Below are 57671 nucleotides of genomic sequence, written 5' to 3'. Positions count from 1 at the left end.
CAGGCCAAGAAGGAGGCCCTCGAGGCCGCGGGCGTCAAGGTCGGCAAGACGCCGACCGAGACCGCCCGCCTGCTGCGCGAGGTCGTCGCGGGCTGACCCGACCCGCCGCACGCCCCCGTCACCTCCCCGGTGGCGGGGGCGTCGTCGTGCCGGGGCCGGCCCGCCCGCCGGGGAGGGCCGTCGGCCCGGCGTGGCGGTGGCCGACCGGCGGCCGGGGCGGCACGACGATGGGTGGCGATGACGCCGCCGCCCGACGCCCCCGACAGCCCCGACGCCCCCGACCCCGCGGACGACCGCGACGGCCCGGGGCGCCCCGGTCGACCCCGGGGGCACGACGCCGGCGCCACGCCGCCCCCCGCCGTCGGGCCGACGACGGACGACGGCGAGGACGACTCGGTCGTCGTCGTCACGCACGACGACGCCCCGGACGACGACCCGGACGACGCCGACGGCGACGACACGGACGACACGGCCGGCGACGACGCCGTCGAGGCGGACGACGGCGCGACGACGAGCACGGCCGACGACGCCCCCGCCGGCGCGGCCCTCGCCCGGTCGTCCGACCGCCCGGCGTCGACGACGGGGAGCACGCCGGCGTCCCGGCGCGCGGCGGCCGCCGCGGCCGAGCGGGCGCCGGCGGTGCCCGTCGTCACCGACGACCGCGGCCGGACCCTGCTCACCTCGCCCGTCCTCATCGGCCTGCTGGCCGGGGCGCAGGCCGTCCTCGGCTCCCTGCTCTGCGTCGTCGCCCCCGTCGTCGCGACGTGGCTCGTGGCCGCGCAGACGGGCGCCACGTGGGACGACGCCGTGCGGGTGGCCGCCGACGGCTGGCTGCTGGCCCACGGCACGGGCCTGGCCGTCGAGGGCGGGCGCCTCGGCCTGTGGCCGCTCGGCCTCGCCCTCGTCCCGCTGGCCTGGTACGTCTCCGCGGGCCGCCGGACGGCCGTCGCCCTCGAGGCCACGCACCCCGCGGCGGACGCCCGCCGGGACGGCCTGGACGGGGCGCTGCTCGCCGCGGTCGCGGGCGTCGTCGTGGCCGCCGCCGCGCTGGCCGCCGCGGTCGCCCTCGTCGCCGGGACGCCGGCCGTGCGCCCCGGCCTCGCGTCCGCGCTGGGCGGGGCCGCGCTGCTGTCGGGGCTCGGCGCGGGGCTCGCCATGGCCGCCGCCCGGCTCCGGCTCGCGGGCGAGGGCCGCTCGCGCGGGCGGGGCCGCACCAGGGCGGCCGGGACCGCCCCGCGGAGCCTGCGCGGGGCGCTCGCGGACCTCGTCCGCCTCCCGCGTCCCGCCCGTCCGGCCGTCGGCGCGGGGGCACGGGCCCTGCTGTGGTCGCTCGTCGGTGCCGCCGCGGTGCTCGTCGTCTCGCTCGGGGTGGGGGCCGGTGCCGTCGCCGACCTGCACCGGGCCCTCGACGCCGGCGTCGTCGGCGGGGCGGTGCTCCTCGCCGGTCAGCTGCTCCTGCTGCCCACCGCGCTCGTGTGGGCGCTGTCGTGGGTGGCCGGGCCCGGCTTCGCCGTCGGCGCCGGCACGTCGGTCGGCCCCGGTGGCACCGAGCTGGGCGTCCTGCCCGCCCTGCCCCTGCTCGGCGGCCTGCCGCAGCAGGGCACCGGCGGCGGGTGGCTCTGGGTGGTGCTCGTGCTGCCGGTCGCGGCGGGCGCCGTCGCGTCGCTGCGGATGCGGCGCGCGTGCGTGGCCGGCGTGCCCGAGGCCGCGGCCACGACCGCCGACGGCGCGCCCGTGCCCCTGTGGCGCCGCGTCGGGCTCGACGTCGCCCGCCGGGCCCGGGGGGCCGCCCTGCGCGCGCCCGTGGTGGGACTCGTCGCCGGCGGTGGTGCCGGCGCGCTCGCCGCGGCCTCGTCCGGCCCCGTGGGGCCGGGGGCGCTCGCGGTCGTCGGCCCCGTGTGGTGGCAGGTGGCCCTGTCGCTCGGCGGCCTCGTGACGCTGGGCGCGCTGCTGACGCTGCTCGCCCCGGCGCCCCGCCGCGGCACGGCCGAGGCCGCCGCGCCGCGCGACGACGTCGACGGCGCCGGCGCGGCGCCCGCCGCGGCCCCTGTCGTGCCGACCGGCCGGCCCGGCGCGCGGCCCGCGGCGGTGCGCGCCCCGCGCCCGGGGGCCCCGCGACCGGACGCGCGCCGACGGCGTCGTCGTCCCCCGGCCGGGCGTCCCGCGGTGGGACCCGGTGCCGGCGCGGGCGAGCCCCGCGGCTAGGAGCCGGCGGCCCCGCCGCCGAGGCCGCCGAGGGACTCGGTCCACCGCTGCAGCTCGTCCTCGAAGTCCCGGTCGCACGCCGCCCGGGCCGACTGGGTCGCCGCGGCCGCCCGGCAGTCCCGCAGGTCGGCCTGCCAGGGCCACAGCGCGACGGAGGCGACCTGCGTGAGCAGCAGGAACAGCCCGAGGGCGATGCCGCCGCCCATGACGGCGACCGTGAGGCGGCGGCGGGCGGACCAGGCGGCCGCCACGGCGAGGCCGCCGGCCACGAGGGCCGCCGCCGTGAACAGCAGGCCCACGGCCGACCACGGGAACGGCAGCCGCGCCGCCACGAGGGAGCAGAGCAGCAGCAGCGAGAACAGCAGCGACCGGCGGCCGGCCTCGCGGACCTGCTCCAGCTCGCGCACCGGGTCCCGCCGGGGGTCCTCCCCGGCGGGCCGCCCCCCTCGCGGCGGTGCCGGTGGGTCGCCCCCGCCGCTCGGTCGCTCCGGGACTGCCACGGCGTCCTCCACGGCTCGTGCGGCGCCCAGGGGTCCCGGGGCGTGCCGCTATGGTCTCGGACCGTGGCAGCAGGCGGGACGGCGACCCCCGACGGCGCCGGTCCCGGCCCTCGCGACCCCCGCGACGGCGCCGGCCGCGCTCGCGTCGTCGTCCTCGTCTCGGGCGGCGGCACCAACCTCGCCGCGCTGCTGCGGGCCGCGCAGGACCCCGCCTGGGGCGCCGACGTCGTCGCCGTCGTGTCCGACCGCGCCGACGCGGGCGGCCTCCGGCACGCCGGGGCGGCCGGGGTGCCCACGACGGTCGTGGCGCTCGCCGACCACCCCGACCGCGCCGCGTGGGACGTCGCCCTGACGGACGCCGTCACGGCGGCCGCGCCGGACCTCGTCGTCCTCGCGGGCTTCATGCGCCTCGTCGGCCCCGCGTTCCTCGCCCGCCTCGGCGGCCGCGTCGTCAACACCCACCCCGCGCTGTCGCCGTCCTTCCCGGGCGTGCGGGCGCCCGCCGACGCCCTCGCCTACGGCGTGAAGATCACCGGGGCCACCGTCCTGCTCGTCGACGAGGGCGTCGACACCGGCGCCGTCGTCGCGCAGGTGGCCGTCCCCGTCCTCGACGACGACGACGTCGAGTCCCTCCACGAGCGGATCAAGGCGGCCGAGCGGCCGCTGCTCGTCGACGTGGTGGGCCGCATGGCCCGCCACGGCTGGTCCGTCCACCCCGACGCCCCCCGGAAGGTGCTGCTCCCGTGACGTCCTCCCCGCCCCCCGTCCCGCCGGCCGACGGCGGGGTGCGCCCGCTGCGGCGCGCCCTCGTGTCCGTCTGGGACAAGACGGGGCTCGAGGAGCTGGCGCAGGGCCTGGCCGCCGCGGGCGTCGAGATCGTCTCGACGGGCTCGACCGCCGGGCGCATCGCCGCCGCCGGCGTCGCCGTGACGAGGGTCGAGGACCTCACCGGCTTCCCCGAGTGCCTCGACGGGCGCGTCAAGACGCTGCACCCGCGGGTCCACGCGGGCGTCCTCGCCGACCGCCGCCGCCCCGAGCACGTGGCGCAGCTGGCCGACCTCGGCGTCGATCCCTTCGACCTCGTCGTCGTCAACCTCTACCCCTTCGAGCAGACCGTGGCGAGCGGCGCGGGCGTCGAGGAGTGCGTCGAGCAGGTCGACGTCGGCGGGCCGACGATGGTCCGCGCCGCCGCGAAGAACCACGCGAGCGTCGCCGTCGTCACCTCGCCGGCCGCGTACGCCGACGTCCTCGCCGCGGCGGCGGGGGAGGGCTTCGACCTGGCCGCCCGCGCCCGCATGGCCGCCGACGCCTTCGCCGTCACCGCCGCCTACGACGCCGCCGTCGCCGCCTGGACCCGCGACGTCCTCGTGCCCGCGGCGGCCGGGACGCCCGCCGCCCCGGCGTCGCCGTCGGCGGCGGAGCCGGACGACGCCCCGCCCGCCACCCTCGAGCTCTCCTTCGAGCGCGCCGCGACGCTGCGCTACGGCGAGAACCCGCACCAGGCGGCCGCGCTCTACCGGCCCGTCGGCGCGGCCGCCCGGGGCCTCGCCTCCGCCGAGCAGCTGCACGGCAAGGAGATGAGCTACAACAACTGGACGGACGCCGACGCCGCGTGGCGGGCGGCGCACGACCACGACCGCCCCTGCGTCGCGATCATCAAGCACGCCAACCCGTGCGGCATCGCCGTCGCGGACGACGTCGCCGCGGCCCACCGCGCCGCGCACGCGTGCGACCCCGTCTCCGCCTTCGGCGGTGTCGTGGCCGTCAACCGGCCCGTCACGGCGGCGATGGCGGAGCAGGTCGCGGAGATCTTCACCGAGGTCGTCGTGGCGCCGGCCTTCGAGGACGCCGCCCTCGAGGTCCTCACCCGCAAGAAGAACGTCCGTCTCCTGCGCGCGCCCGCCCCCGCGGGCGGCACGGCGCTCGAGACGAGGCCTCTCGACGGCGGGCTGCTCGTCCAGACGGCCGACCGGCTGCAGGCGCCCGGGGACGACCCGTCGGGGTGGACGCTCGCGACCGGCACCCCGGTGGACGACGAGGTCCTCGCCGACCTCGCCTTCGCCTGGCGCGCCGTGCGCGCCGTCCGCTCCAACGCGATCCTCCTCGCCCGCGGCGGCGCCACGACCGGCGTCGGCATGGGTCAGGTGAACCGGGTCGACTCCGCACGGCTCGCCGTCGCGCGGGCGGGCGACCGCGCCGCGGGCTCCGTCGCCGCGTCCGACGCCTTCTTCCCCTTCGCCGACGGCCTCCAGGTGCTGCTCGACGCCGGCGTCCGCGCCGTCGTCCAGCCCGGCGGCTCGGTGCGCGACGAGGAGGTCGTCGCCGCCGCCCAGGCCGCGGGCGCGGCGATGTACCTCACGGGCGCACGCCACTTCACCCACTGAGGCCGGCGGTGGCGGAGCGGGGGTCGTCGGGCGGCGTCGGGCGGGCGCCCGACGCCGGCGTGGCGACGGGCCGCCGGGGGACCGTCGTCCTCGCCGTCGTCGGGCTGCTCGTCCCCGTGGCGGTGGGGCTGGGCCTCGTCGTGGGTCCGCGGACGCCCGGCGTGGTGCTCGGCGTCGGTCTGCTCGTCCTCGCGCTCGTGCGGCTCGTCGCGCCGGCGTCCGTGGCCGGGCCCCTCGCGGTCCGCTCGGGACCCGTCGACGCCGTCGTGGCGGGCACCCTCGGCACGGTGCTGCTCGTCCTGTCGCTGACGACGCCGACCGCCTGACCCGCTGCGGCGCACCGCCGCCCACGACGCACGACGGCGCCGCCCCCCGCGCGGGGGACGGCGCCGTCGTGCGTCGGCGGCCGGACGTCAGCCGAGCAGGCCCATGCCCTGCACCGCGTCGCGCTCGTCGGCCAGCTCGGCCACCGTCGCGTCGATGCGGGCGCGGGAGAACTCGTCGACGTCGAGGCCCTGGACGATCTCCCACTCCCCGTCGCGGGTCGTCACGGGGAAGCTCGAGACGAGGCCCTCGGGGACGCCGTAGGAGCCGTCGGAGACGACGGCCATCGACGTCCACGAGTCCTGCGGCGTGCCGGTCAGCCACGTGCGGACGTGGTCGATGGCGGCGTTGGCCGCCGACGCCGCGGAGGAGGAGCCGCGCGCCTCGATGATCGCCGCGCCGCGCTTCTGCACGGTCGGGATGAAGTCGGACTCGACCCAGGGGCGGTCGACGACGTCGACCGCCGGGCGGCCGTCGACGACGGCGTGCGAGATGTCGGGGTACTGGGTCGCGGAGTGGTTGCCCCAGATCGTCAGCCGGGAGACGTCGGAGACCTGCGCCCCGGCCTTCTGCGCGAGCTGGGCGACGGCCCGGTTGTGGTCGAGGCGCGTCATCGCGGAGAAGCGCTCGGCGGGGACGCCCGCCGCGTTGTTCATGGCGATGAGGCAGTTGGTGTTGGCCGGGTTGCCGACGACGAGGACGCGCAGGTCGTCCGCCGCCGCCTCGGCGAGGGCGCGGCCCTGCCCGGTGAAGATGGCGCCGTTGGCGGAGAGCAGGTCGCCGCGCTCCATGCCCTTGGTGCGGGGGCGCGAGCCGACGAGGAGGGCGACGTTCGCGCCGTCGAAGGCGGTGGCGGCGTCGTCGGAGATGTCGATGCCGCGCAGCAGCGGGAACGCGCAGTCGTCGAGCTCCATCGCGACGCCCTGGGCGGCGCCGAGCGCCGGCGTGATCTCGAGGATCCGCAGCCGCACCGGGGTGTCCGGGCCGAGCAGCGCGCCGCTCGCGATGCGGAACAGCAGGCTGTAGCAGATCTGGCCCGCGCCGCCGGTGACGGCGACGGTGACGGGGGCCTTCTCGGTGGTGGTCACGCTGCTCTCCTTCGGGTCCGGCGGTCCGGGCCGTGGTGGGTCGGGGGTCGGTCGGTGACGGCCCCCGGCTCCGGGCGGCGGGGCCGCTCCGCCCGGGGTCAGGCGCGACCGTATCGCCGCGCGCGGGCCGCCCGCCCGGCACCGGTGCGGCGCGGGGGGCCGTGGGGTCGGTAGTTTGACGTCGAGACACCTGGCGCCGGCCGGCACCGCGGCGCCACCCACCGCTCGCGACGAGGAGAGCCACCGCATGGCGAAGATCAAGGTCGAGGGGACCGTCGTCGAGCTCGACGGCGACGAGATGACCCGGATCATCTGGCAGTTCATCAAGGACCGCCTGGTCCACCCGTACCTCGACGTCGACCTCGAGTACTACGACCTCGGCATCGAGCACCGCGACGCGACCGACGACCAGGTCACGGTCGACGCGGCGCACGCGATCCAGAAGCACGGCGTCGGTGTGAAGTGCGCCACCATCACGCCGGACGAGCAGCGGGTCGAGGAGTTCGGCCTCAAGAAGATGTGGCGCTCGCCCAACGGGACGATCCGCAACATCCTCGGCGGCGTCATCTTCCGCGAGCCGATCGTCATCTCGAACATCCCGCGCCTGGTGCCGGGCTGGACGAAGCCGATCATCGTCGGCCGCCACGCCTTCGGCGACCAGTACCGCGCCACCGACTTCCGCTTCCCGGGCGCCGGCACGCTGACCGTCTCGTTCCAGCCGTCCGACGGCTCGGAGCCCATCGAGCACGAGGTCTTCCAGTCGCCGGGCGCCGGCGTCGCGGTGGCGATGTACAACCTCGACGAGTCGATCCGCGACTTCGCGCGCAGCTCGCTCAACTACGGGCTGGCGCGGAACTACCCGGTGTACCTGTCGACGAAGAACACGATCATGAAGGCCTACGACGGGCGCTTCAAGGACATCTTCGCCGAGGTCTTCGAGGCCGAGTTCAAGGAGAAGTTCGCGGCCGCGGGCATCACCTACGAGCACCGCCTCATCGACGACATGGTCGCCGCGTCCCTCAAGTGGGAGGGCGGCTACGTCTGGGCCTGCAAGAACTACGACGGCGACGTCCAGTCCGACACCGTCGCGCAGGGCTTCGGCTCGCTCGGCCTCATGACGTCGGTCCTCACCTCGCCCGACGGCCGCACGGTCGAGGCCGAGGCGGCCCACGGCACGGTGACGCGGCACTACCGCCAGCACCAGCAGGGCAAGCCGACGTCGACCAACCCCATCGCGTCGATCTACGCGTGGACGCGCGGGCTCGCCCACCGCGGCAAGCTCGACGGCACGCCCGAGGTCACCGGCTTCGCCGAGACGCTCGAGGACGTCGTCATCAAGACCGTCGAGGGCGGCCAGATGACGAAGGACCTCGCGCTGCTCGTCGGCAAGGACCAGGGCTTCCTCACGACCGAGGACTTCCTCGGCGCGCTCGACGAGAACCTCGCCGCGCGCCTGCGCTGAGCCGTCCGCCCCTCCGCGGGGCGCCCGCAGGGCCCGTCGTCACCGAGGTGGCGGCGGGCCCCTCGTGCGTCGGGGCCCGGGTGTCGGGGCTTGCGCGTCAGGGCTGCTCGGGGCGGAAGACCTCGTCCTCGACGCGGGGGTCGAGCGCGGCGACGTCGACGCGCCAGACCACCGTGCCGTCGTCGGCCGCGGCGACGAGCGGCAGCCCGCTGTCCCGGTCGAGGACGAGGGAGCGGACGCCCGAGGGCGCCCCGGCGACGGCGCAGCGGAGCGCCGCCCGCCCGGCCTCGTCGACCGCGACGGCGTCGGTGACCTCGAGAGCGGCTGCGGCGCGGCGTCGGTCGGCGCAGGGCAGGGTCCCGGCCGCCCACGGCAGGCCGGTGACGAGGGCCAGCGGGTCGAGGAGTGCGTGCAGCGCGGGCGGCAGGTCGTCGCCCAACCCGGCGGCGAGGAGAGCCCCGTCGGCGGTCTCGGCGCGCACGCCCGCGGGGACGGCCATGAGGGGCCGGCGCAGCAGCAGCCGGCGCGTGCCCGCGGGGACGGCGTCGGGCGCCGCGACGACGTCCAGGAGCACGGACGCCCACCACCCGCCCGTCCCGCCGAGCAGCGCCCGGGCCTCGGCGACGAGGTCGTCGGGACGGCCGGCGGCGGGGGAGGGCGTCACGCGGCGAGGCTACGGCTCAGCGGAAGACGACCGTCCGGTGACCGTCGAGCAGCACCCGGTGCTCGGCGTGCCAGCGGACGGCGCGCGCGAGCACCTGCGCCTCGACGTCCTGGCCGATGCCGACCATGTCGCGCTCGGTCGAGGAGTGGTCCACGCGGTGGACGTCCTGCTCGATGATCGGGCCCTCGTCGAGGTCGGCGGTGACGTAGTGGGCCGTCGCGCCGATGAGCTTCACCCCGCGGGCCTGCGCCTGGGCGTAGGGGCGGGCGCCCTTGAAGCTCGGCAGGAACGAGTGGTGGATGTTGATGGCGCGCCCGCGCAGCGCCCGGCAGAGGTCGTCGCTGAGCACCTGCATGTAGCGGGCGAGGACGACCAGCTCGACGTCCAGCTCGCGCACCACCTCGAGGAGCCGCGCCTCGGCCTCGGGCTTGCGCCCCGGCTCGACGGGCACGTGGGTGAAGGGGACGTCGTAGGAGCGCGCCATGGGCTCGAGGTCGCGGTGGTTGCCGACGACGCCGACGACGTCCACGGGCAGCCGGCCCGAGCGCTGGCGGAAGAGGAGGTCGTTGAGGCAGTGCGCGGCCCGCGAGACGAGGACGAGGGTGCGCACGGGGCGCCCGACGACGTCGAGCTCCCAGTCCATGCCGAACCGCCGCGCCACCGGCTCGAGGCGCGCCGCGAGCTCCTCGCGCCCCAGCGGCACCTCGACCTGCACCCGGAGGTGGAAGCGGCCGGTCCCCGGGTCGCCGTACTGCTGGCTCTCGGTGATGTTGCCGCCCGCCTCGGCGAGCACCCCGCTGACGGCGTGGACGATGCCCGGGCCGTCGGGGCAGGTCAGCACGAGGACGTAGGCGGGCGCGCCGTCGGCCGCAGGGGTGGTCACGGGCGGGCAGGCTAGCCGCCGTCCGCCGGTACCCTGGGCGCGCCGCGACTGGCGAGGGTGGTCACCACCGGGGAGCGGCGCCGGGGCAGGGCTCTCGAGCCCGCCGCGCCCCGTGCAGCGCGCGGTCGTCCGCCTGGGCCGCGCCTGAGCACCGCGCACCGCCCAGCGCCACCCCCGCCGTGCCCGCCAGCCACGAGGAGACGTGATGACCACGGTCGAGCCCGTCCAGCCCCAGAGCCCCGCCGACGTCCACGAGCCCGCCCCGGGCACCGAGGCCCCCCTGGCCCCGGCGCCGACGGGGGGCCGCAGCGTCACCGACGTCCCCCTCGCCGAGCTCGACCCCGAGATCGCCGAGGTCCTCGAGCGCGAGCTGGGCCGCCAGCGCGGCACCCTCGAGATGATCGCCAGCGAGAACTTCGCGCCGCGCGCCGTCCTCGAGGCGCAGGGCTCGGTCCTCACCAACAAGTACGCCGAGGGCTACCCGGGCCGCCGGTACTACGGCGGCTGCGAGTTCGTCGACGTCGCCGAGGAGCTCGCCCGCGAGCGCGCCAAGGCGCTCTTCGGCGCGGAGCACGTCAACGTGCAGCCGCACGCCGGCGCGCAGGCCAACGCCGCCGTCATGCACGCGCTCATCCGCCCCGGCGACACGATCATGGGCCTCGAGCTGGCCCACGGTGGCCACCTCACGCACGGCATGAAGATCAACTTCTCCGGGCGCCTCTTCGACGTCGCCACGTACGGCGTCGACGCCGAGACACACCTCGTCGACATGGACAAGGTCCGGGCGACGGCGCTCGAGCGGAGGCCGAAGCTCATCATCGCCGGCTGGTCCGCCTACGCCCGCCACCTCGACTTCGCCGCGTTCCGCGCGATCGCCGACGAGGTCGGCGCGCTGCTCATGGTCGACATGGCGCACTTCGCGGGCCTCGTGGCCGCGGGCCTGCACCCCTCGCCGGTGCCCTACGCCGACGTCGTCACCTCGACGGTGCACAAGACGCTGTCCGGCCCGCGCAGCGGCGTCATCCTCTGCAAGGCGGAGCACGCCAAGAAGATCGACTCCGCGGTCTTCCCGGGCCAGCAGGGCGGCCCGCTCATGCACGTCGTCGCCGCGAAGGCCGTGGCCTTCAAGATCGCCGCGACGGCGGAGTTCCGCGAGCGCCAGGAGCGCACGCTGCGCGGTGCGAAGGCTGTGGCCTCCGCGCTGACGACGGACGCCGCCCGCGCGGCCGGCGTCGACGTCCTCACCGGCGGCACCGACGTCCACCTCGTCCTCGCCGACCTGCGGGGCAGCGCGCTCGACGGCCAGCAGGCCGAGGACCGGCTCCACGAGGTCGGCATCACGGTGAACCGCAACGCGGTGCCCTTCGACCCGCGCCCGCCGATGGTCACGTCCGGCCTCCGCATCGGGACGCCGGCGCTCGCCACCCGCGGGTTCGGCGACGCCGAGTTCGCCGAGGTCGGCGAGGTCATCGCCGCGGCGCTGCAGCCCGAGGTCGACACCGCCGCGCTGCGCGGCCGCGTGGCCGACCTCGCCGAGCGCTTCCCGCTCTACCCGGGCTTCGAGGAGTGGTGACCGCCGCCGGCGGGCGGGCGGTCGTCCTCGACGGGAAGGCCGCCGCCGCAGCGGTGAAGGCCGACCTCGCCGTCCGGGTCGCGGCGCTGCGCGAGCGCGGCGTCGTCCCGGGACTGGGGACGGTCCTCGTCGGCGACGACCCGGGCAGCGCCGCGTACGTGCGCGGCAAGCACCGCGACTGCGCCGAGGTGGGCATCGCCTCGATCCGGGTCGAGCTCCCCGCGGACGCGACGCAGGCGCAGGTCGAGGAGAAGGTCGCCGAGCTCAACGCCGACCCGGCGTGCACGGGCTTCATCGTCCAGCTGCCCCTGCCGGCCGGCACGGACACCAACCGGGTGCTCGAGCTGGTCGACCCGGACAAGGACGCCGACGGGCTCCACCCGACCAACCTCGGGCGGCTCGTGCTCCGGGTCCGCGAGGAGGTCACCTCCCCGCTGCCCTGCACGCCGCGCGGCGTCATCGACCTGCTGCAGCGGTACGAGGTGCCGCTGGACGGCGCCGAGGTCGTCGTCGTCGGCCGCGGCACGACGGTGGGCCGCAGCATCGGCCTGCTCCTCACCCGGCGGGACGTCAACGCGACGGTGACGCTGTGCCACACCGGCACCCGTGACCTCGCGGCGCACCTGCGCCGGGCGGACGTCGTCGTGGCCGCCGCGGGCGTGCCCGGGATCGTCCGGGCGGAGGACGTCAGGCCCGGCGCCGCGGTGCTCGACGTCGGCGTGAGCCGCGTCGTCGGCGCCGACGGCAAGGCCGTCCTCACGGGCGACGTCGCCCCAGGCGTCGAGGACGTCGCGGGCTGGCTCTCGCCCAACCCCGGCGGCGTCGGCCCCATGACCCGGGCGCTCCTGCTCGCCAACGTCGTCGAGGCCGCGGAGCGCGCGGCCGGCTGACGGCGACGGCCGAGTGCCGCGACGTGCACGTCGAGTGCCGCGAAGTGGTGGTCCGACCTCGTTCCTGACCACCGCTTCGCGGCACTCGTCGTCCGTCCACAGGGCCTCAGCAGGGCGGGCCCCTCCGGACCGAGACTGCCGCGCGTGGCGGACGACGAGGCGGGGCGCTTCCGGCCCTTCGCGGGGCCCGACCCGCAGGCCGGGCTGACCCGTGGGCAGCTGCGGGCGAGCGGCTACGAGCACCTCGCCCGGGGCGTCTACCGGGCTGCGGGCGGCCCGGCACTGACGCACGGGGACCGCATCGCCGTCGTCCGGGCCGCGCTGGTGCGTCCCGTCGTCCTCGGCGGGCTGTCCGCGGCGTGGGCCCTCGGCGCCGAGCTGGCCACGGCCGACGACCCGGTCGTCGTGGTGGCGGTCCCGCCGACGCCGGACCCACGACCCCGCGAGGGCCTCGTCGTCCGACGCTGCGCGCTGCGCCGCGAGGAGGTCGTGCGCACGGCGCTCGGGTGGGCGACGACGCCCGTCCGCACGGCCGCCGACCTGCTGCTCCTCGAGCCCCGCGTGCGCGCCGTCGCGACGGCCGACGCCGTCCTGCGTGCCGGCGGCCTCCCGCCGTCCGCGGTGGCGGCGGCGCTCGCGGGGCGGCGCGGTGCCCGCGGCGTCGCGGGGGCGCGAGGGCTGGCGCCCCTGCTCGACCCGCGGGCGGAGTCGCCGCGGGAGAGCGAGCTGCGGCTGCTCCTGCACGACGCCGGCCTGCCGGCGCCGGAGGTCCAGCTCGAGGTCCGCGACGGGGACGGCGACTTCGTCGCCCGCCTCGACCTCGGGTGGACGGCCCCCCGCGTCGGCCTCGAGTACGACGGCGCCACGCACCGCGAGCGTGCCCGCCACAGCCGGGACCTGGCGCGCCACAACCGGCTCCGGGCGCTCGGCTGGGTGGTCCTCCAGGTCGACGCGGCGGCCCTCGCCCGTCCTGCCGCGCTGCTCGCCCAGCTCCGCGGGCTCCTCGCCTGACGAGTGCCGCGACGTGGTCGCCCGACGACTCGCCGGACCACCACGTCGCGGCACTCGGCGTGCGCTTCGCGGCACTCGGTCGGGGTCAGCGCTCCCGGTGGACCCGGTGCTGGGCGGCCTGGGCGAGGGGGCGGACGACGAGGAGGTCGACGTCGACGTGGGGCGGGCGGGTGACGACCCACGCGACGCAGTCGGCGACGTCGTCGGCGACGAGGGGCTCGGCGACGCCCTCGTAGACGGCGGCGGCGGCCTCGGCGTCGCCGCGGTAGCGGTTCGTCGAGAACTCCTCCGTGGCCACCATGCCGGGGGAGATCTCCGACACGCGGACCGGGCGGCCCAGCAGCTCCAGGCGCAGGGTGCGGACGAGGGCGCCCGCGGCGTGCTTGGCGGCCGCGTACCCGCCTCCACCCTCGTAGACGACGTGCGCGGCGGTCGACGTCATGACGACGACGTGGCCCGCCCCGGACGCCTCGAGCGCCGGCGCGAGCGCCTGGACGACGCGGAGGGTGCCGAGGACGTTGACCTCGTACATCCACCGCCACTCCTCGACGTCGCCGTCGACGACCGAGTCGGTGCCGAGCGCCCCGCCGGCGTTGGCGACGAGGACGGCGCACTCGCCGCCGACGGCCTCGGCCAGCGCGGCGACGGAGGCGGCGTCGGTGACGTCGCAGACGACGGCGCGGCCGCCGACCTCGTCCGCGAGGGCGCGCAGGCGGTCCTCGCGGCGGGCGGCGAGGACGACGTCGTAGCCCTCGGCGGCGAGGCGGCGGGCCGTCGCGGCGCCGATGCCGCTGCTGGCGCCGGTGACGACGGCGGTGCCGCGCGAGCGGGCGGGGGACGGTGCGGGGGAGGTCATGACGGGTGCCTAGCATCCCCCGGTGCCCGACGACACCGCCGCCCCGCTCCCCACGCCGACGCTCACGCTCGCCACCGCCAACGTCAACGGCATCCGGGCGGCCGCTCGCCGCGGGATGGGCGACTGGCTCTCCGGCCGCGGCGTCGACGTCCTCTGCCTGCAGGAGGTGCGCGCGGACGACCGGACGCTGCGGGCCACGCTCGCCGAGATGGCCGGCGAGGCCGCGCCCGACGAGGCGGCCGCCGACCAGGGCGCCCCCGTCGCCGGCTGGCACCTCGCCCACGTCGAGCCGACCGAGGACGGCACGAAGGGACGCGCCGGCGTCGCGGTGGCCAGCCGCCTGCCCGTGACGGCCGTCCGCACCGATCTCGGCGACGCCGACGAGGACGGCCGCTTCGCCCGCGCCGGCCGCTGGGTCGAGGCCGACCTCACGCTGCCCGACGGCCGCACGCTCACGGCGGTGAGCGCCTACGTCCACTCCGGCGAGGCGGGCACGCCCAAGCAGGACGACAAGATGGCGTTCCTCGCCGCGGCCACCCGCCGGATGGCCGCCCTCGGCGCCGCGGAGGGCGCGCTCGCCGTCGTCACGGGCGACCTCAACGTGGGCCACCGCGAGCTCGACATCAAGAACTGGAAGGGCAACCAGAAGAAGGCCGGCTTCCTCCCCGAGGAGCGCGCCGCCCTCGACACGTGGCTGCGCGCGCCCGACGACGACGGCGGGCTGGGCTGGGTCGACGTGGCCCGCCGCCTCGCGGGCGAGGTCGACGGGCCGTACTCGTGGTGGTCCTGGCGCGGCCAGGCCTTCGACCGGGACACGGGCTGGCGCATCGACTACCAGCTCGCCACGCCGGCCCTCGGCGCGGCCGCGACCACGTGCGTCGTCGACCGTGCGCCCACCTACGACGCGCGGTGGAGCGACCACGCACCCGTGGTCGCCACGTACGCGGTCTGACCCCTCGACCCGCCGTCAGGCGGTGTGCGCCGGCGCCGCCGCGCCCTGCGTCGGCCGCGGGCCCTCGCCCCGGCGCGCGCGGACCTGGTCGCGCGCGTCCTCGACGGCCGGCAGCAGCAGCTCGCCCCACGCCGGGAAGGGGTGCACGACCTCGGCGAGGAGCTCGACGTCGAGGCGGCCGCGCACGGCGAGGACCAGCTCGCCGCCCCAGCTGTCCGCCTCGGGCCCCACCGCGGAGGCGCCCAGGAGCACGCCCGTGCGGGCGTCGACGACGAGCTCGACCGTCCCCGGCCCGTCGTAGCGCTCGACGTGGGCGCGGCCGGTGTCGTGGCTGGCCTGCGACGCCGTGACGACGTCGTGCCCGGCCTCGCGGGCCGCCTCGGCGGACATCCCCGTCGCGAGGACGGGCGGCTCGACGTAGACCGCGCGGGGCATGCCCGTCTCGTCGCCGTCGCGCGGGCTGCCGAGCAGCGCGTCGGCCACGACGCGGGCCTGGTAGTTGGCGCCGTGGGTGTAGGGCGCGCGGCCGTTGACGTCGCCGACGGCGAAGACGTCGTCGAGCGGCGTCCCGCCCGCCAGCGCCCGGTAGCGGACGTCGGTCGCCAGCGCGCCGGCGTCGGTGACGTCGAGGCCCAGCCCGTCCACGCACTGCAGCCGGGGCTTCCGGCCGCTGGCCACGAGCAGGCGCTCGCCCTCCACCCGGGCGCCGTCGTCGAGGTCGAGCACGACGCCGTCGCCGCCCGACGACGCCCGCCGCGCCGTCACGCCCGTGCGGACGTCGACGCCGGCGGCCCGCAGCGACGCCTCCACGGCCTCGCCGACGGAGGGGTTCTCGGCCGCGAGCAGCCGCGGCGCCGTCTCGACGAGCGTCGTCCGGACGCCGAAGGACGCGTACACCTGCGCCAGCTCGCACCCGACCGCGCCGCCGCCGAGGACGAGGAGGCTCGTGGGCAGGTGGTCGCTCGACAGGGCCTCGTCGCTCGTCCACGTGCCCTCGACGGCGTCGAGGCCGTCCACCGGCGGGACCGCGGGCTCGCTGCCGGTGGCGACGACGAGCGTGCGCCAGCGCAGGGTCTCGACGAGCTCGCCCGGCTCCTCGGGCGACGGCCCGCCGCGGCGCACGTGCGCGAGGCCCCCGCCGCCGGGGGAGCGCTCGAGCGAGGCCCAGCCGCGCAGGAGCTCGACCCCCGCCTCGGCGAGCCCCTCCGCCTTGCCGCTGTCGTCCCGGTCGGCCGTCGCCTCGCGGCGGCGGTCCACCGCGACCTGCCAGGCGGCGGCGTGGTCCTCGTCGCCCGCGGCGCGGTGGGCGTGCGCGGCGAGCAGGAGCGCCTTGCTGGGGACGCACGCCCAGAAGGGGCACTGGCCGCCGACGAGGTCGCCCTCGACGACGACGACCCGCAGGCCCGCGGCGGCGGCGCGCGGGCCGGCCGTCTCGGCCGCGGACCCGCCCCCGACGACGAGGACGTCGACCTCGCGGGGGGCGTCGTCGCCGCCGCGCGGGGACGGGGGAGGGGCGGGGGTGGACGTGCCGGGACCGACGGCCTGCTGCGCTGAAGCCATGCCGCCGAGTCTGCGGCGGGGCGCACCGCCCCACCACCGCAGCCCTGCCGGGCGGGGTCCGACCGCCGCGGCGGCGGGCTGCCATGATGACCGGCATGTCCGCACCGCCGTCGGCCGCCGCGACGTCCACGACCGCAGGGCCTCCCGCGACGCCGGCCACGACGGCCGCGCCGGGCGGCCCCGCCCCCGACCACCGCCCCCGCGTCCTGTCCGCGATGCAGCCGACGGGCGCCTCGCTCCACCTCGGCAACTACCTCGGCGCGCTGCGCCAGTGGGTCGCCCTCCAGGACACGCACGACGCGCTGTACTGCGTCGTCGACCTCCACGCGCTGACGGTCCAGGTGGACCCGGCGGACCTGCGGGACCGCAGCCGCCGGACGGCCGCCCAGTACCTCGCCGCGGGCGTGGACCCGGAGCGGGCCAGCCTCTTCCTCCAGAGCCACGTGCCCGAGCACACCGAGCTCGCGTGGGTCCTGTCCTGCCTCACCGGCTTCGGCGAGGCCAGCCGGATGACCCAGTTCAAGGACAAGTCGCAGCGGCACGGCTCCGAGGCCACGAACGTCGGCCTCTTCACCTACCCGGTGCTCATGGCGGCGGACATCCTCCTCTACGACACCGAGCGGGTCCCGGTCGGCGACGACCAGCGGCAGCACCTCGAGCTGACGCGCGACCTCGCGCAGCGCTTCAACGGCCGCTACGGCCGCACCTTCGTCGTGCCGCAGGCGCACCTCCCGTCGGCCACCGCCCGCGTGGCCGACCTCCAGGACCCGACGGCGAAGATGAGCAAGAGCGCCGCCAGCACGGCGGGCCTCGTCGACCTCATGGACGACCCCAAGGTCGTCGCCAAGAAGATCCGCTCCGCCGTCACGGACACCGGCCGCGAGGTCGTGCACGACCGCGCCGCCAAGCCCGGTGTCACCAACCTCCTCGACATCCACAGCGCGCTGTCGGGGGAGGGCGTCGCGGAGCTCGAGGCGCGCTTCGCCGGCCGCGGGTACGGGGACCTCAAGAAGGAGGTCGCCGACGTCGTCGTCGCCGCGCTCGACCCCGTGCGCACGCGCACCCTCGAGCTGCTCGACGACCCGGCGCAGCTCGACGCCCTGCTGGCCGACGGCGCCGAGCGCGCCCGCGGGATCGCCGGGGACGTCCTCGCCCGCGTCCGCGAGCGGGTCGGCCTGCTCCCGGCGGCGCGACGGTGACGCGGCGGTGAGCGGCGGAGCGCCCGCACCGGGCGGCCGACCGGTCGAGCCGGCCCCCGCGACGATGGGCATCGACCTCCGGCCGCTCGCCGACCACGAGGTCACCGTGGGCGTCGCCGTCGCCGTGCCCGAGCCGCACGCCACCCGGCTCCGCGAGCACCGCCGTGCCTTCGGGGACCCGCTCGCGGACGCCGTCCCGCCGCACGTGACGCTCCTGCCGCCGACGACGGTGCCGTCGGGACGGGTCGACGAGGTGCTCGAGCACCTCCAGCGGGCCGCCGCGGCCACCGGGCCCTTCACGCTGAGCCTGCGCGGCACCGGGACCTTCCGCCCCGTGTCGCCCGTCGTCTTCGTCGCCCTCGCCGAGGGGGCCGCCGAGTGCGGCGCCCTCGAGCGCGCGGTCCGCCGCGGGCCGCTCGAGCGCGAGCTCGCCTTCGACTACCACCCGCACGTCACGGTGGCGCACCACGTCCCCGACGCCGCGATGGACCGCGCGCTCGCCGAGCTCTCCGACTTCGAGGTGGACCTGGCCGTGGACGCGTTCTGGCTCTACCGGCACGGCCACGACGGCGTCTGGCGCCCCTACCGCCGCTTCCGCCTCGTCGGCGACGCGGCCGCGGCCGGGGGTGCGGCGTGAGCGCCCCGACGACGCGGCCCGTGCCGGGCGTCACCCCGGCCCCTCCCGCCGAGGACGAGGCCCAGGCCGCCCCCGGGCTCGTCGCCCGCCTCACGGCCCTGCGCCCCGTGCGGGCGTACCTGCACTTCAGCGGCCACCGCGGCAACGTCCTCGCGGGCGGCATCGCCTTCGTGGGGCTCTTCTCCCTCGCGTCGATCCTCGTCGTGGCGGTGTCGGTGCTGGGCCTCGTCTTCGGGTCGCGGCCGGACCTGCAGGCGCGGGTCTACGAGCAGCTCAACGAGACCGTGCCCGGGCTCCTCACGGTGAACGGCACCACGGGACTGCTCGACCCCGACGACCTGCTGCGCTCCGACGTCCTGTCGGTCACCGGCGTCGTCGCCTTCGTCGTCGCGCTGGTCGCCGGCCTCGGTTGGCTCGACGCGCTCCGCGAGGGCATCCGCGCGGTCTTCACCGAGGAGCCGGACCGCCGGCCCGTCGTCGGCAAGAAGCTCAAGGACCTGCTCGTCCTCGTGACGCTGGGCCTGGCCGTGCTCGTGGCCGGGGCCGCGGCCGCGCTGCTCGGCCTGGCCAGCGGCCCATTGCTCGCGCTCATCGGCGTCGACCCCTCGCGCCTCACGGCCTTCCTCCTCGCGGTGGTCGGCTTCGGCATCGCCGCCACCGTCTACACCGGCGTCTTCCTGCTCCTCTTCCGCGTCCTCGCCGACGTCCCGGCGCCGCTGCGGGACCTGCGCCAGGGCGCCGTCGTCGGTGGCGTCGCGCTGGCGCTCGTGACGACCGTCGGCGGGGCGCTGCTGCGCTTCGTCGGCGGCGGCAACCCCGTCGTCGCCGCGAGCGCCACGCTGGGCGCCGTGCTCGTCTGGCTGGGCCTGCTGTCGCGGATCACCCTCGTCGCCGCCGCCTGGGGCGCCACGGCCGCGGACGACGCCGGCAGCCACGTCCTCGTCCGCCCCGGCGCGACGGTCATGGGCACGGCCGTGCGCGAGGACCTCGACGTCCCCGCCGGGCCGCGTCCCCGCACGGCTGTCACCTTCGACCAGCGGACGACGGACCGCACCACGCTGGCCGCCGGCGCGGTGCTCGGCGTCGTCGGCGCAGGGCTCCTCGCGCTCGGCAACGGCGCCGTCCGCGCCGTGGGGGAGGCGGTCCGCGGCGTCGGCCGCCGCTGACCGCAGCCCCGCCGCCGTACACCCCCACCCCGCACGACGACGCCCGGGCCTCCGCGAGGAGGACCGGGCGTCGTCGTCGGCGGCCGAGGGCCGCGGGGGCTCAGACGGTGCGCGTCAGCAGCGCCCGCTTGACCTCGTGGATGGCCTTGGTGACCTGGATGCCGCGGGGGCAGGCCTCCGAGCAGTTGAACGTGGTGCGGCAGCGCCACACGCCCTCGCGGTCGTTGAGGACCTCGAGGCGGACGTCGGCGCCCTCGTCACGGCTGTCGAAGATGAAGCGGTGCGCGTTGACGATGGCGGCCGGGCCGAAGTACTGGCCGTCCGTCCAGAACACCGGGCACGAGGACGTGCACGCGGCGCAGAGGATGCACTTCGTCGTGTCGTCGAAGCGGGCGCGCTCCTCCTGCGTCTGCAGGCGCTCGCGCGTCGGCTCGTGGCCGGACGTGATGAGGAAGGGCATGACCTCGCGGTAGGACTGGAAGAAGGGCTCCATGTCCACGACGAGGTCCTTCTCCACGGGGAGGCCCTTGATGGGCTCCACGAGGATGGGCTTGTCGGGGTTGACGTCCTTGACCAGCACCTTGCAGGCGAGCCGGTTGACGCCGTTGATGCGCATGGCGTCCGAGCCGCACACGCCGTGCGCGCAGGAGCGGCGGAAGGTCAGCGACCCGTCCTGCTCCCACTTGATCTTGTGCAGCGCGTCGAGCACGCGGTCCGTCCCGTTGACCGTGACGGTGAACTCCTGCCACGTCGCCTCGGGCTGCGCGCCCTCCTCGCCGCCCTCGGGGTCGTACCGGCGGATCTTCAGCGTGACGTCGAAGCGCGCGACGGCGCCGAGCTCGCTGCCGCCCGCGGTCTCCTCGGGCGTCGACCGCTCGGTGGTGCCGGCGGGCGCGTCTGCGGTGGTGCTCATCGGGTGCGGCTCTTCTCTCGCGCGGGGCGCGGTGGATCGCGGTGCGACGGGGGGCGACGGACGCCCGAGGGCGGCGTCAGGCGCTGCAGAACTCGGCGGCGGCCGGCAGCAGCGTGCCGTCGGCACCCACGGGGCACGGCTCGAAGGTGAAGATGACGAGCGTGCCGAGCACGATCGTGAAGACGAGGGCGACGGCCACGAAGGTCTTGAGGACGATCCGCGTCATGTCGCGCTCGGCGTAGTCGTTGATGATCGTCCGGACGCCGTTGCTGCCGTGGATCATCGCGAGCCACAGCATCGCGAGGTCCCAGACCTGCCAGAAGGGGCTGGCCCACTTGCCGGCGACGAAGCCGAAGTCGAGGGCGCTGATGCCGTCGCCGACCATGAGGTTGACGAAGAGGTGCCCGATGACGAGGACGACGAGCACGGCGCCGGACAGCCGCATGAAGAGCCAGCTGTACATCTCGTAGTTCGAGCGGCGCGACGTGGAGCGGCGGTACGGGGTCGAGCGGGGGGCCTCGACGAGGGGAGCGGTCACGGTCAGCCTCCGAAGACGTTGGCGAGGTGCCGGACGAGGAACGGGACCATGAGCACGACCCAGATCGCGCCGACGGCCCAGAACATCTGCCGGTGGAAGCGGGGCCCCTGCGACCAGAAGTCGACGAGCATCACGCGGATGCCGTTGAAGGCGTGGAAGAGGACGGCGCCCACGAGGCCGGCCTCGCCGAGGCCGACGACCGGGTTCTTGTAGGTCTCGATGACCGCGTTGTACGCCTCGGGGGAGACCCGCACGAGCGAGGTGTCCAGCACGTGCACGAGGAGGAAGACGAAGATCAGCAGGCCGGTGATGCGGTGGGCCACCCAGGACCACATGCCCTCGCGGCCGCGGTAGAGCGTGCCCTGCGGCACCGCGCCACGGAGGCGGCCGACCGCTCGGGAGTCCGAGGACCCTGAGGTCCCGGTGCTGTGCGTGGTCGTCGCCACGGACGGCTCCTCGGGGAGGTTGCGGGCGCGGGGTCCCGGATCGGGGCCCCGGGGCCGCCGCCGCGGGGCTCGTCCCCCGGTGCACCGACCGGGACCCATGGTACGGAGCCGACGGGGTGGGGACGGACCGGGCCTGCCGCCGGTCGAGGGATGTGACCCATCCGTCACCCGCGGGTCTGCGAACCTGTCCGCATGAGGACCTCGGGAGAGACGCTGGACCACTTCTGGGCCGTCGTGCCGGCGGGCGGGTCGGGCACCCGGCTGTGGCCGCTGTCGCGGGCCGGCGCCCCCAAGTTCCTCCACGACCTCACCTCCTCCGGCCGCACGCTGGTCCAGTCGACGTGGGACCGCCTCGTGCCGCTGGCCACCCCGCAGCGGCTGCTGCTCGTCACGGGCGAGGTGCACGCCCGGGCCGTCGGCGACCAGCTGCCCCAGCTCGAGCGGGGCAACCTGCTCCTCGAGCCCTCGCCGCGCGACTCCATGGCCGCCATCGGCCTCGCCGCCGCCGTCGTCCACCGCCGCGACCCGGAGGCCGTCGTCGGCTCCTTCGCCGCCGACCACCTCATCCCCGACGCGCGCGCCTTCGGCGGTGCCGTCCGCCAGGCCGTCGCCGTCGCGCAGCAGGGCAGCGTCGTGACGATCGGGATCGAGCCGACGTCGCCGTCGACGGGCTTCGGCTACATCCGGACCGGCGACGCCATGGACGTCGAGGGCGCGCCGGACGCCTTCCGCGCCACCGGCTTCACCGAGAAGCCCGACTCGGCCACGGCGCAGCAGTACCTCGCCACCGGCGACTACCGCTGGAACGCCGGCATGTTCGTCAGCCGGGCCGACGTCCTCCTCGGCCACCTCGAGGCGCAGCTCCCGCAGCTGCACGCCGGGCTCCTCGAGCTCGCCGAGGCGCACGAGGACCTCCCGGCGCACAAGGCCGCCGACGTCGTCGAGCGCGTGTGGCCCACGCTCACGAAGATCGCCATCGACCACGCCATCGCCGAGCCGGTGGCCGCGGCGGGCGGCGTCGCCGTCGTCCGCGGGCGCTTCTCGTGGGACGACGTCGGCGACTGGGACGCCCTCGCCTCCCTCGTCCCCGACCTCGGCACCGGCTCCGCCGTCCGCGTCATCGGCGACCTCGAGCACGTCGTCACCCAGGACAGCACCGGCGTCGTCGTGCCGCGCGGCAACCGCACGGTCGCCGTCATCGGCCTCGACGACGTCGTCGTCGTCGACACCGACGACGCCGTCCTCGTCACGACGCGCTCGCGCGCGCAGGAGGTCAAGCAGGTCGTCGAGGCGCTGCGGGCCAAGGGGCGCGCCGACCTGCTGTGACGCCGCCGGACCTGCCCTCGGGCAGGGGCCGCGCCGCTCCCGCGCGGTAGCGTCGACGCCCGTGAGCACCGCAGGCCCCGCCCCCCGTCGCGACGTCGTCAAGCACCCGGGGGCGACGGCCGGCGACGGCGCGGGGACGACCGCGCCCCCGCCCGCCCCGCCCCGGGACGAGGTCGCCGACGCGGCGGTGCGCGCGCTCCTCGACGAGCTGCTGCCCGACCTCCTGCCCGAGCTCGTGGCGCTGCGGCGCGACGTGCACGCGCACCCCGAGCTGGGCCACCACGAGGTCCGCACGACGACGCTGCTGGCCCGCCGCCTCGAGGCCGAGGGCCTGCGGCCGCAGCTGCTGCCGGGCACGGGGCTCGTCTGCGACGTGGGCGACGAGGACGCCCCGCCCGTCGTCCTGCGCGCGGACATCGACGCCCTGCCGCTCGACGAGCGCAGCGGCCTGCCCTTCGCCTCGACGACGCCCGGCGCCGCCCACGCGTGCGGCCACGACGTGCACACGACCGTCGTGCTCGGCGCGGGGCTCGTCCTCGCCGAGGCGCAGCGCCGCGGCCTCCTGCGGGGGCGGGTGCGCCTGCTCATGCAGCCGGCCGAGGAGGTCACGCCGGGCGGGGCCCTCGAGGTGCTCGCCACCGGCGTCCTCGACGACGTCGTCCGCTACTTCGCCGTCCACTGCGACCCCCGCCTGGACGTCGGGCAGGTCGGGCTGCGGCACGGGCCCATCACCTCGGCGTCCGACCACGTCATGGTCCGGCTCCGCGGCCGCGGGGGTCACACCTCGCGCCCGCACCTCACCGGGGACCTCGTCTACGCGCTCGGCCAGGTCGTCATCGCCCTGCCCGCCGTCCTCTCCCGCCGGCTCGACCCGCGCACGGGCGTCAACCTCACGTGGGGGCGCATCCAGGCGGGCGCGGCGCCCAACGCCATCCCGGCCGAGGGCTGCGTGGAGGGGACGCTGCGCGTCCTCGACGTCGCCGCCTGGCAGGAGGCCGGCGCCATCGTCGAGGAGGTCGTCGCCGGGGTCACGGCGCCGTACCGGGTCGACGCGCAGGTCGAGCTCACCCGCAGCGTGCCGCCCGTCGACAACGACGAGGCCGCCGTCCGCTCGTTCCAGCACGCGGCCCGCGCCGTCCTGCCCGAGGGCGCGGAGGCGCGCACCGAGCAGAGCCTCGGCGGCGAGGACTTCGGCTGGTACCTCCAGGAGGGACGGCCGGGCGCGCTGGCGCGGCTCGGGACGCGGACGCCGGGCGGGCGCACCTACGACCTGCACCAGGGCGACTTCGTCGCCGACGAGGGTGCCGTCGAGGTGGGCGTGCGCCTCCTGGCGGCGGTCGCGCTGCTGGGCTGAGACGGCCGTCCCGAGGCGTGGTCACCCCGACCGGGTGGTGCCCGCGGCCCGGTCGGAGGGCGCCAGGTCACGGATCGGTGACCCGCCCGCGCGCGGCCCTCGGGGCCCCCGCGGGCTGCCTATAGTCCACCGACCCCGCGAGGACACGCCCGCGGGGCCTGCGAGGAGGAACACGTGAAGAACACCGTGCGCGCGGGCGCGCTGGCCGGCGTCCTGGCCCTGGTCGTGGCCGGCTGCGGCGAGCCCCCCGAGGAGACGTCGGGCGCCACCGGCGGCGCCACCTCCGAGGGTGCGTCCGACTACCTCGCCTGCCTGGTCTCCGACCAGGGCGGCTTCGACGACCAGTCGTTCAACCAGTCCGCCCGCGAGGGCGCCGAGGCCGCCGAGGCCGAGCTGGGGATCGGCCTGCAGGAGCTGGAGTCCCAGACCGCGGCCGACTTCGAGCAGAACGTCGACCAGACGGTCCAGCTCGGCTGCGACCTCACCGTCGCCGTCGGCTTCCTCCTCGCGGACGCGACCGCGGCCGCCGCGGAGGCCAACCCGGACCTGTCCTACGCCCTCGTCGACTCCTCGACGGAGCAGTCGTACGAGAACCTCCGCCCCCTCCTCTTCGACACGGCGCAGGCGTCCTTCCTCGCCGGCTACGTCGCGGCGGGCACGAGCGAGAGCGGCACCATCGCCACCTTCGGCGGCCTCCAGATCCCGTCCGTCACGGTCTTCATGGACGGCTTCGTGCGCGGCGCCGAGTACTACGACGAGCAGAAGGGGACGGACACGACCGTCCTCGGCTGGGACGCCGACGCCCAGACCGGCTCGTTCACCGGCGACTTCGAGAACCAGACCAACGGCGTCAACACGACGCAGAACTTCATCGACCAGGGCGCGGACGTCATCCTCCCCGTCGCCGGGCCGGTCGGCCTCGGCGCGGCCTCCGCGGCCCAGGGCGCCGAGGGCGTCCGGGTCATCTGGGTCGATTCGGACGGCTACGAGTCCACCGAGTACGGCGACATCATCCTCACCAGCGTGGTGAAGGAGATCGGCGCCGCGGTGCAGGACTCCATCTCCGCCGGCGTCGACGGCGACTTCTCGGGCGAGCCGTACGTGGGCACGCTCGAGAACGGCGGCGTGGCGCTCGCGCCGTACCACGACCTCGAGGGCGAGGTGCCCCAGGAGCTGCAGGACGAGGTCACCGCGCTCCAGGAGCAGATCGTCTCCGGCGACCTCGTCGTCGAGTCCCCCTCGTCCCCCGGGACGGGCGGCTGACCCACCCACGGCGTGACGGCGCCGACCCGGGGACCCGGGTCGGCGCCGTCGCGCGTCGTGCACACTTCCGAGGGCCCGCGAGGGCCGTCGCGCAGGGCCGCGAGGCCCGTGGAGGAGGACTGACGTGAGGCTCGAGCTCCGCGGCATCACCAAGCGCTTCGGCGCCCTGGTGGCCAACGACTCCATCGACCTCGTCGTCGAGCCCGGCGAGGTGCACTGCCTCCTGGGCGAGAACGGCGCCGGCAAGAGCACCCTGATGAACGTGCTCTACGGGCTCTACCGCCCGGACGAGGGGGAGCTGCTGGTCGACGACCGCGCCGTCACCTTCGACGGCCCCGGCGCGGCGATGGCCGCGGGGATCGGGATGGTCCACCAGCACTTCATGCTCGTGCCGGTCTTCACCGTGGCCGAGTCGGTCGTGCTCGGCCACGAGAAGACCCGCGGGCCCCTGCTCGACCTCGACGCGGCCCGCCGCCAGGTGCGCGAGGTGTCCGACCGCTACGGGTTCGGCGTCGACCCCGACGCGCGCATCGAGGACCTGCCGGTCGGCGTCCAGCAGCGCGTCGAGATCATCAAGGCGCTCGTCGGCGACGCGAAGGTCCTCATCCTCGACGAGCCGACCGCGGTGCTGACGCCGCAGGAGACCGACGAGCTCATCGACATCATGCGGCAGCTCAAGGCCGCCGGGACGTCGGTCGTCTTCATCACCCACAAGCTCCGCGAGGTCCGCGCGGTCGCCGACCGCATCACCGTCATCCGTCGCGGCAAGGTCGTCGGCTCGGCCGCCCCGGACGCCTCGGAGAACGAGCTGGCGTCCCTCATGGTCGGCCGCGCCGTCAGCCTCGGGGTCGGCAAGGAGCCGCCGAACCGCGGGGAGGACCACCTCGTCGTCTCCGACCTCGTCGTGCGCGACGCGCGCGGCGCCCGCGCCGTCGACGGCGTGTCCCTCACCGTCGCGCGGGGGGAGGTCCTCGCCGTGGCGGGCGTCGACGGCAACGGCCAGAGCGAGCTCGTCGAGGCGATGATGGGCCTCGTGCCCGCCGAGAGCGGCTCCGTGCGGCTCGGCGGCCGCGAGCTGCTCGGCCTCGGCGTCCGCGAGGTGCTCGACGCCGGTGTCGGCTTCGTGCCCGAGGACCGCTCGACCGACGGCGTCGTCGCGTCGCTGTCCGTGGCCGAGAACCTCGTCCTCGACCTCGTCCGCACGCCGGCCTACAGCAAGGGGCTGCGCCTGCGACGGGACGCCATCCGCGAGAACGCGACCCGTCGCGTCGCGGAGTTCGACGTCCGCACGACGGGCGTCGACGCGCCGGTCGGCGCCCTGTCGGGCGGCAACCAGCAGAAGGTCGTGCTCGCGCGCGAGCTGTCCCGGCCGCTGGAGCTGTTCATCGCCTCGCAGCCCACGCGCGGGCTCGACGTCGGCTCCATCGAGTTCGTGCACCGCCGCGTCGTCGCCGAGCGCGACGGCGGCACGCCCGTCGTCATCGTGTCCACCGAGCTCGACGAGGTCGTCGAGCTCGCCGACCGGATCGCCGTCATGTACCGCGGCCGGGTCGTCGGCGTCGTCGACGGCAGCACCGAGCGGGACGTCCTCGGTCTCATGATGGCCGGGGTCCCCGAGGACGAGGCGCGCCGCCAGGCGCAGGCCCACCCCACGCTCGCCGAGCACCCGGACGAGCACCCGGACGAGGTCCTCGGGGCCGCGGCCGGGGACGCCCCCGGCGGCGCGCACCGCGCGCCCCGCCCGGAGGAGCAGCCCGGCACCACGCAGGAGGCACCGTGACCACGCAGGACGTCCGGCCCCCCGAGGGCCCCCCGGGCCAGCAGGCGCCGCCGCCCGGCACCGAGCCCGGCCGCTTCGGCGCCGCCCTGGCGTCGGTCCGCGACGGCTCCGCGCTGCTGTCCGTGCTGGCCGTCGTGCTGGCGCTCGTCGTCGGCGGCGTCCTCATCGCCGCGGCCGACCCCCGCGTCCAGGAGACGCTCGGGTACGTCACCGCGCGGCCGTCGGACTTCTTCGCGGCCGTCGGCGGCGCGGTCGGCGGTGCCTACACGGCGCTGCTGCAGGGCGCGGTCGTCGACTGGACGGCCGCCACGCCCGCGCGGGTCGTCCGGCCGATCACCGAGACGCTGACCGTCGCGACGCCGCTCATCGCCGCCGGGCTGGGCGTCGCGCTCGGCTTCCGCGCGGGCCTGTTCAACATCGGCGCCCAGGGCCAGATCGTGCTCGGCGCCGTCCTCGCCGGCTCGGTCGGCTTCATGCTCGACCTGCCCGTGGGCGTGCACCTGCTGCTCGCCCTCGTCGGCGGCGTCGTCGGCGGGGCCCTGTGGGGCGGCATCGCGGGCGGCCTCAAGGCCCGGACCGGGGCCCACGAGGTCATCGTCACGATCATGCTCAACTACGTCGCGCTGCGGCTCGTCGAGTACCTGCTCACGCTGCGCGCCTTCCAGCGCGAGGGGCAGGCCAACCCCATCACGCCGCCCGTGGCGGGCACGGCGGAGCTGCCGCGCCTGCTCGGCGACGGCTTCCGCCTCCACGCCGGCTTCCTCCTCGTGCTCCTCGCGGCGGTCGGCGTGTGGTGGCTGCTCGAGCGGAGCACCACCGGCTTCGCCCTGCGCGCGGTCGGCGCCAACCCGGCTGCCGCCCGCACCGCCGGCATCTCCGTGCCGCGCTCGTACCTCGTCGTCATGCTCCTGTCCGGCGGCCTCGCCGGTCTCGCCGGCGCCGTGCACCTGCTGGGCACGGAGGGGTCGCTGACCGCGGGCGTGGCCGGCTCCTTCGGCTTCGACGCCATCACCGTGGCGCTGCTCGGCCGCTCGCGGCCCGGCGGCGTCGTCGCGGCGGGGCTGCTCTTCGGCGCCCTGCAGGCCGGCGGCGTGGCCATGCAGGCCCGGACCGGGACGCCGATCGACATCGTCCTCGTCGTCCAGTCCCTCATCGTGCTGTTCATCGCGGCGCCGCCGCTCGTGCGGGCGATCTTCCGCCTCCGCGCGCCGAAGGTCGAGGAGTCCCGCGCATGAGCCTGCCGTCCGCCACCAGCACGGCCCCGGCCGCTGCGGGCGCCCCCGCGGCCGACGCCCCGCGGCCGAGCCGTCGCGGCCCCGTCGTCATGACGGTGCTCACCGCGCTCGGCCTGCTGGCCTTCGTCCTGCTCGCCGACGGCGGCACGACGACCCTGTCGCTGGCCTCGGCCCGCGACGTCGTCGCGCTGCCCGACCTCGTCCTGCCCAGCCGCGGTGCGGCCCTCGTCCTCCTCGTCGGCTGCGCCGCCGTGGCCGCCCTCGCGTGGGCGCGGGCCGTCGGTGGGCGGAGGACGCCCTCGTGGGTGGTCCCCGTCTTCGGCGCCCTCTTCGTCCTCGCCTTCCTCGTGTGGGTCGTCACGGGCGCCCGGGTGTCCCTCGTCAGCCTCCTCGGCGGCACCCTCCTGCTCGGGGCGCCGCTCGTCTTCGGCGCGATGGCCGGTGTCGTCAGCGAGCGGGCCGGCGTGGTCAACATCGCCATCGAGGGCCAGCTGCTCCTCGGCGCGTTCCTCGGCGCCGTCGTCGCGTCGCTGTCCGGGACCGCCTACCTGGGGCTCGTCGCGGCGCCGGTCGGCGGCGTCCTCGTCGGGATGCTGCTCGCCGTCTTCACCATCCGGTACCTCGTCAACCAGATCATCGTGGGCGTCGTCCTCAACGTCCTCGTCATCGGCCTCACGAGCTTCCTCTACTCGACGGTGCTGTCGGACAACAGCGGGTGGAACTCCCCGACGGGCCTGCCGGCGCTGCCGGTCCCGGGCCTGTCGCAGGTCCCCGTCGTCGGGCCGGTCCTGTTCAACCAGAACCTGCTCGTCTACCTCATGTACGTCGTCGTCGCCGTGCTGCACGTCATGCTCTTCCGCAGCCGGTGGGGCCTGCGCCTGCGGGCGGTGGGGGAGCACCCGAAGGCCGCCGACACCGTCGGCATCCCCGTGCAGCGCACCCGCTTCCGGGCCGTCGTCCTCGGCGGCGCCATCGCCGGGCTCGGCGGGGCGTCCTTCACCCTCGGCGCCTCCGCCGCGGGGCTCGCCTTCAACCGCGAGATGACGGCGGGCAGCGGCTACATCGCCCTCGCGGCCATGATCTTCGGACGCTGGAGCCCGCTGGGCGCGCTCGGCGCGGCCCTGCTCTTCGGCTTCGCGTCCAACCTGCAGAACGTGCTCTCGGTGATCGGCACGCCGATCCCCAGCCAGTTCCTCCTCATGGCGCCGTACCTCGCGACGATCTTCGCCGTCGCCGGGCTCGTGGGCCGGGTGCGGGGGCCGGCCGCCGCCGGCACCCCGTACGAGAAGTGACCGCGGGCGACGCCGGCGGCGCGCCGGCGGCGGACCGGGTCGACTGGGACGCGCTGCGGGCCGCGGCCACCGAGGTCATGCACCGGGCGTACGCCCCGTACTCGGGGTTCCCGGTGGGCGTGGCGGGCCTCGTCGACGACGGGCGCGTCGTCGTCGGCTGCAACGTGGAGAACGCCGGCTACGGCGTCACCCTCTGCGCCGAGTGCGGGATGGTCGGCTCCCTGCACGCGACGGGCGGTGGGCGGCTCGTCGCCGTCGCGTGCGTCGACCGCTCGGGCACCGCGCTCATGCCGTGCGGGCGCTGCCGGCAGCTGCTGTGGGAGAACGGCGGGCCGACGTGCCTGCTCGACACGCCCGAGGGCGTGCTGCCGATGACGGCGGTGCTCCCGCAGGCCTTCGGCGTCGAGGACCTGCGGACGCGCTGAGGGCGGCCGGAAGGGGTGGGCGGGCCGACGAGGGCCGGGGCGGGGCGATGACCGGGGCGACGACGGGCGCCGACGACGGTGCGGGCAGCCGAGCTCCTGCCGGCCCGCGGCGGCTGCAGCGACGCGTCGTCCGGACGCTCGTCGCCGGCCAGGTCCTGGGCGGCCTGGGCAACGGCGCGACGCTCAGCCTCGGCGCGCTCCTGCTCGCCGAGGTGTCGGGCTCGACGGCGTGGTCGGGCATGGCCGCCACGACGGCCACGCTCGGCGCAGCGGTGCTGGCCGTCCCGCTGGCCCGGCTCGCCCAGGCGCGCGGCCGCCGGGTGTCTCTCAGCACCGGCGGGCTCCTGGCCGTCGCCGGCGGCGCGGTCGTCGTGACGGCGGCCGTGACGAGCGCCCTCGCCCTGCTGCTGCTCGGTCTGCTGCTCATGGGGTCCGGGCAGGCGCTCACCCTCCAGGCCCGCTTCGCGGCGACGGACCTGGCCGCCCCCGCGTCCCGCGGCCGCGACCTGTCCCTCGTCGTCTGGTCGACGACGGTCGGCGCCGTCGCGGGCCCCAACCTCTTCGAGCCCGGCGAGGGCCTCGGGCGGTCGCTGGGGCTGCCGCCGCTCACCGGGGGCTTCGTCGTGTCCGCCACCGCCCAGGCGGTCGGGGCCCTCGTGTACCTCGTGGGCCTGCGCCCGGACCCGCTGCTCACCGCCACGGCCCGGGCCCGGGCCCGGGCCGCCGGCGCCCCCGGCGACGTCGTCGTGCCGCGCCGGGCGGCCGGCGGCCTGGCCGTCCTGCGCAGGACGCCGGCGGCACGCCGGGCCGTCGCCACGCTGGCGCTCGGCCACGCCGTCATGGTCGCGCTCATGGCGATGACGCCCGTGCACCTCACCGAGCACGGCTCGTCGCTCGCGGTCGTGGGCCTGACGATCAGCCTCCACGTGGCCGGCATGTACGCCCTGTCGCCCGTCGTCGGCGCCCTCACCGACCGGGTCGGCGCCCGCGCCGTGGTCCTGGCCGGCCAGGGGCTGCTGGCCGCCGCCCTGCTGCTCTCCCTGGTCGCCGCCGACGCCCACGGCGCCGTCACGGTCGCCCTCGTCCTCCTCGGCCTCGGCTGGTCGGCCGCCACCGTCGCCGGGTCCACGCTCGTGACCGCCGCCGTCGGCCCGCAGGACCGGCCGCGGCTGCAGGGGGTCTCCGACGCGCTCATGAGCCTCACGGGGGCCGCCGGCGGCGCCGTGGCGGGCCCGGTCCTCGCGCTGGTCGGCTTCGACGGGCTCGCCGGGGTGCTGCTCGTCCTCGTGGCCGCCGTGGTCCTGCTCCAGCGGGGCGGGGCCGCGCCGCGGCCGCGCGAGACCGCCGCCGCGACCGCCTGAGGGGCCCGCGGCTGCCGCGGGCGTCGGGAGGGCGCGGGGGAGGGGTCGCCGGACCTGCGGGCGGGCCGGGCCCGCCCGTCGCGGCCCGGGGCGGCGTCCGCCGGCCGGCCGTAGGGTCGCGCGCATGCCCGACAGCCAGCAGCGCACCGAGCCCTTCGACGCCGTCGACGTCATCCGGACCAAGCGCGACGGGGGCGTCCTGCCGGACGCCCAGGTCGACTGGGTGGTGGACGCCTACACGCGCGGCGTCGTCGCCGAGGAGCAGATGTCGGCGCTCGCCATGGCCGTGCTGCTCAACGGCATGACGCGGGAGGAGACCGCCCGCTGGACCGCCGCGATGATCGCCTCCGGGGAGCGGCTGGACCTCTCGGCCGGGCTGTCGCGGCCCACCGCCGACAAGCACTCCACCGGCGGCGTCGGCGACAAGATCACGCTGCCGCTGGCGCCGCTCGTGGCCGCCTGCGGCGTCGCCGTCCCCCAGCTGTCCGGCCGCGGCCTCGGTCACACGGGCGGGACGCTCGACAAGATGGAGGCGATCCCCGGCTGGCGCGCCTCGCTCTCGACGGACGAGGTGCGGCGCCAGCTCGAGGAGGTCGGCGCCGTCGTCTGCGCCGCGGGCGACGGCCTCGCGCCCGCGGACAAGCGGCTGTACGCCCTGCGCGACGTCACGGGCACCGTGGAGTCGGTGCCGCTCATCGCCAGCTCGATCATGAGCAAGAAGATCGCCGAGGGCACCGACGCCCTCGTGCTCGACGTCAAGGTCGGGACCGGGGCGTTCATGAAGGACCTCGCGACGGCCCGGGAGCTGGCTCGGACCATGGTCGCGCTGGGCACGGACGCCGGCGTGCGGACCGTGGCGCTGCTGACCGAGATGTCGACCCCGCTGGGGCTGACCGCCGGCAACGCGCTCGAGGTGCGCGAGTCCGTCGAGGTGCTCGCGGGCGGCGGCCCGGCCGACATCGTCGCGCTCACGCTGGCCCTGGCCCGCGAGATGCTCGCCGCCGCCGGCGTGGACGGGGTCGACCCGGCCGACGCGCTCGCCGACGGCCGCGCGATGGACGCGTGGCGCCGCATGGTGGCGGCGCAGGGCGGCGACCCCGCGGCCGACCTGCCGACGGCGCGGGAGACCGACGTCGTGCTCGCCCCGGCCGACGGCGTCCTCGTCCGGCTCGACGCCCTGGGCGTCGGCGTGGCCGCCTGGCGCCTCGGGGCCGGGCGCGCACGCCGGCAGGACCCGGTGCAGGCCGGCGCCGGCGTCGAGCTCCACGCCAAGCCGGGCGACACGGTCCGCGCCGGCCAGCCGCTCATGACGCTGCACACCGACACGCCCGAGCGCTTCGCCCGGGCGCACGAGGCGCTCGAGGGGGCCGTCGAGGTGGCGCCCGAGGTCTCCCGCCCGGCGACCCCCGACCTCGTGCTGGAGCGCGTGGCCGGGTGAGGCCCGGGTCCCCGCGCCACGGCGCCGTCGACCCGCCGCCGGATCCGCCGCCGGTCCTGCTCGAGGTGCGGCGGCGGGTCGAGGCGCTCGTGGCCGGGCTGGACGACGTCGAGGGCGGGCGCACCGACCGGTGGGACGCCCCGGGCGACCGCCGGGCCGGCGTCCGCGGGTGGGGCGACCGCGCCGTGGCGGCGGGCGGGACCGTGGTGGACGTCTGGTTCGACGCCGACGCCGGTCACCTGCGGGTCGCCGCGACGCCCGCCCGGGGGTGGTGGGACCCGTCCGGCCGCCGGGGCGCCTGGCACGAGTGGCGGGACGCGGACGCGCCCGGCGTCGTCGACGACGTCGTCGGACGCTTCGAGGCCCTGCTCGCGGCGGCGCGGGCCGAGGCCCCGGCCCGGCCACGCCGCGCGCCCCGGCGCCGCGGCGGCCAGGGTGGGGCAGCGCGCCCGGACGGGCGCACGGACCACGGAGGAGCGCACCCTTGAGCGAGCAGACGACGGGCGAGGAGCCCCGCGAGGTCGACGTCTTCGACAACGAGGAGGTCGAGACGGTCCAGGCGGAGCAGACGAGCTACGTGTCGCGGGCCTCCGGCGGGGGCTCGGTGCCCGAGGACCAGGACGAGCAGACGCACCTGCCCGACACCACCGGTACCTCGGGCGGCGACCCGCTCGCGGGCGTCACGGCGGGCGAGGACGGCACGCCGTCCGCCGACGACGCCGTGCAGGGCGACACGGGCCCCGAGCACCCCGGCCAGCACGGCGACGGGTACTGAGGGGCACCTCGACCCCGCACCCGGGCCCGGCCGGCCCGCACGGCTCCCCACGGGCGCCCGTCCCGCCCCTCGAGGGCGTGGGCGGGCGCCCGTCCGTCGTCGCGGGGCACCTCAGGCCAGCTCGACCGGGCGTCCCGCCGTGATGCGGAGGAGCTCCTCGGAGGAGACCTGCAGCGCCGTCCCCGGGCGGCCCGCCGGGGCCCAGAGCCGGGGGTGGGCGGCCAGCGCCGCGTCGACGAGGACGTCGACGACCTCGAGCGCGGCGCGGCCGGCGTCCGCCCCGGGCAGCGGCAGGCCGACGGGCGGGAGGTCCTCCGGCGGGCACCCGCAGAGCCGGACCACCTCGGCGGCGGTGGCGGGGCGCAGGCCCGGCAGGCCGCGGCTCGCCACGAGCCGCACCACCTCGTCCGTGCGCAGGGGACGGGCGGCGACGAGGACGACGAGGACCGCGCGGGTCCGGGCCCGCGGCGGGTCGGCGGGGTCCGCGAGCAGGAGCGCGCACCGCGCCACCGCGCCGGCGGGCGCTCCCACCTCGCGGGCGAGGTCGGCGGCGGAGCCGGGGACCTCGCGGGCGAGGTCGGCGGCGGAGCCGGGCGGGTGGTCGAGGACGACGACGTCCGCCTGCGCACCGACGTCGGCGAGGGCCTGCCGCACGGCGGTGACGACCGGGTCGGCGGCGGCGTCGAGGACGACGGGGTCCGGGGCGGCGGCGTCGGCGGGGGCGCCCGCGGGGGCGCGGGCCGGCGTCGGGGCGGTGGCGACGGGCGCGGCGCCGTCGCCCGCGGGGAGGGCCTCGTCGGCCGGCGTCGGCGCCATCGCCCGAGGCTAGTGGCGCGGCGGACGGCGTGCCCGGTCCGTGCCGGGGGCCGCGGGGAGCGGCCGTCCACCGGTCGCCCGTCCCGTCTTGACGGCTGTCGGTGGTCGGCGCTCTACTTCTCCGTGTTCGAACTCGTGTTCGAACGAGGGTGGTCCGGTCGCGGTGCGGCGGGTCCCGGCACGAGGAGGCAGCGTGGCACGCACCTACGACGACGAGGTGGTCGTCCGCACGACGACGGCCGACCCGCTGGTCGACGAGCTCCTCGCCACCGGGCGGTCGGAGGACGGCGCCGGGCGCCCCGAGCGCCCCGAGGCCTTCCTCTGGCGCGGGCGGCTGCACGTCGTGCGCTCCGTCCTCGGCCGCTGGTACGAGCGGCGCGCCTGGTGGGAGCAGGACCCGCAGCGCGCCGAGGCCGGCGTCCTCGTGGGCGCGGGCTCGCGCGGCCCCTCCCGCACGCCCTCGCTGGACCGCGAGGTCTGGCGGGTCGAGGCGAGCGCCGGGCGGGTGGCCGGCAGCGGCGTCTACGAGCTGTGCCGCGAGGACCCGGCCGCGCCGGGCGGGTGGAGCCTGCGCCGTGTCGACGACTGAGCTCGAGGCCGCCGCCGGTCCCCGCGCCCCCCGCGGCGGCGCCCCCGCCCGCCGGGCGGGCACGCGGACGGCCGGGTCCCGGGCGGCCGCCGCCGGGGCGTCCGCCGCGGGGCCGGTGCTCGCCGGGCAGCCCGCGGCGGCCGCGGCCGACCTCCTGGCCCGCAGCCGCGCCGGGCTGGCCGCGGCGTGGGCCGCCCCCACGCCGGAGGAGCGCTACGTCGCCGCCCACCTCGCCGGCCTGCGGGCCGGGGCCGCGGTCCTCGCCGTCCGCGGGCGTCCCCGCCGGGGCGTCGGCCTCGGCGTGTGGCAGGTGCTGCCCCGGGTCGCCCCCGAGCTGGAGGACGCGGCGCTGCGGCTCGCCGCCGGCGCACGCCGCCGCGCCGCCGTCGAGGCCGGACGCACCGGCGTCGTCACGGCGCAGGACGCCGAGGAGCACCTGCGGGAGGCCGAGGCGTTCGCCGGTGCCGTCGCGGCCGTCCTCGGGCTGCCCGTCGCGCTGCCGCTGCCCCTGCCCGCCGCCGGGGCGGTCCCCGTCGGCGCGGGGCGCTGAGGCGTGGCCTTCCCGCACCTGCGCGTTGCCTCGGGGTACTCCCTGCGGCACGGCGCCTCGAGCCCCGACGCGCTCGTGGCCCGGGCGGCCGAGCTCGACCTCGACACGCTCGCGCTCACCGACCGCGACGGCCTCTACGGCGCCGTCAAGCACGTCACCGCCTGCTCCGAGGCGGGCATCGCCCCCGTGCTGGGGGTCGACCTCGCCGTCGAGCCCTCCGGCCTGGCCGGCGGGCTCCCCGCCTGGGCGGACCCGGGGCGCGGCGTCCGCGAGGGGACGGGCGGCCCCGCCCGGGGCGGGGCGGCGGTCGACGCCCGCCTGCCGCGCGTCACCGTCCTCGCGCACGCGGGCGGCACCGACGCCGACGGGCGACGGGTCGTGCGCGGCCGACGGGCGTCCGGCGAGGTCCTCGGGGCGGGGGAGGGGTGGGCCGCGCTGTGCCGCCTCGTGTCGGCCACCCACCTGCGCGGGGAGCGCGGCACGCCCGTCACCACGCCCGCCCTCCTGGCCGCGCACGCCGAGGGCGCCCGCACCGGCGCCCCGGCGCTCACGGTGCTGCTCGGGCCGGGCTCCGAGGTCGGGCGGGCGGTGCTCGCCCGCCGCGACGACGTCGCCCGCGCGGTCCTCGCGCGCTGGTACGACCTGCTGCCGCTGGGGTCCCTGGCCGTCGAGGTGGTCTGCCACGACGGCCCGCCGGGGACGCCGGGGAGCCTGCTGCACGCGGGCCGCATGCTCGCGCTGGCCCGCTCGGCCGGCCTGCCGGCGGTGCTCACCGGCGCCGTCCGCTACGCCCGCCCCGAGGGGGCCCGCACCGCCGACGTCCTCGACGCCGTCCGCCGGCTCGTGCCGCTGGACCTGCGGCACCTCGACCGCACGAGCGCCCGCGGGCACCTCACCGGCACCGCCGCCATGACGGAGGTCGCCGCGCGGGTCGAGGCCGCCGCCGGGGACGCCGGGCCCGGCCCGTCGGGCGCCCCCGGCGGCACGCTGCTGCGGGACACCGAGGCGCTTGCCGCGCGGTGCCGGCTCGACCCGGCGGCGGACCTCGGCATCGGGAAGGTGCACCTGCCCGAGGCGTCGGTGCTCGGCGTCGAGGGCGACCTCGACGCCGCCCTGCGCGCCCGGTGCGAGGGCGCCGTCGGCCGCCGCTACCCGGGGGCCTCCGCGGCGCTGCTGCGGCAGGTCACCGAGCGGCTGGACGACGAGCTCGAGGTCGTGCGGCGGCTCGGCTACCCGTCCTACTTCCTCACGGTGGCGCAGGTCTGCGACGAGATCCGCGGCCTCGGCGTCCGGGTGGCCGCCCGCGGCTCCGGCGCCGGGAGCCTCGTCAACCACCTGCTCGGGGTCTCCGGCGTCGAGCCGCTGTCCCAGGGGCTGCTCATGGAGCGCTTCTGCACCGTCGAGCGGGCGCAGCTGCCCGACATCGACGTCGACGTCGAGTCCGCGCGGCGCGAGGAGGTCTACGCCCGCGTCGTCGAGCGCTTCGGCGGCGAGCGGGTCAGCGCCGTCTCGATGATGGACACCTACCGGGTCCGCCACGCGGTGCGCGACGTCGGCGCGGCCCTCGGCATGCCGCCCACGGAGATCGGCGCCATCGCCACGGCCTTCCCGCACGTGCGGGCCCGGGACGCGCGCGCCGCCGTCGCCGAGCTGCCCGAGCTGCGCGCCTCCGGGCTCGGCCACGAGCGGCTGGCGCTGCTGCTCGACCTCGTCGAGGACCTCGACGCGCTCCCGCGCCACGTCGCGCTGCACCCGTGCGGGGTGCTGCTGTCCGACGCCGGGCTGGGGGACCGCACGCCGGTGGAGGCCAGCTGGGCCGGCTTCCCCATGAGCCAGTTCGACAAGGACGACGTCGAGGTCCTCGGGCTGCTCAAGCTCGACGTCCTCGGCATCCGCATGCAGTCGGCGATGGCGCACGCCGTCGCGGAGGTGGAGCGGGTCGACGGGCCCGCGGCGGTCGCGGCGGGCGGGCACGCGCCGGACGCGCCGTACCTCGACCCGGCCACCGGCCGCATCGACCTCGACGCCGTGCCCCTCGACGACGAGCGCACCTACCGGCTCGTGCGCTCCACCCGCACCCTCGGGTGCTTCCAGATCGAGTCGCCGGGCCAGCGCGAGCTGGTCGGCCGCTTCGCCCCGCAGGACTTCGCCGACCTCGTCACCGACATCTCGCTGTTCCGGCCCGGGCCGGTGAAGTCGGACATGATCACGCCCTTCCTCCGGGCCCGGCAGGGGTGGGACCCGCCGCAGCACGTCCACCCGCTCGTGGACCCGGCGCTGGCGGAGACGTGCGGCGTGGTCGTCTTCCACGAGCAGGTCATCCGGCTCGTCGCGTCCACCACCGGGGTCTCCCTCGCGGAGGCCGACGAGGTGCGCCGCCGGCTCGGCACGAAGGAGGGGCAGGCCGAGGTCCGCGAGCAGTGGTTCCCCCTCGCCGCCGGGCGCGGGCTGGAGGGGGCCGTCGCGGAGCGGGTGTGGGACGTCCTCGCCGCCTTCGCGTCGTTCGGGTTCTGCAAGGCGCACGCCGCGGCGTTCGCCCTCCCCACCTACCAGTCGGCCTGGCTGAAGACCCACCACCCGGCGGCCTTCCTCGCCGGGGTGCTCACGCACGACCCCGGCATGTACCCCAAGCGGCTCGTCCTCGACGACGCCCGCAACCTCGGCATCGCGGTGCTGGGCCTCGACGTCAACGCATCCGACGCCGTCTACCGGGTCGAGCGGGTCGAGGTGCCCGAGGGCACCCCGCCGCCGGCGCCGGTGGTGGGCGCCTCGCCCGCGCCGCCGGCGCTGCTGCCCGGCCCGTCCGCCGCGGGGGCCGACGACGCCCCCCGCGTCCCGGTGCCCGGGCGCGACGGCGAGCCGCCGTGGCGCGGTGCGGGGCTGCGGACCGACGCGGCCGTCCCCGACGCCCGTGGCTACGGCATCCGCCTGTCGCTCACCGACGTCAAGGGCATCAGCGACGCCGAGGTGGCCCGCGTCGTCGCCGGGCGTCCCTACGACTCCCTGGCCGACCTCTGGCAGCGGGCCCGGCCCACGCGGCCGGTCGCCGAGCGGCTCGTCCTCGCCGGGGCCCTCGACGCCGTCCACGGCATCGGTGCGGCCCCGGCCCGCCGCCGCGGGACGACGACCCGGCGCGACCTGCTCCTCCAGCTCGGCGAGCTGGAGCGGTGGACCCGCGGCGCCGAGCGGGCGTCGCGCCGCGTGGCTCCCGGCGGGCGCCGCGGACGGGCGGCCTCGTCGGGGGCGGACCTCCCGGTCCCGGGGCGGTCGACGGGGCGCGGTGCCGGGGGCCGTCGGGGAGCGGCCCCCGGCACCCCGCCGGCGTGGACCAGCGGGTCCGGCCGGGGCGACCGGCCCGACGGGCCGGCCGGGCCCCTCGTCGACCCCGGGGCCGGCGGCGCGCTCGACGTCGCCGCGGCCGCCGCGCGCCAGTCGCAGGCGGCCGCGCCGGTGCGCCCGGAGGGCGAGCACGAGGTGCAGCTCGCCCTCGACGTCGGCGGGCCCGCCGACGCCGCCCCCTCGGGCCTGCCCGAGATGACGCCGGGCGAGCGGGTCCGGGCGGAGCTCGAGGTGCTCGGCCTGGACGCCAGCGCGCACGTGCTCGAGCTGTACGGCCCGCTGCTGCGGGTGCTCGGCACCACCGGCTCGCAGCAGCTGGCCGGCCGGCGGACGCGCAGCGAGCTGCTCGTCGCGGGGGTCAAGGTGGCCACGCAGACCCCGCCGATCCGCTCGGGGCGGCGGGTCGTCTTCCTCACGCTCGACGACTCCACCGGGCCGGTGGACGCGACCTTCTTCGAGGACGTCCAGGGCCCCTACGCCGCCACGGTCTTCGGCTCCTGGCTGCTCGTCGTCCGGGGGGTGCTGCGCCGCACCGGGCCGCGGGGGGTCTCGCTGCGCGCCACGGGCGCGTGGGACCTGCCCACGCTCTGGGCGGCCTGGTCGGCCGACGGCGAGGAGGGCCTGCACCGGGCCATGCGTCCCGTCACGGGCGAGGTGGTGCCCGACGAGGCGGCCGTCGTCGGCGCGGCCGGGTCGCGCGCGCTGCGGCCGGTCATGGCGCGCAGCACCGACCTGGCGCCGGCGGCCGGCCGGTGGGTCGGCGTCGAGCAGCGCACCGGGCGGACGGTCGGCACCGGCCGCGACGACGGCGCGCTCACGTCGCTCGACGGGCCCAGCCGGGCCGCGGGGGCGGAGGCCGAGCGGCGCGCGGCGGCGGCGTTCCGCCGGGCCGTCGCCGTGGCGGCGCGCTCGGCCGCGGCCGCGGAGGTCGTGGCCCAGGCGGAGGAGGAGGCCGCCGCGGCGGCCCTGCGGCCCGCGGCCACCGGGACGGACGGCCCGTCGGCCACGGCGCCCCGGACACGTCGGGTGCTCGTGCACGCCAGCGGGTTCCGGCAGTCGCCGTACAGCGACATCGCCCCGCCGGGCGGGGACGTCCGCGACACCCGCGGCATGGCCCGCGGCGGCCGGACGGTCCCGCCCGGCGGGGCGGCGGCGCGGCCGGCGGCCCCGGCCGCCGTGCGGGGCGCAGCCGGCGCCGCGCCGCGCAAGCTGTGGCACTCCAGCCAGGGGAGCTCGGGCCGGTGAGCGCCGCGGCGCGTGCGCTCCCGTCGGTGCGCGAGGTCCTCGCGGCGCCCGTCCGGTGCCCCGCGACGGCGGAGGGCGCGGCGGTGCGCCCCGGCGCGGGCGCACCGCCGTCCCCCCGGACCCGTGCACGGGTCGGCCCGGCGGGCGACCTCGGCGCCGGGTCGCCGTCGGCACCGGTCACTAGGGTGGCGAAGGCCGACGACCCGGAGGAGGGCCCCGTGCCAGCCGACGCAGCACCCGACCCCGCCCACCACGCCGACGCCGACGCCGCCGACCCGGCCGCGCCCGGCGCCGCCGCCGCTCCCGCCCGTCGGGACGGGCGGCGGACGAGGGGCGCCCACCCCGTCGTCGCCGAGGGGGTGGCCGAGCTCCTCGCCGCCGCCGGCGGGCCCGGCTCCCGCGCCGGCCTCGCGGTGCTCGACCTCGGCGGCGGCACGGGCGGTCTCGCCGTCGGCCTGGCCGAGGCCGGGCACGACGTCGTCGTCGTCGACCCCAGCCCCGACGCGCTGGCCGCGCTGGCCCGCCGGGCCGACGAGGTGGGGGTGGCCGGGCGGCTCACGGGCGTCCAGGGCGACACCGACGACCTGGCCGAGCACGTGGCCGACGCCAGCGTCGACCTCCTGCTGTGCCACGGGGTCCTCGAGGTCGTCGACGACCCCGAGCAGGCGCTGCGCGCGTGCCGCCGCGCCCTGCGGCCCACGGGCCGCCTCAGCGTCCTCGTCGCCGGGCGCGGCGGGGCCGTGCTGGGGCGGGTGGCCTCGGGGCACCTGCCCCAGGCCCGTGCGCTCCAGCAGGACCGCGACGGCCGGTGGGGCCCGCAGGACCCGCTCCAGCGCCGTTTCGACGCCGACGGGGCCCGCGACCTCCTCGCGCGCGTCGGGTTCTCCGTCCTGCGGACCGAGGGCGTCGGCGTCCTCGCGCCGCTGGCCCCCCGGCACGGCCCGGACCTCGACCCGTCGGCCGCGCGGGTCCTCGCCGCCCTCGAGCAGGACGCCGCGCGCGACCCGGCGCTGCTCGGGGTGGCGGCGGCCCTGCACCTGCACGCCGCGCCCGTCTGACCGTCGCCCGGAGCCCGGGCCCACCCGCACCGCCGCACCACCCGCACCGCCGCACCACCGGAGGAGGACGCCGCCGTGGCCCGCTCGCAGCTCGACCGTGGGCCCCACGCCGCCTACCCCCACGGCACCGGCCGACCCGGCGGCGGGCCCGTGGCGGGCCCCGACGCGGACGACACCGGCTGCACCGTCCTCCACGTCGACATGGACGCCTTCTACGCGTCGGTGTCGCTGCTCGACCACCCCGAGCTCGTCGGGCAGCCCGTGGTCGTCGGCGGCTCCGGCGGTCGGGGGGTCGTCCTCTCCGCGACGTACGAGGCCCGTGCCCTCGGGGTGCACTCGGCCATGCCCATGGGGCGGGCCCGACGTCTCGCGCCCCACGCCGTCGTCCTCCCGCCCGACCACCGGCGGTACGCCGAGGTGTCCGCCGGCGTCATGGAGGTCTTCCGCTCCACCACCCCCGACGTCGAGCCGCTCAGCGTCGACGAGGCCTTCCTCGACGTCCGCGGCTCGATGCGCCGCCTGGGCACCCCGCGGCAGATCGCCGGGCAGATCCGTGCGCGGGTGCTCGACGAGCAGGGCGTCACCTGCTCCGTCGGCGTCGCGACGACGAAGTTCGTCGCCAAGCTCGCCTCGTCGCGCTGCAAGCCGGACGGCCTGTGCGTCGTGCCGGCCGACGGCGTCGTCGAGTACCTGCACCCGCTGCCCGTCGGGGCGCTGTGGGGCGTGGGGGAGAAGACGGCCGAGCACCTCGAGCGGCTCGGCCTGCGGACGGTCGGGGACGTCGCCCACACCCCGCGGACGACCCTGCTGCGGGCGCTCGGGGAGGCCACCGGGGCGCACCTCGCGGCCCTGGCGTGGGGACGGGACCCGCGGCCCGTCGTCGGCCGCCCGGCCGAGAAGAGCATCGGCGCGGAGGAGACCTTCTCCTCCGACGTCGACGACGAGGCCGTCGTCCTCCGCGAGGTCCTGCGGCTGTCCGAGCTGACGGCCGCCCGGCTGCGCGCCGGCGGCCTCGTGGCGCGCACGGTCGTGCTCAAGGTCCGCTTCGCCGACTTCGCCACCATCACCCGCTCGCGGACGCTCGACGAGCGCACCGACGTGAGCCGCGAGGTGTACGGCGCGGCCCGGGCGCTGTGGGAGGCGCTGCGCCTCGACCGCGCGCGCATCCGGCTGGTCGGGGTCCGCGTCGAGGGCCTGTCGTCGGCGGCGTCCGCCCACCACCAGATGCGGCTGGACGACCGGGACCGCGGCTGGCGGGAGGCCGACCGCGCCACCGACCGCGCCACCGCGCGCTTCGGCTCCGCGAGCGTGACGTCGGCCAGCCTCCTGCGCGGACGGCGCGGCGACCCCGGCTCGTCCGGCGTCCGGCCCGCCACGCGCCCCGAGGTGTGACCCACGCCACTGCCCTCTCGGCCTGGCCTGGACGCGCCGCCCCACGTCCGGCGGCTCGCAGGAAGATCGTGGTAGACCCGGCTTTCGCACGTGCCGACCGCGACCTATCCTCGTGGTGGACGTCCCGCGTCGCGGATACGTCGTCTTCCCCGGGAGGTCCTGTGCCGCTGTCCGAGCACGAGCAGCGCCTGCTCTCGCAGATGGAGCAGCAGCTCCTCAACGACGACCCGAAGTTCGCGTCGGCGATGAAGGGCAGCACCCGCCGTGCCGCCTCCGCCGGCCGCTTCCTCCTCGGGGGGGCGGGCATCCTCGTGGGGATACTCCTGCTCGTCGTCGGTGTCGCGACCCAGCAGGTGGCCGTCGGTGTCATCGCGTTCGTCCTCATGCTCGTCGGGGCCGGCTACGCCATCTCCACGCCGAAGCGCGGCGCGGGCGGGCCGGTCGGCGTCGTCCGGCCCGACGGCACCCCCGGCCCCCGTCCCGCGGGCGGTGCCCGCCCCACCGGTCGCCGCGCCCGCCCGGCCGGCCCCGCCGCCGGCGGCTCCTTCATGCAGCGCATGGAGGAGCGGTGGCAGAAGCGCCGCGACGAGGGCGGCGGGCGCTAGGCCCACCCTCACCAGCCCTCGGAGCCCCCCGTCCGCCGCGGACGGGGGGCTTCGTCGTCCCCCGTCCGGGCTATCGGTCCTCGCCCGCCGGGAGGTGCCGACCGCGACCTGCCGGGAGCGCCCGTCCGACGCCCCGCTCGACCCGACCGGTCCGGCAGGGCCCCGCCGTCGTCCGCCCCCGCCCGACCGCCCCGACCCGTGCCGCGTGCCGTGCCGGCGACCACGTCGGCCCGGCGAGGGGGGACACGCGACCCCGCCTCGTCCGGCACCAGGCCGCGCTCGACGACGTCGCCACGTCGCGACCGGAGCCGTGTCGTCGGAACCGACGAGGTCACACGTCGGGGGACGAGGGGTGTCGTCGTGCCCAACGAGGTCGCACGTCGGGGGACGTGGGCGCCGTGCACCTGAGAGATGCGTGACCGAGACCCGAGGCCTGGGACCACGCTCCGGGACCTGCGACCGGACGCCGACGCCACGACGGGCGGGGCCGCCGGGGCTAGCGGTCGTCGCGGGGCGGGCGCGCCGGGCGCACGGCCGGCAGGAGGCGCGCCCGCAGACGGCGCGCACGCGGGACCGTCGCGGCCACGGCGTCGACGACGACGTCGACGTCCCGGCGCAGCCGGGCGGCGGTCGCGGTCGCGGCCTCCGCGACGGCGCCCCCGCCGGGCCGGTAGCGCGCGGCCTCGAGGTCGGCGCGCAGGCGGGCGAGGGCGGCGTCGGGGGCGGCGTCGGGCCGCCCGTCCTCCGACGGCGGCACCGGCCCCTCCTCCGGCCGGACGTCCCCGGCGCCGACGCCGACGACGGCGAGGAGACGTCGTTCCTGCCGGCGCGGGGTCGCCGCGACGGGCACCGGCGCCCCGAGGTCGGCGACCCGGGCGCGCAGCTCGTCCTCCGCCGCCCCGACGAGCGCCGTGCCGTCCCCGGCGCGGGCGCGCCGCAGGGCGACGCCCCACCGACGCCGCCGGGCGACGGCCGCCACCACCGACGGCGCGGCGAGCAGCACGAGGAGGGCGACGGCGGGGACGAGCAGCGCGCGCACGGGGACGGCGTCGGCCGCGGTCGCGTCGGCGCCCGTCGACCCGGGCGTCCCGGCCTCGCCCTCCGGCACCCGCGGGTCGGGGCCCGTGGCCCCGGTGCTGGGCGCGGGCTGCGGCGCGGCGGGGTCATCCGCCTGCGCGCGGCGCTCCTCCTCCCGCTGGGCGGCACGCTCGACGGCGGCGTCGGCCGCCGCCACCTCGGTCCAGGGGGGCGCCTCGCCCGTCTGGATGCTCGGGGTCGGCTCGAAGCGCACCCATCCCGCGCCGGCGAGGTAGATCTCCGGCCAGGCGTGGGCGTCGCTGAGGAGCACGCGGTAGCCGCCGTCCTCCATCCGCTCGCCCGGCAGGAAGCCGACGGCCACGCGGGCGGGCAGGCCGACGGCCCGGGCCATGAGCGCCATCGTGCTGGCGAAGTGGACGCAGTACCCGCTCCTCCGCTCGAGGAAGGCGCCCACGGAGTCCGTGCCCGTGCCGCCCGGCGCCTGCTCGCTGTAGGTGAAGTCGCCCTCGGACCGGAACCAGGCCTGCAGCCGCGTCGCCTGCTGCAGCGGCTCGCCCTCGCCGGCGACCTCCCGGGCCTCCGTGACGAGGTCGGGGGGCAGGTCGTCCGGCAGCTCGGTCTGCTCGGCGGCGAGGCCCGCCAGCAGGGTGCCGCCGTCCACGAGGTCGTCCGCCGTCGGGCGCAGGCGCAGCGCGTCGACGGTGTACCGCTGGTCCTGCGTCGTCGTCGTGCCGTCCGCGCCGACCACGTCGAGCGTCGTGCCGTCGAGCAGCCACCCGGCGGCGTCGTCGCCGAGGTCGACCGTCGTCACGGGGTAGGGCAGCGGGAGGCTCTCCTGGCGCAGGGCGCCCACCGTCACCTCCAGCCGTTGGCGCACGGCCACCCCGTCGGCCACCGCCGTCCCGACGTCGAGCCCGGGCGGCTCCGGGAGCTCCGTGCCCTCCAGCGGCTCGGGCGGCGGCCGGTCCTCGCGCGCGCGCCACGTGCCGTCCTCGAGCACGTCGACGGCCGCGACGCGGAACGGCTGCGCGGCGGCGTCGGTCCCGTCGACGGCCCGGTAGGTGAAGGCCATGGTGTCCGAGCGCTCGCCGAGGTCGCCGACGAGGTCGACCACGGGGTCGACGCGGGCGCCGCCGCTGCCGCCCTCGACGGGCAGGCCGCCCCACCCCTGCCACGCGCCCGGGCCCGCGGCGAGCCGCGGGCCCGCCGCCGTGACGAGCCCCGGGACGACGACGGCGGCGAGCAGGGCGAGCGCCGCGACGGCGGCGGCCGCGACCGCGCCCGGGGCCCTCGACGGCTCGTCCGCCCAGTCGCCGCGACGCGTGGCCGCCCGCCCCCAGCGGGCGGCGCCGCAGCGGGCCTGGGCGGCGAGCAGGGCCAGCCACGCGGCGGCGGTGGCGACGAAGGTGGCGGCGGCCAGCCCGCCCGGCGCCAGGGCCGCCCCCGTCCCGGCCAGCGCGAGCAGCGGGACCCCCGCGAGGGTCGCCCGCCCGAGCCGCACGGCCAGGAGGTCGACGACGAGGGCCACGGCCGCGACCCCGGCCACGACGAGCAGGCGCAGGCCCGGCAGGTCGGGGACCGGGGGGACGGAGCGACGGACGACCTCCCGGCCCTCGAGCAGCAGCCCGCCCAGCGCCGCCGGGGTGGCCGGGCCGGGGAGCAGCCCCAGCAGGCCGGTGGCCGGGGCGAACAGCGCGGTGAGGGCGGCCACGACGACGACGAGCTGGACGGCCGTGCGCACGAGGACCGAGGCGGTGAGGACGTCGAGGACGACGCCCACGAGCGTGACGACGACGACGAGCGCCCACGCCTGGGCCGCCCACGCGAGACCGTCGACGAGGGGCAGGAGCGCGGTCGAGGCGGCGACCACCGCTCCCGCGGCCCAGGCCGCCGGGAGCCGCCGCGGGTCGGCCACGGCCGTCGTGGGCTCGCGGCCGGCGTCGCGCCGCCCGTCGGCCGGCGCCCGGGGCCCCTCGACGGCGGTGCTCACGGCGCCACCCCCGCCGCGGCGGGCCGGGCGACGGACGGACCGGCGGAGCCCGCCCGACGAGCCCGCTGCCAGGCGGTGACGAGGTCGTCGTCCGGCCCGAGGACGGCGGCGCCCCACCCGGCCGCGCGGGCCGCGGCGACGGCGGCCACGGCCGCGGCGTGGTCGTCCGCGACCGGCGCGGTGGTGGCGTCCGTCGACGTCCCCGGGCCGGCGGCTGCCCCGTCCGGGACGTCGGTCAGCCGTCCCGGCGCCCCGTCCCGGGCGACGACGAGCACCAGCCGGAGGGCGGGACGGCCGGCGTTCCCGAGGGCACGGAGGCGGTCGGCGACGTCCTCGGCGCCCGTCACGACGACGAGCACCCGCTCGTCCTCCCGCGGGACGGCGCGGCGCACCACCCCGAGCCCCTGGTCCCTCTCCTCACCCTCGACCAGAGGTCGAGGGTGAGGGTGGTGGAGGCTCCCGGGCCGCGCGGCGGCCAGCCGCTCCAGACGGGCCGCCCGGCCCCGCGTCCCCGCCGGTGCGGGGTCGCGGCCCTCGTCCGCCGTGACGAGGCGGACGGTCAGCCCCTCGGTGGCGAGCGCCTCGCCCGCCGAGGCGACCGCGGTCACGGCCCGCTCGAACGCCTCGAGGCCCACCGCGTCGTCCGGCCCCAGGACGGCGCCCGCTGCGGCGTCGAGCAGGACGACCGCACCGGCCCGCCGGGGGGCGTCCTCGCGGCGCACGACGAGCTCGCCGCGACGCGCGCTCGCGCGCCAGTGGACGCGGCGCCGGTCGTCGCCCGGGCGGTAGTCGCGCAGGACGACGTCGTCCTCGCCCGGCGAGGCCAGCGCCGCGACGCCGCCCGTGCCGGCGCCCGGCCGTGCGGGGGCCGGCAGGGGGACGACGGCGGGCACGACGAGCAGCACGTCGACGGCCCGGGTGGAGCGGGTGCGCAGGACGAGGCCGAAGGGGTCCTGCGCGGTGATCCGCAACGGGCCCACCTCGTGCCGGCCCCGCACGGTCCCGGGCACGGCGTAGCGGACGGAGGCGGACGCGCCGGGCGGCAGCGCCGCGACGACGAAGCGCGCGGCCGGCCGCAGCGCCGACGGGACGACGTCCTCGGCGAGCAGGCGCCGCCCCGGCCGTCCCAGCAGGCCCCTCCCGGCGCCGTGGAGGTCGAGGCGGACGGACGTGCGGCCGCCGAGCGGCACGACGGAGGGGCCGACGACCCGGTCGACGACGAGCGCGGGGCGGGGGACCGAGGCCGCGACGAGCCCGACGAGGAGGAGGACCACGAGCAGGGCGCCGAGCCGGACGACGTCGCGCTGCCCCACGAGCGCGCCGACGAGGCAGACCGCGGGCCCCACGCCCGCGAGGGCGGCCCCCCGCGCGGTGAGGCGCGTCCCGGCGGCCCGCCCCACCGGTCAGCCCGCCGCGAGCGGGGTCCGGGCGAGCACGTCGGCGACCACGGCGCGCCCCGTCGCGTCCTGCTCGGCCGGCCCGCCGCCGTCGTGCGGCACCAGCCGGTGCGCGAGCACGGTCGCCGCGAGCTCCTGCACGTCGTCGGGGAGGACGTGGTCGCGGCCGGCGAGCAGCGCCCGCGCCCGGGCCGCGCGCAGCAGGTGCAGCGCCGCGCGGGGCGAGGCGCCGAGGGCGACGGCGGGGTGCCGTCGCGTCGCGTCGGCCACGTCGACGACGTACCGGAGCAGCGCGGGCGCGGCGTGGACGCGGGCCGCGAGCGCCACGAGGGCACGGACGTCGTCCCCGGTCGCCACGGGGGCCACGAGGTCGAGGGGGTCGGGCCGCCCCCCGCCCCGGGCGGCGAGCACCGCCACCTCGTCCTCCGGCGAGGGGTAGCCCACGGAGAGCCGGGCGGTGAAGCGGTCGCGCTGCGCCTCCGGGAGCGGGTACGTGCCCTCCATGTCCGCGGGGTTCTGCGTCGCGACGACGAAGAAGGGGTCGGGCAGCGGGTGCGTGACGCCGTCGACGGTCACGTGGCCCTCGGCCATGCACTCGAGGAGCGCCGACTGCGTCCGCGGCGACGCGCGGTTGATCTCGTCGGCGACGACGAGCCCGGCGAAGACCGCCCCGGGCGTGAAGGTGAAGGTCCGCTCGGCGGGGTCCCACACGCTGACGCCGGTCACGTCGCCCGGGAGCAGGTCCGGCGTGAACTGGATGCGGCGCACCGCGAGGTCCAGGGCCCGGGCCAGGGCGGTGGCGAGGACGGTCTTGCCGACGCCGGGCACGTCCTCGACGAGCAGGTGACCGCCGGAGACGAGCGTGGTCACCGCGGCCCGGACGACCTCGTCCTTCCCGCGGACGACGGAGCGGACGGCGTCGAGGACGGCGCCGGCGGTGCGCCCGGCCTCCTCGACCTCGGCGGGCGAGGGAGGGGCGGCGGGACCGGCGGGCGCGTCGGCACCCCCGCGTGGCGGCGGCGCGGTGGGCGCGGTCGTCGGCGTCACCGACGCACCGTACGTGAGCGTCCGCCGCCGTACCGGCGGTCCGCGGGACGGCCGTCCTCCACCACCCTCCCGGGGCCCTCCACCACCACCCGCCCGGGATCCCCCACAACCCCCCACCGATGGCCCCGCGGCGGCGGCGGTGGGCCCCGTGCGGCGTCCCGGAGCCGCTCAGGGCGGCCTCCCGCCGCCCGGGCCGGCGCCGGCCCTCCACCCCGCCCCCCGCGCGGCGTCCGGCGCGTCGGCCCTCTGACCTGCGGCGATACCGGCGGCACTGGGCCGTCCGGGTGGTCCTCGCCGGTCCGCTCCCGTTGACGGTGGGGCGAAGTGGAGTACGGTGGAGGACGTCGGAGCGCAGGGGTGGCTGCACCCGCCGACCGGGAGGGCATCGGGCCCTCGCCGGGGAGCGGTGAGGCGCCCCGGGGGAGGTGGGCCGTGTTCCTCGGCACGCACTCGCCGCGCCTCGACGACAAGGGCCGGCTGATCCTCCCCGCGAAGTTCCGGGACCAGCTGGCCGGTGGCCTCGTGGTCACGAAGGGGCAGGAGCGCTGCCTCTACGTGTTCCCGGAGCGGGCGTTCGAGGAGCTGCACGAGCAGCTCCGCCAGGCGCCCGTGACGAGCAAGCAGGCCCGGGACTACGCGCGCGTCCTGCTCGCCGGGGCGTTCGACCAGGTCCCGGACCGGCAGGGCCGCATCACCGTCCCGCAGCCCCTGCGGACGTACGCCGGCCTCGAGCGCGACGTCGTCGTCATCGGGGCGGGCACCCGGATCGAGGTCTGGGACGCCGCCGCCTGGGAGGCCTACCTGGCCGAGCAGGAGGACGCCTTCTCGGCCACCGCGGAGGAGGTCGTGCCCGGCCTCTTCTGACGGGCGGCGCGCCGTCCGCGCGCCTCCCGGGCGGAGGTGCCGCGCGGCGGCAGCATCTGCCCCGCGGCGGCGCCAGAGGCGCTGCCGCACAAGCCACCACAGCACGCCCAGCACGCGCACGACGCACGTCAGCACCACCAGTCACATCTGTCACACGAGCACCACCGGTGTCCGGGGCGGCCTCCAGCCGCTCCTGCCGACCCGGGACCTGGCGCACTTCCCCGGCGCCAGGCACCGGGCCCGGCCGGAGCGGATGGGGACCCCTCCGGACGACGGCGCTCACGACCGGCCTCGAGCCGCGGGGAGGAGGAGCCATGGCCGACCACGACGGCGACCTCCCGCCCGGCCCCGGCGCCCCCGCCGGCCGGCCGGCCGCCGACCGCCACGTCTCCGTCCTCCGCGAGCGGTGCGTCGACCTCCTCGCCCCGGCCCTCGACGCGCCGGGCGCCGTCGTCGTCGACGCGACGCTCGGCATGGGCGGCCACGCCGAGGCCCTCCTCGAGCGCTGCCCCTCCGTGCGCCTCGTCGGCCTCGACCGCGACCCCGCCGCCCTCGCCCTGGCCGGCGCCCGGCTCGAGCCCTTCCGCGACCGGGTCTCGTTGGCGCACACCGTCTTCGACGGCCTCCCGCGCGTCCTCGCCGACCTCGGCCTCGGTCCCGTGCAGGGCGTCCTCTTCGACCTCGGCGTCTCGTCGCTCCAGCTCGACGAGGTGGAGCGCGGGTTCTCCTACTCGCGCGAGGCCCCGCTCGACATGCGGATGGACCCGACCCGCGGCACGACGGCGGCCGAGGTGCTCGAGACCTACCCGGCGGCCGACCTCGCCCGGGTGCTGCGCGAGTACGGCGAGGAGCGCTTCGCCCGGCGCATCGCGGACCGCGTCGTCGCCGCCCGCGCCGTCGCGCCGCTGCGCACCACGCGCGAGCTCGCCGACCTCGTCCGCGACGCCGTGCCCGCCGCCACCCGGCGGACGGGCGGCAACCCGGCCAAGCGCACCTTCCAGGCGCTGCGGGTCGAGGTGAACGGCGAGCTCGAGGCGGTCCGCCGCGCCGTGCCCGCCGCGGTCGACGCGCTCGCCGTGGGCGGCCGTCTCGTCGTCATGTCCTTCCAGTCGCTGGAGGACCGCGCCGTCAAGCAGGTCCTGGCCGCAGGCTCGACGAGCACCGCGCCGGCCGACCTGCCCGTCGAGCCGCCGGAGCACGCGCCGCTGCTCCGGCTGCTCACCCGGGGCGCCGAGACGGCGTCCGCCGAGGAGACCGCCCTCAACCCCCGTGCCGCCTCCGTGCGGCTGCGTGCCGCCGAGCGGGTGCGCCCCGGACGCCTCAGGAGGGCCGCATGAGCGCCGCCAGCGCCGCCAGCTCCACCCGTGCCCTCCGCGCCGCCGGCGTGCCCGCCCGGACCTCGCCGCCGCGCGGGCGGCCCCTGCGCGAGCAGGCGGCCCGTGCCGTCGCGGCGCGGCCGGCCCCCCGGACGACGGCCCGGGCCACCCGCCCCGGGGAGACCGCCCGGGCCACGGCCCCCCGGGTCCGCCTCGTCGCGCCGCCGAGCTCGGCCCGCCGCCGCCTGCCCTTCGGGCTGCTCTGCGGGCTCCTCGTGCTGGCCTCGCTGCTGGGCGTCCTCCTGCTCAACATCTCGCTCTCGCAGGGCTCCTACGAGCTGCACGCCCTCCAGCGCGACCAGCGCGCCGCGGTGGAGGAGCGCCAGGCCCTCGCCGAGCGTCTCGAGACCACGTCCTCCCCGGGCGAGCTCGCCCGCCGGGCCACGGAGCAGGGCATGGTGCCGGCGGGGCCGACGGCCTTCGTCGCCCTGCCCGAGGGCCGGCTCGTCGGCACGACGGCGCCGGCCGAGGACGTCCCGCTGGAGGAGGGCGTCGCCCCGGCGCCGCTCGACCCGTCGGCCGTCGCCGCCGACGAGCCCGCGCCCGCCGAGGCCGCGGCCGAGGCGGCCGCCTCCGCCGCCGAGCGCGGCGTCGAGGCCGACACCGGCACCCCGCAGACCAGTGCCTCTCAGACCGACGCGTCGACGCAGGAGGACAGCCCCTGATGCCCGGCCGCCCCGCCGCCCGTCCCGCCGGCCCCCCGTCGGGGAGGCCCGCCCGCGGCCGCGACGGCCGACCGCTCGTGCGCCCCGAGCGCCGCGCCCGCCTGCTGCTGGCGCTGGCCCTCGCCGTGCTCGTCGTCTTCGCCGGCCGGCTCGTGCAGGTGCAGGCGCTGGACGCGCGCTCGGTCGCCGAGCAGTCGCTCCGCGACCGGATCGGCCCCGAGCGCCCGCTGCCCGCGCAGCGCGGCGACATCCTCGACGCGGACGGGAACGTCCTCGCGACGAGCGTGGAGCGGCGCACCGTCGTCGCCGACCCGCTCATCGTCGACCAGTACAAGAGGGTGGAGGAGAAGCAGGTCGTGGCCCAGGGCCTCGAGGACGCCGTCCGCGACCTCTCGTCCCTCCTCGGCCGCGACGAGGACGACGTCCGCACCGCCCTCACCCGCGAGGGCCGGTACAGCGTCGTCGCCAAGGGCATCACCCCCGAGGTGTGGTCCGAGGTCGCCGACCTCGGCGTCCCCGGCGTCACCTCCGAGAGCACCTGGGCGCGCTCCTACCCCGGCGGGACCCTCGCCGGCGGCGTCCTCGGCTACACCGGCGGCGACGACGGGGCGGGCCTCGGCGGGGTCGAGGCCGTCATGGACGAGGAGCTCTCCGGCGAGGACGGCTTCCAGCGCGTCGAGCGCGGGCGCATGGGGCAGGCCATCCCCATGGGCGAGAGCGAGCGCGTCGACCCGGTCCGCGGCGGCGACGTCCGGCTGACCCTCGACCGCGACCTGCAGTTCACGGCCCAGGAGCGCGCGGAGTCGGTGCGCGAGCAGGCCAAGGCCGAGTGGGTCAGCGTCGTGGCCCTCGAGGTGAGCACCGGCAAGGTGCTCGCCCTCGCGGAGTCGCCGTCGGTGGACCCGGAGCGGGTCGGCAGCACGGACCCGGCGCTCCTCGGCAGCCGCTCGGTCTCGGACGTCTTCGAGCCCGGCTCGACGAGCAAGGTCGTCACGGCCGCCGCCGCCCTCGAGGAGGGCGTCGTCGAGCCGCTGGACCAGTTCACCGTCCCGTACCGGATGACGACGCAGAACGGGCAGTCCTTCCGGGACTCCCACCACCACGACGACGAGCCGCTCACCTTCGCCGGCATCCTCGGCGAGTCGTCCAACACGGGGACCATCCAGGTCGGCGAGCGGCTGACCCGCGAGCAGCGCCACGACTACATGCAGCGCTTCGGCTTCGGCCAGCAGACCGGCATCGAGCTGCCGGGCGAGTCCGCGGGACTGCTGTCGCCGGCCGACCAGTGGGACGGCCGCCAGCAGTACACCGTGCTCTTCGGCCAGGGCGTCTCGGTCAACGCGCTCCAGGCCGCCGAGGTCTACGCCACCATCGCCAACGGCGGCGTCCGCATCCCCCCGCGCCTCGTCGAGGCGACGGTGGACGCGGACGGCACCGAGCACGAGGCCCAGCGGCCCGCCGGGACGCGCGTGGTGAGCGAGGAGACGGCGCAGCAGGTCTCGACGATGCTCGAGGGCGTCGTCGCCGAGGGCACGGGCGACGCCGCCGCGGTCCCGGGCTACCGCGTCGCCGGCAAGACGGGCACCGCGGAGGCCCCGTCGCCCACCGGCGGCTACAGCGGCTACACGAGCTCCTTCATCGGCTACGCGCCCGCCGACGACCCCGAGGTGGTCGTCTCCGTGGTGGTCCAGCGGCCGACCAACGGCTTCTACGGCGGCCAGGTCGCGGGCCCGCTCTTCCAGGACGTCATGGCCTTCGCGCTCGCCCAGCGCGGCGTCGTGCCCTCCGGCGAGCCCGCGCGCCTCTACCCCCAGACCTGGTGAGGGCCCTCCCGGCGCGGCGGGGCCTGCCCGGCCGCGCCGGTAGCCTCGCCGCCGTGCTCGACCAGCCCCGCCGGCCCCGCCCGACGTCCCCCGGACCGGCCGGGGGCGACCCCCGTGGCTGACCGGGCCGCCGCGTCGACGCCGTCGACGCCGCTGGCCGACCTCGCCGCCGCCGTCCCCGGCGGGCGCCTCGTCGGCGCCGACGACGGCCGTGGCCCCGACGTCACCGGCGTCACCCTGGACTCGCGCGCCGTCGCCCGCGGCGACCTCTACGCCGCCCTCCCGGGCGCCCGCGCCCACGGCGCCGACTTCGCGCACGACGCCCGGGCCGCCGGCGCGGTGGCCGTGCTCACCGACGCCGAGGGCGAGCGCCGCCTCCGGGCCGCGGGCCAGGACCTGCCCGTCGTCGTGGCGCCCGACCCGCGCGCCGTCGTCGGCGACCTCGCCGCCCGCGTCCACCGCACCGGCACCCACCGGGGCGACGGCCCCGGGCCGCTCCTGCTCGGCATCACCGGGACCAACGGCAAGACGACCACCGCCTACCTGCTCGAGGGCGCGCTGGCGGCGGCCGGCCGCACGACGGGCCTCGTCGGGACCGTCGAGACGCGCGTGGCCGGCGAGGTCGTGGCCAGCGCCCGGACGACGCCCGAGGCGCCCGTCCTCCACGCCCTCCTCGCGCGGATGGCACGGGCCGGGGTGGACGTCGCCGCGCTCGAGGTCTCCAGCCACGCGCTCTCCCTGCACCGCGTCGACGGGCTCGTCGTCGACGTCGCGGGCTTCACCAACCTCTCGCAGGACCACCTCGACTTCCACGACGGCATGGAGGACTACTTCGCCGCGAAGGCGTCCCTCTTCACGCCGGAGCGGTCGCGGCGCGGCGTCGTCGTCGTCGACGACGCGTGGGGCCGGCGCCTCGCGCAGCAGGCCTCGGTGCCCGTGACGACGGTCGCGACCGCCGCGGGGACGCCGGCGGACTGGACCGCCGAGGTGGCGCCGGACGGGGTCGGCCCCACCGGGACGGACTTCGTGCTCGCCGGGCCGGACGGCGCGCGCCTCCTGCTGCGCGCGCCCCTGCCGGGCGCCTTCAACGTCGCCAACACCGCCCTGGCGGCGGTCGTCCTCCTCGAGGCCGGGCTGGCGGCCGACGAGGTCGTCGGCGGGCTCTCGCAGGCCGGGTCCGTCCCCGGCCGGCTCGAGCTCGTCGCCCCGCCGGCCGCGCCCGACGGCACGCCGCTCGCCGCGCTCCCGCGGGTCCTCGTCGACTACGCGCACACGCCCGACGCCGTCGCCGCCGCCCTGGCGGCCGTGCGCCCCAGCACCGCCGGGCGCCTCGTCGTCGTCCTCGGCGCCGGCGGCGACCGCGACCGCGGCAAGCGCGGCCCCATGGGCGCCGCCGCGGCACGCGCGGCCGACGTCGTCGTCGTCACCGACGACAACCCCCGCTCCGAGGAGCCGGCGGCCGTCCGCGCCGCCGTCCTCGCGGGCGCCACGAGCCCCGGCGGGCGGGACCCGCTGGCCCCGCCCGCCCCCGCCACCGTGCTGGAGGTCGGCGACCGGGCCCGCGCGCTGCGCGCGGCCCTCGACGCGGCCGGCCCCGACGGCACCGTCCTGGTGGCGGGCAAGGGCCACGAGCGCGGCCAGGAGGTCGCCGGCGTGGTCCACCCCTTCGACGACCGTGACGAGGTCCGCGCGGCGCTGGCCGCCGCGGCGGCCGGCGGCAGCGAGAGCGAGGACGCATGACCCCCCTGACCCCCGCCGAGGTGGCGGCCGTCGTCGACGGTGCGCTGCACCGCCCCGACGGCGCCGACGGCGCCGAGCCGGCCGCCCTCACGGGCCCGGCCGCGACGGACTCGCGCGCCGTCGTCCCGGGCGGCCTCTTCGTCGCCCGGCGCGGCGAGCACGCCGACGGGCACGACCACGTGGTGGCGGCCTTCGCCGCCGGGGCGGCCCTCGCCCTCGTGGCCCGCCCCGTCACGGGCCCGGACGGGGCGCTCGCGGGCCCGCAGGTCGTCGTCGACGACGTGCAGGTGGCCTTCGAGGCGCTCGCGCACGCGACCGTCGAGCGGCTGCGCGCCGACGGTGCGGTCGTCGTCGGCCTCACCGGGTCGGCCGGCAAGACGACGACGAAGGACCTCCTCGCCGCGCTGCTCGGCGCCCTGGGCCCGACGACCGCCACGCCGATGTCCTACAACGGCGAGGTGGGGCTGCCGCTGACGGTCCTCGCCGCGACGGAGGAGACCCGGTTCCTCGTGCTCGAGATGGGCGCCCGTGGCGCCGGCCACATCGCGGCCCTGTGCCGCGTGGCGCGGCCGGACGTCGCCGTCGTCCTCAACGTCGGGCAGGCGCACGTCGGGGAGTTCGGCTCCGTCGACGCCGTCGAGCGCGCCAAGGGCGAGCTGCCCGAGGCGGTCGGCGCGGACGGCACCGTCGTCCTCGACGTCGACGACGAGCGCGTCGCGCGGATGGCCGCGCGGACGAGCGCGCAGGTGCTGCCCGTCCGGGCGCAGGGCTCCGGCGCCGGCGCGCTCGTCTGGGCCACCGACGTCGACCTCGACCCCGCCGGCCGCGCGACCTTCCGGCTGCACAGCCGGCTCGGCATCCCCGCCGGCGCCCAGCCGCGCTCGGCGGACGTCGCGCTGCGCCTCGTCGGCGAGCACAACGTCGCCAACGCCGTCGCCGCGGCGGCCGTCGCCCTCCGGCTCGGCCTGCCGCTCGAGCGGACCGCGGAGGTGCTCTCCGCGAGCGGCCCCGCGAGCCGGTACCGCATGGAGGTCACCGAGCGGGCCGACGGCGTCACGGTCGTCAACGACGCCTACAACGCCAACCCCGAGTCGGTCCGGGCGGCGCTCAAGGCCCTCGTCGCCATGCGCCGCGGCCCCGACGGGCGCGAGCGCCGCACGTGGGCGGTGCTCGGCGAGATGCTCGAGCTCGGCGCCGGCGCGACCGCCGAGCACGACCTCGTCGGCCGGCTCGCGGTGCGGCTCAACGTCTCCCACCTCGTCGCCGTCGGGGAGGGCGCCCGTGCGGTGCACTCCGGCGCCCAGCACGAGGGGTCCTGGGGCGACGAGGCCGTCCACGTGCCCGACGCCGACGCGGCCCTCGCGCTGCTGCGGGCGGAGCTGCGGCCGGGCGACGTCGTGCTCGTGAAGTCCTCGAACGGCGCGGGCCTGCGCCACCTCGGCGACGCGCTCGTCGCCGACTCGCCGCCCGCCGGCCCCTCCGGCCCTGCCGCGCGCGAGGGGGACGCGCCGTGCTGACCGTCCTCGTCGCCGCCGGCGTCGCCCTCGTCCTGTCCCTGCTCGGCACGCCCGTCTTCATCCGCTGGCTCGTGCGGCGCGGCTACGGGCAGTTCATCCGCGACGACGGCCCCACGACCCACAAGACCAAGCGCGGGACGCCGACGATGGGCGGCGTCGTCATCGTCGCGTCGACGCTGCTCGCCTACGCCGTCGCGCACCTCGTCACCCTCGACGCGCCGACGGCCTCGGGCCTGCTCGTGCTGCTGCTCATGGCCGGCCTCGGCGTCGTCGGCTTCCTCGACGACTTCATCAAGATCTCCAAGCAGCGCAGCCTCGGGCTGCGGAGCCTGCCCAAGCTCCTCGGGCAGGCGGGCGTGGCCGTCGTCTTCGCCGTCCTCGCCCTGCAGTTCCCCAACGACAACTTCCGCACCCCGGCGTCGACGCGCATCAGCGTCATCCGCGACACGGGCGTCGACCTCGCCTTCGCGGGCGCGCTCGTCGGCACGGTGCTCTTCGTCCTCTGGGCCCTCGTCATGATCGCGGGCGCCAGCAACGGCGTGAACCTCACGGACGGCCTCGACGGGCTGGCCACCGGGGCGACGACGGCCGTCGCCGGCTCCTACCTGCTCATCGGCGTGTGGCAGTCCAACCAGAGCTGCCAGGCCGTGGCCACGGCCGGGCCCAACTGCTACGAGGTCCGCGACCCGCGCGACCTCGCCGTCGTGGCGGCCGCCCTCATGGGCGCGTGCTTCGGCTTCCTGTGGTGGAACGCCTCGCCCGCCAAGATCTTCATGGGCGACACCGGCTCGCTGGCCCTCGGCGGCGCGCTCGCCGGCCTCGCGATCCTCTCGCGCACGGAGCTGCTGCTCGTCCTCCTCGGCGGCCTCTTCGTCATCATCACGCTGTCGGTCGTCATCCAGGTCGGCTCCTACAAGCTCACGGGGAGACGGGTCTTCCGGATGGCGCCGCTGCAGCACCACTTCGAGCTCGCCGGCTGGGCGGAGGTCACCATCGTCATCCGCTTCTGGATCGTCGCCGTGCTCTTCGCGGCGCTCGGCCTCGGCATCTTCTACGCCGAGTGGGTCGTCGGGACGGGGCTGTGAGCAGCCCGGTCGGCACCGTCGGCGGCCCCACGACG

At 78.0% G+C, this 57671-nt stretch carries 51 protein-coding genes (2 of these 51 cut by a window edge); 38 read left to right on the top strand and 13 right to left on the bottom strand.

Features of this window, described 5'->3' with window-relative positions; genetic code table 11:
• Together sucD and EDC03_RS18170 are read left to right on the top strand one after the other, a co-directional pair.
• Positions 1–96: the end of a succinate--CoA ligase subunit alpha gene (gene sucD / locus EDC03_RS08680; RefSeq protein WP_123379844.1), read on the top strand. It extends 813 nt beyond the left edge of the window; only the last 96 of its 909 coding nucleotides appear in the window; its start codon lies off the left edge, out of view; its stop codon occupies positions 94–96.
• Between the two features lie 141 nt (positions 97–237).
• Entirely contained in the window at positions 238–2205 is a 1968-nt protein-coding gene (locus tag EDC03_RS18170; protein ID WP_148058042.1) for a cell division protein PerM, read from the top strand.
• Here EDC03_RS18170 and EDC03_RS18165 read toward each other — a convergent pair.
• Positions 2202–2612: a hypothetical protein gene (locus tag EDC03_RS18165; RefSeq protein WP_123379842.1), complete on the bottom strand. Its 411-nt coding sequence runs from the start codon at positions 2610–2612 to the stop codon at positions 2202–2204. The genes EDC03_RS18170 and EDC03_RS18165 overlap by 4 nt on opposite strands.
• A gap of 156 nt (positions 2613–2768) precedes the next feature.
• Here EDC03_RS18165 and purN point away from each other — a divergent pair, with 156 nt between their 5' ends.
• The 3 genes from purN to EDC03_RS08655 are packed head-to-tail and all read left to right on the top strand — an operon-like array spanning position 2769 to position 5415.
• On the top strand, positions 2769–3452 hold the full coding sequence (gene purN, locus EDC03_RS18160; RefSeq protein WP_123379841.1) for a phosphoribosylglycinamide formyltransferase: 684 nt from the start codon (positions 2769–2771) through the stop codon (positions 3450–3452).
• Positions 3449–5089 (top strand): bifunctional phosphoribosylaminoimidazolecarboxamide formyltransferase/IMP cyclohydrolase, encoded by a 1641-nt coding sequence (gene purH / locus EDC03_RS08660; RefSeq protein WP_199720082.1) that lies wholly within the window; start codon positions 3449–3451, stop codon positions 5087–5089. The genes purN and purH overlap by 4 nt, the downstream gene beginning before the upstream one ends.
• Before the next feature lie 8 nt (positions 5090–5097).
• The gene (locus EDC03_RS08655; protein ID WP_158674251.1) at positions 5098–5415 is read left to right on the top strand and encodes a DUF3017 domain-containing protein; all 318 of its coding nucleotides are present in this window, start codon (positions 5098–5100) and stop codon (positions 5413–5415) included.
• A gap of 87 nt (positions 5416–5502) precedes the next feature.
• Here the strand turns inward: EDC03_RS08655 and EDC03_RS08650 are convergent, their stop codons facing one another.
• Positions 5503–6501 carry a malate dehydrogenase gene (locus EDC03_RS08650; protein WP_241967108.1) on the bottom strand — a complete coding sequence of 333 codons (999 nt, stop codon included), beginning with the start codon at positions 6499–6501 and terminating at the stop codon, positions 5503–5505.
• 247 nt (positions 6502–6748) lie between these two features.
• On the opposite strand from EDC03_RS08650, the gene EDC03_RS08645 reads away from it, so the two are divergent.
• Positions 6749–7963 carry an NADP-dependent isocitrate dehydrogenase gene (locus EDC03_RS08645; RefSeq protein WP_123379839.1) on the top strand — a complete coding sequence of 405 codons (1215 nt, stop codon included), beginning with the start codon at positions 6749–6751 and terminating at the stop codon, positions 7961–7963.
• 97 nt (positions 7964–8060) lie between these two features.
• Here the strand turns inward: EDC03_RS08645 and EDC03_RS08640 are convergent, their stop codons facing one another.
• Both EDC03_RS08640 and purU read right to left on the bottom strand, forming a co-directional pair.
• Complete coding sequence (locus EDC03_RS08640; RefSeq protein ID WP_123379838.1) at positions 8061–8627, bottom strand: hypothetical protein; 567 nt, start codon at positions 8625–8627, stop codon at positions 8061–8063.
• A gap of 16 nt (positions 8628–8643) precedes the next feature.
• On the bottom strand, positions 8644–9510 hold the full coding sequence (gene purU / locus EDC03_RS08635; RefSeq protein ID WP_123379837.1) for a formyltetrahydrofolate deformylase: 867 nt from the start codon (positions 9508–9510) through the stop codon (positions 8644–8646).
• 205 nt (positions 9511–9715) lie between these two features.
• Between purU and glyA the strand changes: the two genes are divergently transcribed.
• The 3 genes from glyA (at position 9716) to EDC03_RS08620 (ending at position 12984) form a co-directional block, all read left to right on the top strand.
• On the top strand, positions 9716–11083 hold the full coding sequence (gene glyA / locus EDC03_RS08630; protein WP_123379836.1) for a serine hydroxymethyltransferase: 1368 nt from the start codon (positions 9716–9718) through the stop codon (positions 11081–11083).
• Entirely contained in the window at positions 11080–11973 is an 894-nt protein-coding gene (locus tag EDC03_RS08625; RefSeq protein ID WP_123379835.1) for a bifunctional methylenetetrahydrofolate dehydrogenase/methenyltetrahydrofolate cyclohydrolase, read from the top strand. The genes glyA and EDC03_RS08625 overlap by 4 nt, the downstream gene beginning before the upstream one ends.
• A 144-nt stretch (positions 11974–12117) precedes the next feature.
• On the top strand, positions 12118–12984 hold the full coding sequence (locus EDC03_RS08620) for a hypothetical protein (protein WP_123379834.1): 867 nt from the start codon (positions 12118–12120) through the stop codon (positions 12982–12984).
• A gap of 85 nt (positions 12985–13069) precedes the next feature.
• Here EDC03_RS08620 and EDC03_RS08615 read toward each other — a convergent pair whose 3' ends face one another.
• Positions 13070–13840, bottom strand: coding sequence for an SDR family NAD(P)-dependent oxidoreductase (locus EDC03_RS08615; protein WP_123379833.1), 771 nt, complete (start codon positions 13838–13840; stop codon positions 13070–13072).
• 22 nt (positions 13841–13862) lie between these two features.
• Here EDC03_RS08615 and EDC03_RS08610 point away from each other — a divergent pair, with 22 nt between their 5' ends.
• A complete protein-coding gene (locus EDC03_RS08610; RefSeq protein WP_123379832.1) occupies positions 13863–14792 on the top strand; it encodes an exodeoxyribonuclease III in 930 nt (309 codons plus the stop codon).
• Positions 14793–14807: 15 nt separating this feature from the next.
• On the opposite strand, the gene EDC03_RS08605 is transcribed toward EDC03_RS08610, so the two are convergent.
• Positions 14808–16352 carry a dihydrolipoyl dehydrogenase family protein gene (locus EDC03_RS08605; protein WP_123379831.1) on the bottom strand — a complete coding sequence of 515 codons (1545 nt, stop codon included), beginning with the start codon at positions 16350–16352 and terminating at the stop codon, positions 14808–14810.
• Positions 16353–16447: 95 nt separating this feature from the next.
• Between EDC03_RS08605 and trpS the strand changes: the two genes are divergently transcribed.
• From trpS to EDC03_RS08590, 3 genes are read left to right on the top strand one after another with little or no spacing between them, the layout of a single operon-like run.
• Positions 16448–17551: a tryptophan--tRNA ligase gene (gene trpS, locus EDC03_RS08600; protein ID WP_123379830.1), complete on the top strand. Its 1104-nt coding sequence runs from the start codon at positions 16448–16450 to the stop codon at positions 17549–17551.
• A gap of 7 nt (positions 17552–17558) precedes the next feature.
• Complete coding sequence (locus tag EDC03_RS08595) at positions 17559–18188, top strand: 2'-5' RNA ligase family protein (RefSeq protein ID WP_241967107.1); 630 nt, start codon at positions 17559–17561, stop codon at positions 18186–18188.
• Positions 18185–19354, top strand: coding sequence for a YihY/virulence factor BrkB family protein (locus EDC03_RS08590; RefSeq protein WP_158674250.1), 1170 nt, complete (start codon positions 18185–18187; stop codon positions 19352–19354). The genes EDC03_RS08595 and EDC03_RS08590 overlap by 4 nt, the downstream gene beginning before the upstream one ends.
• 100 nt (positions 19355–19454) lie before the next feature.
• Here the strand turns inward: EDC03_RS08590 and EDC03_RS08585 are convergent, their stop codons facing one another.
• The 3 genes from EDC03_RS08585 to sdhC form a co-directional block, all read right to left on the bottom strand.
• Positions 19455–20267, bottom strand: coding sequence for a succinate dehydrogenase iron-sulfur subunit (locus EDC03_RS08585; protein ID WP_123379828.1), 813 nt, complete (start codon positions 20265–20267; stop codon positions 19455–19457).
• A gap of 76 nt (positions 20268–20343) precedes the next feature.
• The gene (locus EDC03_RS08580; protein ID WP_123379827.1) at positions 20344–20805 is read right to left on the bottom strand and encodes a succinate dehydrogenase hydrophobic membrane anchor subunit; all 462 of its coding nucleotides are present in this window, start codon (positions 20803–20805) and stop codon (positions 20344–20346) included.
• A gap of 2 nt (positions 20806–20807) precedes the next feature.
• A complete protein-coding gene (sdhC, locus tag EDC03_RS08575; protein ID WP_206749992.1) occupies positions 20808–21176 on the bottom strand; it encodes a succinate dehydrogenase, cytochrome b556 subunit in 369 nt (122 codons plus the stop codon).
• A 267-nt stretch (positions 21177–21443) separates the two neighbouring features.
• On the opposite strand from sdhC, the gene EDC03_RS08570 reads away from it, so the two are divergent.
• The 11 genes from EDC03_RS08570 to EDC03_RS08520 all read left to right on the top strand — a co-directional run bounded on the left by EDC03_RS08570 (position 21444) and on the right by EDC03_RS08520 (position 33500).
• Positions 21444–22577 carry a mannose-1-phosphate guanylyltransferase gene (locus EDC03_RS08570; RefSeq protein ID WP_123379825.1) on the top strand — a complete coding sequence of 378 codons (1134 nt, stop codon included), beginning with the start codon at positions 21444–21446 and terminating at the stop codon, positions 22575–22577.
• 61 nt (positions 22578–22638) lie between these two features.
• Positions 22639–23931, top strand: coding sequence for an amidohydrolase (locus EDC03_RS08565; RefSeq protein ID WP_241967105.1), 1293 nt, complete (start codon positions 22639–22641; stop codon positions 23929–23931).
• A gap of 174 nt (positions 23932–24105) precedes the next feature.
• Complete coding sequence (locus EDC03_RS08560) at positions 24106–25194, top strand: BMP family lipoprotein (RefSeq protein ID WP_123379824.1); 1089 nt, start codon at positions 24106–24108, stop codon at positions 25192–25194.
• A gap of 124 nt (positions 25195–25318) precedes the next feature.
• Positions 25319–26974 (top strand): ABC transporter ATP-binding protein, encoded by a 1656-nt coding sequence (locus EDC03_RS08555; RefSeq protein ID WP_123379823.1) that lies wholly within the window; start codon positions 25319–25321, stop codon positions 26972–26974.
• Positions 26971–28209 (top strand): ABC transporter permease, encoded by a 1239-nt coding sequence (locus EDC03_RS08550; RefSeq protein ID WP_123379822.1) that lies wholly within the window; start codon positions 26971–26973, stop codon positions 28207–28209. The genes EDC03_RS08555 and EDC03_RS08550 overlap by 4 nt, the downstream gene beginning before the upstream one ends.
• Entirely contained in the window at positions 28206–29501 is a 1296-nt protein-coding gene (locus EDC03_RS08545; protein ID WP_123379821.1) for an ABC transporter permease, read from the top strand. The genes EDC03_RS08550 and EDC03_RS08545 overlap by 4 nt, the downstream gene beginning before the upstream one ends.
• Entirely contained in the window at positions 29498–29926 is a 429-nt protein-coding gene (locus EDC03_RS08540) for a cytidine deaminase (protein ID WP_123379820.1), read from the top strand. Before EDC03_RS08545 ends, EDC03_RS08540 begins: the two co-directional genes overlap by 4 nt.
• 47 nt (positions 29927–29973) lie before the next feature.
• Positions 29974–31287, top strand: coding sequence for an MFS transporter (locus EDC03_RS08535; RefSeq protein WP_123379819.1), 1314 nt, complete (start codon positions 29974–29976; stop codon positions 31285–31287).
• Positions 31288–31411: 124 nt separating this feature from the next.
• A complete protein-coding gene (locus EDC03_RS08530) occupies positions 31412–32725 on the top strand; it encodes a thymidine phosphorylase (protein WP_123379818.1) in 1314 nt (437 codons plus the stop codon).
• Positions 32722–33213: a hypothetical protein gene (locus EDC03_RS08525; RefSeq protein WP_123379817.1), complete on the top strand. Its 492-nt coding sequence runs from the start codon at positions 32722–32724 to the stop codon at positions 33211–33213. The genes EDC03_RS08530 and EDC03_RS08525 overlap by 4 nt, the downstream gene beginning before the upstream one ends.
• Positions 33210–33500 carry a hypothetical protein gene (locus tag EDC03_RS08520; protein ID WP_123379816.1) on the top strand — a complete coding sequence of 97 codons (291 nt, stop codon included), beginning with the start codon at positions 33210–33212 and terminating at the stop codon, positions 33498–33500. The genes EDC03_RS08525 and EDC03_RS08520 overlap by 4 nt, the downstream gene beginning before the upstream one ends.
• A 111-nt stretch (positions 33501–33611) precedes the next feature.
• Here EDC03_RS08520 and EDC03_RS08515 read toward each other — a convergent pair whose 3' ends face one another.
• Positions 33612–34316: an aminoacyl-tRNA deacylase gene (locus tag EDC03_RS08515; protein WP_123379815.1), complete on the bottom strand. Its 705-nt coding sequence runs from the start codon at positions 34314–34316 to the stop codon at positions 33612–33614.
• Between the two features lie 193 nt (positions 34317–34509).
• On the opposite strand from EDC03_RS08515, the gene EDC03_RS08510 reads away from it, so the two are divergent.
• From EDC03_RS08510 to EDC03_RS08485, 6 genes are all read left to right on the top strand, one after another.
• Positions 34510–34905, top strand: a complete 396-nt coding sequence (locus EDC03_RS08510) for a DUF6504 family protein (protein WP_199720081.1) — start codon at positions 34510–34512, stop codon at positions 34903–34905.
• Positions 34892–35455 (top strand): SAV_6107 family HEPN domain-containing protein, encoded by a 564-nt coding sequence (locus EDC03_RS08505; RefSeq protein ID WP_123379814.1) that lies wholly within the window; start codon positions 34892–34894, stop codon positions 35453–35455. The genes EDC03_RS08510 and EDC03_RS08505 overlap by 14 nt, the downstream gene beginning before the upstream one ends.
• Positions 35456–35458: 3 nt before the next feature.
• Positions 35459–40039 (top strand): PHP domain-containing protein, encoded by a 4581-nt coding sequence (locus tag EDC03_RS08500; protein ID WP_123379813.1) that lies wholly within the window; start codon positions 35459–35461, stop codon positions 40037–40039.
• Positions 40040–40257: 218 nt separating this feature from the next.
• The gene (locus tag EDC03_RS08495; protein ID WP_199720080.1) at positions 40258–41097 is read left to right on the top strand and encodes a methyltransferase domain-containing protein; all 840 of its coding nucleotides are present in this window, start codon (positions 40258–40260) and stop codon (positions 41095–41097) included.
• A gap of 75 nt (positions 41098–41172) precedes the next feature.
• Positions 41173–42489 (top strand): DNA polymerase IV, encoded by a 1317-nt coding sequence (dinB, locus tag EDC03_RS08490; protein WP_241967104.1) that lies wholly within the window; start codon positions 41173–41175, stop codon positions 42487–42489.
• 161 nt (positions 42490–42650) lie between these two features.
• The gene (locus EDC03_RS08485) at positions 42651–43094 is read left to right on the top strand and encodes a DUF3040 domain-containing protein (RefSeq protein WP_123379812.1); all 444 of its coding nucleotides are present in this window, start codon (positions 42651–42653) and stop codon (positions 43092–43094) included.
• Between the two features lie 496 nt (positions 43095–43590).
• Here the strand turns inward: EDC03_RS08485 and EDC03_RS08480 are convergent, their stop codons facing one another.
• Genes EDC03_RS08480 through EDC03_RS08470 form a run of 3 tightly spaced genes read right to left on the bottom strand, consistent with a single transcriptional unit; the run spans position 43591 to position 48566 of the window.
• On the bottom strand, positions 43591–46122 hold the full coding sequence (locus tag EDC03_RS08480; RefSeq protein ID WP_123379811.1) for a transglutaminase-like domain-containing protein: 2532 nt from the start codon (positions 46120–46122) through the stop codon (positions 43591–43593).
• Positions 46119–47468, bottom strand: a complete 1350-nt coding sequence (locus EDC03_RS08475; protein WP_148058041.1) for a DUF58 domain-containing protein — start codon at positions 47466–47468, stop codon at positions 46119–46121. Before EDC03_RS08475 ends, EDC03_RS08480 begins: the two co-directional genes overlap by 4 nt.
• A gap of 57 nt (positions 47469–47525) precedes the next feature.
• Complete coding sequence (locus EDC03_RS08470; protein WP_123379809.1) at positions 47526–48566, bottom strand: AAA family ATPase; 1041 nt, start codon at positions 48564–48566, stop codon at positions 47526–47528.
• Between the two features lie 432 nt (positions 48567–48998).
• Between EDC03_RS08470 and mraZ the strand changes: the two genes are divergently transcribed.
• The 8 genes from mraZ to murD form a co-directional block, all read left to right on the top strand.
• Positions 48999–49430, top strand: coding sequence for a division/cell wall cluster transcriptional repressor MraZ (mraZ, locus tag EDC03_RS08465; RefSeq protein WP_123379808.1), 432 nt, complete (start codon positions 48999–49001; stop codon positions 49428–49430).
• Between the two features lie 314 nt (positions 49431–49744).
• Entirely contained in the window at positions 49745–50767 is a 1023-nt protein-coding gene (rsmH, locus tag EDC03_RS08460; protein WP_199720079.1) for a 16S rRNA (cytosine(1402)-N(4))-methyltransferase RsmH, read from the top strand.
• A complete protein-coding gene (gene ftsL / locus EDC03_RS08455) occupies positions 50764–51471 on the top strand; it encodes a cell division protein FtsL (RefSeq protein WP_123379806.1) in 708 nt (235 codons plus the stop codon). Before rsmH ends, ftsL begins: the two co-directional genes overlap by 4 nt.
• Positions 51471–53294 (top strand): peptidoglycan D,D-transpeptidase FtsI family protein, encoded by a 1824-nt coding sequence (locus EDC03_RS08450; RefSeq protein WP_123379805.1) that lies wholly within the window; start codon positions 51471–51473, stop codon positions 53292–53294. The genes ftsL and EDC03_RS08450 overlap by 1 nt, the downstream gene beginning before the upstream one ends.
• 114 nt (positions 53295–53408) lie before the next feature.
• Complete coding sequence (locus tag EDC03_RS08445; RefSeq protein ID WP_123379804.1) at positions 53409–55034, top strand: UDP-N-acetylmuramoyl-L-alanyl-D-glutamate--2,6-diaminopimelate ligase; 1626 nt, start codon at positions 53409–53411, stop codon at positions 55032–55034.
• A complete protein-coding gene (locus EDC03_RS08440) occupies positions 55031–56551 on the top strand; it encodes a UDP-N-acetylmuramoyl-tripeptide--D-alanyl-D-alanine ligase (protein WP_123379803.1) in 1521 nt (506 codons plus the stop codon). The genes EDC03_RS08445 and EDC03_RS08440 overlap by 4 nt, the downstream gene beginning before the upstream one ends.
• Positions 56545–57636 carry a phospho-N-acetylmuramoyl-pentapeptide-transferase gene (gene mraY, locus EDC03_RS08435; protein ID WP_123379802.1) on the top strand — a complete coding sequence of 364 codons (1092 nt, stop codon included), beginning with the start codon at positions 56545–56547 and terminating at the stop codon, positions 57634–57636. Before EDC03_RS08440 ends, mraY begins: the two co-directional genes overlap by 7 nt.
• Positions 57633–57671, top strand: partial view of a UDP-N-acetylmuramoyl-L-alanine--D-glutamate ligase gene (gene murD, locus EDC03_RS08430; protein WP_123379801.1) — the start only. The gene runs 1578 nt beyond the window's last position; only the first 39 of its 1617 coding nucleotides appear in the window; the start codon lies at positions 57633–57635; the stop codon falls past the right edge of the window. The genes mraY and murD overlap by 4 nt, the downstream gene beginning before the upstream one ends.

Origin of the sequence: Pseudokineococcus lusitanus, from assembly GCF_003751265.1 — a bacterium.
GTDB classification, from domain to species: domain Bacteria; phylum Actinomycetota; class Actinomycetes; order Actinomycetales; family Quadrisphaeraceae; genus Pseudokineococcus; species Pseudokineococcus lusitanus.
The sequence above is the reverse complement of the archived record's forward strand: the minus strand, read 5'-3'. Positions and strand labels throughout refer to the sequence as shown.

Bases quoted from the DNA above. Each gene is read 5' to 3' on its own strand.
- EDC03_RS18170 (WP_148058042.1), top strand. From the start codon at position 238: ATGACGCCGCCGCCCGACGCCCCCGACAGCCCCGACGCCCCCGACCCC.
- EDC03_RS08645 (WP_123379839.1), top strand. From the start codon at position 6,749: ATGGCGAAGATCAAGGTCGAGGGGACCGTCGTCGAGCTCGACGGCGAC.
- glyA (WP_123379836.1), top strand. From the start codon at position 9,716: ATGACCACGGTCGAGCCCGTCCAGCCCCAGAGCCCCGCCGACGTCCAC.
- EDC03_RS08615 (WP_123379833.1), bottom strand. From the start codon at position 13,840: ATGACCTCCCCCGCACCGTCCCCCGCCCGCTCGCGCGGCACCGCCGTC.
- EDC03_RS08605 (WP_123379831.1), bottom strand. From the start codon at position 16,352: ATGGCTTCAGCGCAGCAGGCCGTCGGTCCCGGCACGTCCACCCCCGCC.
- trpS (WP_123379830.1), top strand. From the start codon at position 16,448: ATGTCCGCACCGCCGTCGGCCGCCGCGACGTCCACGACCGCAGGGCCT.
- EDC03_RS08585 (WP_123379828.1), bottom strand. From the start codon at position 20,267: ATGAGCACCACCGCAGACGCGCCCGCCGGCACCACCGAGCGGTCGACG.
- EDC03_RS08570 (WP_123379825.1), top strand. From the start codon at position 21,444: ATGAGGACCTCGGGAGAGACGCTGGACCACTTCTGGGCCGTCGTGCCG.
- EDC03_RS08545 (WP_123379821.1), top strand. From the start codon at position 28,206: ATGAGCCTGCCGTCCGCCACCAGCACGGCCCCGGCCGCTGCGGGCGCC.
- EDC03_RS08535 (WP_123379819.1), top strand. From the start codon at position 29,974: ATGACCGGGGCGACGACGGGCGCCGACGACGGTGCGGGCAGCCGAGCT.
- EDC03_RS08530 (WP_123379818.1), top strand. From the start codon at position 31,412: ATGCCCGACAGCCAGCAGCGCACCGAGCCCTTCGACGCCGTCGACGTC.
- EDC03_RS08515 (WP_123379815.1), bottom strand. From the start codon at position 34,316: ATGGCGCCGACGCCGGCCGACGAGGCCCTCCCCGCGGGCGACGGCGCC.
- rsmH (WP_199720079.1), top strand. From the start codon at position 49,745: ATGGCCGACCACGACGGCGACCTCCCGCCCGGCCCCGGCGCCCCCGCC.
- ftsL (WP_123379806.1), top strand. From the start codon at position 50,764: ATGAGCGCCGCCAGCGCCGCCAGCTCCACCCGTGCCCTCCGCGCCGCC.
- EDC03_RS08450 (WP_123379805.1), top strand. From the start codon at position 51,471: ATGCCCGGCCGCCCCGCCGCCCGTCCCGCCGGCCCCCCGTCGGGGAGG.
- EDC03_RS08440 (WP_123379803.1), top strand. From the start codon at position 55,031: ATGACCCCCCTGACCCCCGCCGAGGTGGCGGCCGTCGTCGACGGTGCG.